The 51,507-nt window shown below is 58.2% G+C and carries 39 protein-coding genes (1 of these 39 cut by a window edge); 12 read left to right on the top strand and 27 right to left on the bottom strand.

What is annotated here, in order from left to right:
* Positions 1 to 256 precede the first annotated feature (256 nt).
* From AD669_RS16570 to AD669_RS16545, 6 genes are read left to right on the top strand one after another with little or no spacing between them, the layout of a single operon-like run.
* Positions 257 to 1,351, top strand: a complete 1,095-nt coding sequence (locus AD669_RS16570; protein ID WP_053121668.1) for an ABC transporter ATP-binding protein — start codon at positions 257 to 259, stop codon at positions 1,349 to 1,351.
* Positions 1,351 to 2,463 carry an ABC transporter ATP-binding protein gene (locus AD669_RS16565; RefSeq protein ID WP_053121666.1) on the top strand — a complete coding sequence of 371 codons (1,113 nt, stop codon included), beginning with the start codon at positions 1,351 to 1,353 and terminating at the stop codon, positions 2,461 to 2,463. The genes AD669_RS16570 and AD669_RS16565 overlap by 1 nt, the downstream gene beginning before the upstream one ends.
* Entirely contained in the window at positions 2,460 to 3,326 is an 867-nt protein-coding gene (locus AD669_RS16560) for a carbohydrate ABC transporter permease (RefSeq protein ID WP_007912484.1), read from the top strand. The genes AD669_RS16565 and AD669_RS16560 overlap by 4 nt, the downstream gene beginning before the upstream one ends.
* A gap of 9 nt (positions 3,327 to 3,335) precedes the next feature.
* Entirely contained in the window at positions 3,336 to 4,136 is an 801-nt protein-coding gene (locus tag AD669_RS16555) for a carbohydrate ABC transporter permease (RefSeq protein ID WP_008083745.1), read from the top strand.
* A 10-nt stretch (positions 4,137 to 4,146) separates the two neighbouring features.
* Positions 4,147 to 4,419: a DUF2160 domain-containing protein gene (locus AD669_RS16550; protein WP_053121664.1), complete on the top strand. Its 273-nt coding sequence runs from the start codon at positions 4,147 to 4,149 to the stop codon at positions 4,417 to 4,419.
* Positions 4,420 to 4,467: 48 nt separating this feature from the next.
* Positions 4,468 to 6,210, top strand: coding sequence for an ABC transporter substrate-binding protein (locus AD669_RS16545; RefSeq protein ID WP_053121662.1), 1,743 nt, complete (start codon positions 4,468 to 4,470; stop codon positions 6,208 to 6,210).
* Positions 6,211 to 6,971: 761 nt separating this feature from the next.
* Here AD669_RS16545 and AD669_RS16540 read toward each other — a convergent pair.
* The 4 genes from AD669_RS16540 to AD669_RS16525 form a co-directional block, all read right to left on the bottom strand.
* A complete protein-coding gene (locus AD669_RS16540) occupies positions 6,972 to 7,349 on the bottom strand; it encodes a type II toxin-antitoxin system VapC family toxin (protein ID WP_053121660.1) in 378 nt (125 codons plus the stop codon).
* Positions 7,346 to 7,684, bottom strand: coding sequence for a type II toxin-antitoxin system Phd/YefM family antitoxin (locus tag AD669_RS16535; protein ID WP_256218869.1), 339 nt, complete (start codon positions 7,682 to 7,684; stop codon positions 7,346 to 7,348). The genes AD669_RS16540 and AD669_RS16535 overlap by 4 nt, the downstream gene beginning before the upstream one ends.
* A 258-nt stretch (positions 7,685 to 7,942) precedes the next feature.
* Entirely contained in the window at positions 7,943 to 9,349 is a 1,407-nt protein-coding gene (locus tag AD669_RS16530; protein WP_053121657.1) for a heavy metal sensor histidine kinase, read from the bottom strand.
* Positions 9,346 to 10,020, bottom strand: coding sequence for a heavy metal response regulator transcription factor (locus AD669_RS16525; RefSeq protein ID WP_053121655.1), 675 nt, complete (start codon positions 10,018 to 10,020; stop codon positions 9,346 to 9,348). Before AD669_RS16525 ends, AD669_RS16530 begins: the two co-directional genes overlap by 4 nt.
* Before the next feature lie 536 nt (positions 10,021 to 10,556).
* Here AD669_RS16525 and AD669_RS16520 point away from each other — a divergent pair.
* From AD669_RS16520 to AD669_RS16495, 6 genes are all read left to right on the top strand, one after another.
* Positions 10,557 to 11,804, top strand: a complete 1,248-nt coding sequence (locus tag AD669_RS16520) for a TolC family protein (RefSeq protein ID WP_053121653.1) — start codon at positions 10,557 to 10,559, stop codon at positions 11,802 to 11,804.
* Between the two features lie 49 nt (positions 11,805 to 11,853).
* Positions 11,854 to 13,041, top strand: a complete 1,188-nt coding sequence (locus AD669_RS16515) for an efflux RND transporter periplasmic adaptor subunit (RefSeq protein WP_053121651.1) — start codon at positions 11,854 to 11,856, stop codon at positions 13,039 to 13,041.
* 14 nt (positions 13,042 to 13,055) lie between these two features.
* The gene (locus AD669_RS16510) at positions 13,056 to 16,205 is read left to right on the top strand and encodes a CusA/CzcA family heavy metal efflux RND transporter (RefSeq protein WP_053121649.1); all 3,150 of its coding nucleotides are present in this window, start codon (positions 13,056 to 13,058) and stop codon (positions 16,203 to 16,205) included.
* 250 nt (positions 16,206 to 16,455) lie between these two features.
* Positions 16,456 to 16,656 carry a co-regulatory protein PtrA N-terminal domain-containing protein gene (locus AD669_RS16505; protein WP_053121647.1) on the top strand — a complete coding sequence of 67 codons (201 nt, stop codon included), beginning with the start codon at positions 16,456 to 16,458 and terminating at the stop codon, positions 16,654 to 16,656.
* A gap of 66 nt (positions 16,657 to 16,722) precedes the next feature.
* A complete protein-coding gene (locus AD669_RS16500; protein WP_053121645.1) occupies positions 16,723 to 17,055 on the top strand; it encodes a DUF2790 domain-containing protein in 333 nt (110 codons plus the stop codon).
* 460 nt (positions 17,056 to 17,515) lie between these two features.
* On the top strand, positions 17,516 to 17,896 hold the full coding sequence (locus AD669_RS16495) for a DUF6124 family protein (RefSeq protein WP_053121643.1): 381 nt from the start codon (positions 17,516 to 17,518) through the stop codon (positions 17,894 to 17,896).
* A gap of 155 nt (positions 17,897 to 18,051) precedes the next feature.
* On the opposite strand, the gene AD669_RS16490 is transcribed toward AD669_RS16495, so the two are convergent.
* From AD669_RS16490 to AD669_RS16380, 23 genes are all read right to left on the bottom strand, one after another.
* A complete protein-coding gene (locus tag AD669_RS16490; protein WP_053121641.1) occupies positions 18,052 to 20,838 on the bottom strand; it encodes an RHS repeat-associated core domain-containing protein in 2,787 nt (928 codons plus the stop codon).
* Positions 20,839 to 20,966: 128 nt separating this feature from the next.
* On the bottom strand, positions 20,967 to 23,837 hold the full coding sequence (locus AD669_RS16485; protein WP_082341457.1) for an RHS repeat-associated core domain-containing protein: 2,871 nt from the start codon (positions 23,835 to 23,837) through the stop codon (positions 20,967 to 20,969).
* A complete protein-coding gene (locus tag AD669_RS16480) occupies positions 23,834 to 28,441 on the bottom strand; it encodes a SpvB/TcaC N-terminal domain-containing protein (RefSeq protein WP_053121640.1) in 4,608 nt (1,535 codons plus the stop codon). The genes AD669_RS16485 and AD669_RS16480 overlap by 4 nt, the downstream gene beginning before the upstream one ends.
* Positions 28,442 to 28,856: 415 nt before the next feature.
* Positions 28,857 to 30,182: an OprD family porin gene (locus AD669_RS16475; RefSeq protein WP_053121639.1), complete on the bottom strand. Its 1,326-nt coding sequence runs from the start codon at positions 30,180 to 30,182 to the stop codon at positions 28,857 to 28,859.
* Between the two features lie 169 nt (positions 30,183 to 30,351).
* Positions 30,352 to 30,666 carry a DNA-binding transcriptional regulator gene (locus AD669_RS16470; protein WP_053121638.1) on the bottom strand — a complete coding sequence of 105 codons (315 nt, stop codon included), beginning with the start codon at positions 30,664 to 30,666 and terminating at the stop codon, positions 30,352 to 30,354.
* Positions 30,656 to 31,006, bottom strand: coding sequence for a toxin (locus tag AD669_RS16465; protein ID WP_053121636.1), 351 nt, complete (start codon positions 31,004 to 31,006; stop codon positions 30,656 to 30,658). Before AD669_RS16465 ends, AD669_RS16470 begins: the two co-directional genes overlap by 11 nt.
* Before the next feature lie 1,110 nt (positions 31,007 to 32,116).
* Positions 32,117 to 33,580 (bottom strand): NADH-quinone oxidoreductase subunit NuoN, encoded by a 1,464-nt coding sequence (gene nuoN / locus AD669_RS16460; protein ID WP_053121633.1) that lies wholly within the window; start codon positions 33,578 to 33,580, stop codon positions 32,117 to 32,119.
* A gap of 7 nt (positions 33,581 to 33,587) precedes the next feature.
* Positions 33,588 to 35,120, bottom strand: coding sequence for an NADH-quinone oxidoreductase subunit M (nuoM, locus tag AD669_RS16455; RefSeq protein ID WP_008082846.1), 1,533 nt, complete (start codon positions 35,118 to 35,120; stop codon positions 33,588 to 33,590).
* A gap of 39 nt (positions 35,121 to 35,159) precedes the next feature.
* Entirely contained in the window at positions 35,160 to 37,013 is a 1,854-nt protein-coding gene (gene nuoL / locus AD669_RS16450; RefSeq protein WP_038362640.1) for an NADH-quinone oxidoreductase subunit L, read from the bottom strand.
* Positions 37,010 to 37,318 carry an NADH-quinone oxidoreductase subunit NuoK gene (gene nuoK / locus AD669_RS16445; protein WP_003223790.1) on the bottom strand — a complete coding sequence of 103 codons (309 nt, stop codon included), beginning with the start codon at positions 37,316 to 37,318 and terminating at the stop codon, positions 37,010 to 37,012. The genes nuoL and nuoK overlap by 4 nt, the downstream gene beginning before the upstream one ends.
* 3 nt (positions 37,319 to 37,321) lie before the next feature.
* Complete coding sequence (nuoJ, locus tag AD669_RS16440) at positions 37,322 to 37,822, bottom strand: NADH-quinone oxidoreductase subunit J (protein ID WP_008082850.1); 501 nt, start codon at positions 37,820 to 37,822, stop codon at positions 37,322 to 37,324.
* A gap of 9 nt (positions 37,823 to 37,831) precedes the next feature.
* The gene (gene nuoI, locus AD669_RS16435; protein WP_007920177.1) at positions 37,832 to 38,380 is read right to left on the bottom strand and encodes an NADH-quinone oxidoreductase subunit NuoI; all 549 of its coding nucleotides are present in this window, start codon (positions 38,378 to 38,380) and stop codon (positions 37,832 to 37,834) included.
* Between the two features lie 11 nt (positions 38,381 to 38,391).
* Positions 38,392 to 39,399, bottom strand: coding sequence for an NADH-quinone oxidoreductase subunit NuoH (gene nuoH, locus AD669_RS16430; RefSeq protein WP_008082852.1), 1,008 nt, complete (start codon positions 39,397 to 39,399; stop codon positions 38,392 to 38,394).
* Positions 39,396 to 42,110, bottom strand: a complete 2,715-nt coding sequence (nuoG, locus tag AD669_RS16425) for an NADH-quinone oxidoreductase subunit NuoG (RefSeq protein ID WP_053121631.1) — start codon at positions 42,108 to 42,110, stop codon at positions 39,396 to 39,398. Before nuoG ends, nuoH begins: the two co-directional genes overlap by 4 nt.
* A 134-nt stretch (positions 42,111 to 42,244) precedes the next feature.
* Positions 42,245 to 43,600: an NADH-quinone oxidoreductase subunit NuoF gene (gene nuoF, locus AD669_RS16420; RefSeq protein ID WP_008082856.1), complete on the bottom strand. Its 1,356-nt coding sequence runs from the start codon at positions 43,598 to 43,600 to the stop codon at positions 42,245 to 42,247.
* Entirely contained in the window at positions 43,597 to 44,094 is a 498-nt protein-coding gene (gene nuoE, locus AD669_RS16415; RefSeq protein WP_007920186.1) for an NADH-quinone oxidoreductase subunit NuoE, read from the bottom strand. Before nuoE ends, nuoF begins: the two co-directional genes overlap by 4 nt.
* 2 nt (positions 44,095 to 44,096) lie before the next feature.
* Positions 44,097 to 45,881 (bottom strand): NADH-quinone oxidoreductase subunit C/D, encoded by a 1,785-nt coding sequence (gene nuoC, locus AD669_RS16410; RefSeq protein WP_053121630.1) that lies wholly within the window; start codon positions 45,879 to 45,881, stop codon positions 44,097 to 44,099.
* 73 nt (positions 45,882 to 45,954) lie between these two features.
* Positions 45,955 to 46,629 carry an NADH-quinone oxidoreductase subunit B family protein gene (locus tag AD669_RS16405; protein WP_053121628.1) on the bottom strand — a complete coding sequence of 225 codons (675 nt, stop codon included), beginning with the start codon at positions 46,627 to 46,629 and terminating at the stop codon, positions 45,955 to 45,957.
* A 10-nt stretch (positions 46,630 to 46,639) separates the two neighbouring features.
* Entirely contained in the window at positions 46,640 to 47,053 is a 414-nt protein-coding gene (locus AD669_RS16400; RefSeq protein WP_003223812.1) for an NADH-quinone oxidoreductase subunit A, read from the bottom strand.
* A gap of 1,324 nt (positions 47,054 to 48,377) precedes the next feature.
* Positions 48,378 to 49,619 (bottom strand): aspartate aminotransferase family protein, encoded by a 1,242-nt coding sequence (locus tag AD669_RS16395; protein WP_053121627.1) that lies wholly within the window; start codon positions 49,617 to 49,619, stop codon positions 48,378 to 48,380.
* Between the two features lie 32 nt (positions 49,620 to 49,651).
* Positions 49,652 to 50,563: a LysR family transcriptional regulator gene (locus tag AD669_RS16390; protein WP_053121626.1), complete on the bottom strand. Its 912-nt coding sequence runs from the start codon at positions 50,561 to 50,563 to the stop codon at positions 49,652 to 49,654.
* 42 nt (positions 50,564 to 50,605) lie between these two features.
* The gene (locus AD669_RS16385; protein WP_053121625.1) at positions 50,606 to 51,142 is read right to left on the bottom strand and encodes a 2,4'-dihydroxyacetophenone dioxygenase family protein; all 537 of its coding nucleotides are present in this window, start codon (positions 51,140 to 51,142) and stop codon (positions 50,606 to 50,608) included.
* Between the two features lie 139 nt (positions 51,143 to 51,281).
* Positions 51,282 to 51,507, bottom strand: the final stretch of a protein-coding gene (locus AD669_RS16380) for an amino acid permease (RefSeq protein ID WP_053121624.1). 1,199 nt of this gene lie beyond the right edge of the window; 226 of the gene's 1,425 nt are visible here — the last part of the coding sequence; its start codon lies beyond the right edge, outside the window; it ends in the stop codon at positions 51,282 to 51,284.

The raw sequence follows: 51,507 nt of genomic DNA, 5'->3' as shown, positions 1-51,507 counted from the left end.
ATGGTAAAAAAACAGGATCAAAAGATCGCAGCCTGCGGCAGCTCCTACAGGGGGATCGGTTCGCAAAAAGCGTTCATAGAGTGTTGTTCACTATTGTTCATTGTCAATCGCCCGACTGTTCAAATGTGTTCAGCAATGAACGCCCGTTCGCCACGCTTTCAACGATTCTCACGCCAAATCAATCACTTGCCATTTCTGGCACGAAACTCGCTCCTGTGCACAGGTCGCTTGACTCCAATAATAAAAAGGCCGAGCCATGTCACTCACCCTGGAGCACGTCAGCCGCACCGTCGAGGGCCAGACCTGGATCGACGATGCCTGCCTGAAATTCGAAGCCGGTTCGTTCAACGTTTTGCTCGGTCGCACCCTGTCCGGCAAAACCAGCCTCATGCGCTTGATGGCTGGTCTGGACAAGCCCGATAGCGGGCGCATTCTGATGAACGGCGTCGACGTCACCCAACGCCCGGTGCGCCTGCGCAACGTGTCGATGGTCTATCAGCAGTTCATCAACTACCCAACCATGACCGTGTTCGAGAACATTGCCTCGCCGCTGCGCCAGGCCGGTGTGTCCAAAGAGATCATCCACAGCAAAGTGCAGGAAACCGCGCGAATGCTGCGCATCGAAAAATTCTTGCAACGCTTTCCGCTGGAACTCTCCGGCGGCCAGCAGCAGCGCACCGCCATGGCCCGCGCACTGGTCAAAGACGCCGAGCTGATTCTGTTCGATGAGCCGCTGGTCAACCTCGATTACAAACTGCGTGAAGAACTGCGTCAGGAAATGCGCGAGCTGTTCAAGGCGCGCCACACCATTGCGATTTACGCCACCACCGAGCCCAACGAAGCGCTGGCCCTCGGCGGCACCACGACCATTCTTCACGAAGGCCGGGTGATTCAGAGCGGCCCGTCCACGTCGGTGTATCACCAGCCACAAACCGTGCTCGCTGCCGAATTGTTCTCCGAGCCACCGATCAACCTGATGCCGGGGCGCATCGCTGGCAACGAAGTCAGCTTCGCCAATTTTGTGCACTTCCCGTTGAACGTCGATTTGCGTCCGGTGGGCGAGGGCGAGTTCCGTTTTGGCGTGCGCCCCAGCCACATCTCGCTGGTGCCGAGCAACGATGACGACCTCGAACTGGCGGTCACCGTCGAGGTCGCCGAGATCAGCGGTTCGGAAACCTTCCTGCACGTGCGCAACGAGCATTTCCTGCTGGTGCTGCACCTGCCCGGCGTTCACGAATATGACGTCGATGCGCCGATCCGCATTTACATCCCCACCCACAAACTGTTCGTTTTCGATGCGCAGGGCCGTCTGGTGCAAGCACCGGGCCGGCGTGTCGCGAGGGTTGCCTGATGGCCGAAATCCGTTTGCAGCACCTCGCCCACAGCTACAGCAAAACCCCGAGCGGCGCCGAGGATTACGCGATCCGCGAGATGGATCACGTCTGGGAGCAGGGCGGCGCTTACGCCTTGCTTGGCCCATCGGGTTGCGGCAAGTCGACCTTGCTCAACATCATTTCCGGCCTGCTCAGCCCCTCGCAGGGCCACGTGTTGTTCGACGGCAAAGCGGTCAACGACCTGACGCCGGAGAAGCGCAACATCGCTCAGGTTTTCCAGTTTCCGGTGGTTTACGACACCATGACCGTGTTCGATAACCTTGCCTTTCCCCTGCGCAATCAAGGCATGGCCGAGGCGAAAGTGCACAGCAAGGTGCAGGAAATTGCCGAAGTGCTCGACCTGCAAAACCTCCTGAGCAAGAAGGCACGCAACCTTACCGCCGACGAAAAACAGAAAGTCTCGATGGGCCGTGGCCTGGTGCGTGACGACGTTTCCGCGATCCTCTTCGACGAGCCGCTGACGGTGATCGACCCGCACCTGAAGTGGAAACTGCGGCGCAAGCTCAAGCAGATCCACGAGCAGTTCAACATCACCATGGTCTACGTCACCCACGATCAACTGGAGGCTTCGACCTTCGCCGACAAGATCGCGGTGATGTACGGCGGCCAAATTGTGCAGTTCGGTACGCCACGGGAATTGTTCGAACGGCCGAGCCACACCTTTGTCGGCTATTTCATCGGCAGCCCGGGAATGAACCTGATCGAAGTGCAGCCGCAACCCGGTGGCGTCGGTTTCGCCTCGACGCACTTGCCGTTGTCCGACGCCATGCAGCGACATATCGAGCACGGCCAGTGGAAAAATCTGAAGGTCGGTATCCGTCCTGAATTCATTCACGTGTGGGACGAACCGTTTGATGACGCGATGCAGGCAAAAGTCGTACACGTCGAAGACCTCGGCACCTACAAGATCATGACCCTCGACCTCGACGGCGCACCGTTGAAAGTGCGTCTGGCCGAGGACAAACCGGTGCCGCAGGGCACCGCGTACATCAGTTTTCCGGCGCAGTGGCTGATGGTTTATGCCGATGAGTTTCTGCTAGAAGCCGACAGCAGCGAGGTGCAGCCATGAACAAGGTGCAGAACAACAAGGCCTGGTGGCTGGTGTTGCCGGTGTTCCTGCTGGTGGCGTTCAGTGCGGTGATCCCGATGATGACCGTGGTCAACTATTCGGTGCAGGACATCTTCGACCAGTCCAGCCGCTACTTCGTCGGCGCTGACTGGTACAAGCAAGTGCTGCTCGATCCGCGTCTGCACGACTCGTTGCTGCGTCAGTTCATCTATTCGGCGTGCGTGTTGTTGATTGAAATTCCGCTGGGCATCGCCGTCGCGCTGACCATGCCGACCAAGGGCCGCTGGTCGTCGGTGGTGCTGATCATTCTGGCGATTCCGTTGCTGATCCCGTGGAACGTGGTCGGCACCATCTGGCAGATTTTCGGCCGCGCCGACATTGGTTTGTTGGGTTCAAGCCTCAACGCGATGGGCATCAGCTACAACTACGCGGCCAACACAATGGACGCCTGGGTGACGGTGCTGGTGATGGATGTCTGGCACTGGACTTCATTGGTAGCGTTGCTGTGCTTCTCCGGATTGCGCGCGATTCCCGACGTGTATTACCAAGCCGCACGCATCGACCGCGCTTCGGCCTGGGCGGTGTTCAGGCACATTCAGTTGCCCAAGTTGAAGAGCGTGCTGCTGATCGCAGTGATGCTGCGTTTCATGGACAGTTTCATGATCTACACCGAGCCGTTCGTGCTCACCGGCGGCGGGCCGGGTAATGCCACGACCTTCTTGAGTCAGACGTTGACCCAAATGGCCGTAGGGCAATTCGACCTCGGTCCGGCAGCGGCGTTTTCGCTGGTGTACTTCCTGATCATCCTGTTGGTGTCCTGGCTGTTCTATACCGCCATGACGCACTCCGACGCCAACCGCTGAGGCCCGGCCATGAGCAAAAGAAAGCTTATTCCGTTGCTGGTGTACATCCTGTTCCTGCTGGTGCCGATCTACTGGCTGCTGAACATGTCCTTCAAGAGCAACACCGAAATCCTCGGCGGCCTGACGCTTTTCCCACAGGACTTTACGCTGGCGAACTACAAGGTGATCTTCACCGATCCGAGTTGGTACAACGGCTATCTCAACTCGCTGTATTACGTGAGCCTGAACACGGTGATTTCGCTGAGCGTGGCGCTGCCGGCGGCCTATGCGTTTTCGCGCTATCGCTTTCTTGGTGACAAGCATCTGTTCTTCTGGCTACTGACCAACCGCATGGCGCCACCGGCGGTGTTTTTGCTGCCGTTCTTCCAGTTGTATTCGTCGATTGGGCTGTTCGACACGCACATCGCTGTGGCCTTGGCGCACTGTCTGTTCAACGTGCCGCTGGCGGTGTGGATTCTCGAAGGTTTCATGTCCGGCGTGCCCAAGGAAATCGACGAAACCGCCTACATCGACGGCTACAGTTTCCCCAAGTTCTTCGTGAAGATTTTCATTCCGCTGATCGGCTCCGGTATCGGCGTCACGGCGTTTTTCTGCTTCATGTTTTCCTGGGTCGAGTTGCTGCTGGCGCGCACGTTGACCTCGGTAAACGCCAAGCCGATAGCGGCGGTGATGACGCGTACGGTTTCAGCATCGGGTATCGATTGGGGCGTGCTGGCGGCGGCGGGGGTGTTGACCATTCTGCCGGGCATGCTGGTGATCTGGTTTGTTCGCAACCACGTGGCCAAGGGCTTTGCCCTCGGTCGGGTCTGAGGAACTGATGATGGAATGGATGAGTTGGACCACACCCACCGCAGCATTTTTCATCGTCATCGGTCTGCTGCTGGTCGGCATGACCACGTGGGAATTGCGTTCGCCGAGCATCTTGCGGCGAGGTTTTCTACCGATTGCCACCACCCGTGGCGATCGTTTGTTTATCGGTCTTCTCGGCAGCGCCTACCTGCATTTGCTGGTGATCGGCGCCACCGACTGGAGCATCTGGGTGGCGTCCGCGTTGTCCCTGGTGTGGCTGTTGGCTGTGATGCGTTGGGGCTAGTCGAGTCAATCGGCAACCGTGCTCCGAAATCCTAAACAGGAGGTCTCTATGTTCGACAAAAACAATAAGCTGCGACATAGCATTTCATTGGCAGCCATGCTGGCACTCAGCGGTTTGAGCGCCGCCGCGTGGGCCGATGCCTACGAAGACGCGGCGAAAAAATGGATCGGCAGTGAATTCAAACCGTCGACCCTGACGGCTGAACAGCAGCTCGAAGAATTGAAGTGGTTCATCAAGGCTGCCGAGCCGTTTCGCGGCATGGAAATCAAGGTCGTTTCCGAGACCCTGACCACCCACGAATACGAGTCGAAAGTTCTCGCCAAGGCTTTCACCGAAATCACCGGGATCAAGCTCACCCACGACCTGCTGCAAGAAGGCGACGTGGTCGAGAAAATGCAGACGGTGATGCAGTCCGACAAGAATATCTATGACGGCTGGGTCAACGACTCGGACCTGATCGGTACGCACTTTCGCTACGGCAAGACCGAATCGATCACTGACCTGATGGCCAACGAAGGCAAGAACTTCACTTCGCCGACCCTCGACATCAAGGACTTCATCGGCATCTCGTTCACCACCGCTCCCGACGGCAAGATCTATCAACTGCCTGACCAGCAATTCGCCAACCTTTACTGGTTCCGCGCTGACTGGTTTGAGCGCGCCGATCTGAAAGCCAAATTCAAGGAAAAGTACGGCTATGAACTGGGCGTGCCGGTGAACTGGTCGGCCTATGAAGACATCGCCAAATTCTTCAGCGAAGACGTCAAGGAAATCGACGGCAAGCGCGTTTACGGGCACATGGATTACGGCAAGAAAGACCCGTCGCTGGGCTGGCGCTTCACCGATGCCTGGTTCTCCATGGCCGGTGGCGGCGACAAAGGTTTGCCCAACGGTTTGCCGGTGGACGAGTGGGGGATTCGCGTCGAGGACTGCCATCCGGTCGGTTCCAGCGTGACCCGTGGCGGCGACACCAACGGCCCGGCGGCGGTGTTCGCCACGCAAAAATATGTCGATTGGCTGAAGGCTTACGCGCCACCGGAAGCGGCGGGCATGACCTTCTCCGAGTCGGGGCCAGTGCCGTCGCAGGGCAATATCGCCCAGCAGATTTTCTGGTACACCGCGTTTACCGCTGATATGACCAAACCGGGTCTGCCGGTGGTCAACGCCGACGGCACGCCGAAGTGGCGGATGGCGCCATCGCCGCGCGGGCCGTATTGGGAGGAGGGCATGAAGCTCGGGTATCAGGACGTGGGTTCGTGGACGTTCATGAAGTCGACGCCTGAGAAGCAGAAACTGGCGGCGTGGTTGTATGCGCAGTTTGTGACGTCGAAAACCGTGTCGCTGAAGAAAACCATTGTCGGGCTGACGCCGATTCGTGAGTCGGACATCAACTCGCAGGCGATGACTGATCTGGCGCCGAAGCTCGGTGGTCTGGTTGAGTTTTATCGCAGCCCGGCGCGGGTGCAGTGGACGCCGACCGGGACTAACGTGCCGGACTATCCGCGTCTGGCGCAGTTGTGGTGGAGTCATATTGCTGAGGCGGCGAGTGGTGAGAAGACGCCGCAGCAGGCGCTGGATGGGTTGGCCAAGGATCAGGATGCGATCATGACGCGTCTGGAGCGTTCGAAGGCGCAGGCGGTGTGTGCGCCGAAGATGAATCCGGAGCGGGATGCGCAATATTGGTTTGATCAGCCGGGGGCGCCGAAGCCTAAGTTGGCGAATGAGAAGCCTAAGGGGGAGACGGTGAGTTATAACGAGCTGCTGAAATCTTGGGCGGATGCGCGGAAGTAAACATTGAAGCTGGAAAACGGCACTGGTAGGTGCCGTTTTTTTTTGGCTGGTGGTGTACATATCCGTTGCTGCGGGGGTGGCTGGTTAGGGTTCCGCCCTTACGGCGGGTCACTTTTGCAGACGCCCAAAAGTAACCAAAACGCTTTGCCCTGACGTCCGGCCCTCGCTAAGGCTCGGGTTCCTTCGCTCCGGGTTCATCCGGGGGCATCGCCTACGGTTTGCTTCGCTGCACCTCCTCTCGATGCTTTCCCCGTATGAACCCCTCCACTCAGCCTCCCGACGGGCTCTAAGATCAAAAGCAGGCGAGCTGACACTCGGCCTAATTGGGTTCAACGCGATTCCATGTAGGAGCTGCCGAAGGCTGCGATCTGTTGATCTTGCTTTTGTAGGAGCAGAGCTTGCTCGCGAAAGCGGCCTCACATTCAACATCGAAATCAACTGACCCACCGCATTCGCGAGCAAGCCCGCTCCCACAGTTTTTTTGCAGTGTTCACAAAATTTAGGTACGCCACAAACCACTGTGGGAGCGGGCTTGCTCGCGAATCCGGTCTACCATCCAACATCAAAATTGACTGACCCACCGCTTTCGCCAGCAGGCTGGCTCCCACATTTTTCTGCGGTGACCACAGACTCCGCGCACGCCGCAGGTCACTGTGGGAGCTTGCCTGCAAGCGAATGCGGTCTGCCATTCAACATCGAAATCAACTGACCCACCGCTATCGCTTGCAGGCCATCTGCCCTGAGGCTTCTGGGGTATCAGGTCAAACCAAAACAGCCAGGTCGGTGTACCGAGCAACCAAAGGATCAGCCGTGAGCAACTTCATCGGTTCGGTCATTGCTGTGGCCACGATAATGCGGTCAAACGGATCCCGGTGATGGTGCTCAAGATCCTTCACGGCGATGGCGTGTTCTGCAGTCACCGGCAGTTCGATGAAGCCGCTATCAAGGCAAGATTGGCGGACTTCTTCCAGATCAACATTCAGCTTGCCGAGCCCGACCTTGATCGCCATTTCCCAAAAGGTGGCGGCGCTGATGTAGACATCGGCAGCGTTCTCAATCAGTTTTCTGGCTTTGCCGGACAGTCTCGCGTCATCACTGAGCGTCCAGAGCAAAATGTGCGTGTCGAGCAGAAGCCTCATGCTTGAGTGCTCTCAAATGCATCAAGCATGTCATCGGGCAATGGTGAGTCGAAATCGTCGGGCAACACCAGTTTGCCTTTCATTGCGCCAATTCGCTGTGCGCTGGGTTTTCCTACGGGAACGAGGCGAGCCATCGCTCGGCCATGCTTGGCAATCGTAATGACTTTGCCAGCAGCGGCATCATCGACGAGTTTGGATAAATTGTTTTTTGCTTCAGCCAGCGGAACGATGATCATCGGCTCACCCCTGTATTCTGGACAAATATAGCCAGAATATTTCAGCACTGCCAATTCATAGACTTCTTCAGCCCATTCGCAAACGATATCCCTGTTCATTTTTTGCCTCTCGTCGATATTCCATCTGCCAAGGCCACCACCATAGAACTACCTACTCAAATCTGGCTGTAGGACAAAACGGAGGTTGCGGCGAGAGCTTTCGGTGTTTGCGTAGGGACGGGAGCAAACCGGTAAAAAGTCGTACGAAAATATCGACCGACACGACCTCCGAAAATCTATGTAGGCGCTGCCGCAGGCTGCGATCTTTTGATCTTGATCTAAAAAACAAGAGCAAAAGATCGCAGCCTGCGGCAGCTCCTACAGGGATGATTCGGTGGTGGGGAAGCCCAGGCGGAACACCGTCATCACCCCCGGCAAGCTCTTAACCTCAGCCACCCCCTGATGCAGGCTCATGATCGAGCGCACGATCGCCAACCCCAACCCGGTGCTGCCCTGCGATCTCGAGCGGCTGCTATCGACTCGGTAGAAGCGGTCAAACAGATACGGTAGATGCTGCGCCTCGATCCCGGCGCCGGGATTGCTCACTAGCAACGACGTCTGCGTCGCACCTTGTTCTATCAACAACGTGACGGTTTTCCCGTTCGGGCAGTGCCGCAAAGCATTCGACAACAAATTCGAAATCGCCCGTTGAATCATCAGCCGATCACCCAGCACCGTCGCGCTCCCGACCACGTTCAAATGAATGCTCTTGTCCTGCGCCGACAGCGAAAACATCTCCGCCACCTTCGTCACTTCAACCTCCAGCGCCACCGATTCAAACGGCGCCAGCGCTGACGGATGACTCACTTGCGCCAGAAACAACATGTCGGAAACAATCCGCGCCACGCGCTCCAGTTCTTCGGTGCACGACACCAGCACATCCTTGTATTCCTCAACGCTGCGTTCGCGTGAGAGCGTCACTTGCGCCTTGCCCATCAGGTTATTGATCGGCGTGCGCAATTCATGCGCCAGGTCGTCGGAGAACTGCGACAATTGCTGCACCCCGGCGTCCAGTCGATGCAGCATGAAGTTGATGCCTTGCGCCAATTCACTGAGCTCCTGCGGCATGTTCACCACCGACAGGCGATGATCGAGATCCTGGGTCGAGACCATCGCCGCGACTTTGCGAAACTCGCGCATCGGCGCCAGTCCGCGCTGCACCGCGCCCCACGCGGTCAGGCCGATGAACACCAGCAACAACGGCAAGGCAATCAGCGTCGAGCGCAAGTAGGCGCTGAGTAACGCCTCGTCGTGGGCGTTATCCACCGACAACAGCACTGGCACGCTGTTGCCGTCCTTGAGGCGAATCAGTTTCGAGGCGGTGAGGAATTTCTTCCCTTCCGCGTCGGTGCTGTCGCTGTAGGTCAACTGATCGGTGGTCGCGCGAACCGCCTTCAATTCAACCCGTGGCTCGGCCAGTCCCGAGCCGGATTTGAGCAGCGGCGAGCGTTGATTGAGGCGGTCGTAAATGGTCAGCGTGAGGTTGTCATGGCCCATCACCTGATCGAGCAAAATATGTGGTTTACCGCTGATTTCATTGGCGTCGACGTACAACGACAGGCTGTGCTCGACCTGTTGTATCTTCTTTTCCAGACTGTCTCTGGAAAGCGCATTCAGCTCATGGGTCAGGGCGAAATAGGCGAGGATCGCCAGAAACACCACCAGCAGCGCGCCGAGAATGCTCACCGTCAAACCGAGGCGCATCGACAGGCTGGCCGGTTTCATTCGCGCGCCTCCAGCACGTAGCCGACACCGCGCAGGGTGTGGATGAGTTTGCTGTCGAACGGGTCGTCGATTTTTGCGCGCAAGCGGCGGATCGACACTTCGACCACATTGGTGTCGCAGTCGAAATTCATGTCCCACACCAATGAGATGATTTGCGTGCGCGTCAGCACTTCGCCGGACTGGCGCATCAGCAGGTGCAGCAGGGCGAATTCCTTGGTGGTCAGGTCGATGCGTTGCTCGCCACGGAATGCGCGATGGCGGCCCGGGTCGAGTTCCAGATCGGCGACTTTCAGCACCTGCGGCAGCGGAATGTTTTCGCTGCGACGCATCAAGGTGCGTACCCGCGCGAGCAGTTCGGGAAATTCGAACGGCTTGACCAGATAGTCGTCGGCGCCCAGATCGAGGCCACGAATCTTGTCGGCCAGACGTCCCCGCGCGGTGAGCATCATCACCCGCGTGGCGTGGGTTTTGCGCAGTTGTTCCAGCACGCCCCAGCCGTCCAGTTCGGGCAGGTTCACATCGAGAATAATCAGGTCATAGGCCTGTTGTTGCGCCAGGTGCAAACCATCGGCGCCGGTGGCGGCGTGATCCACCACATATCCACTTTCGGTCAATCCCTGATGTAAGTATTCGGCAGCTTTAAGCTCGTCCTCGACGACAAGGATTCGCATGATCTTTCACCACTTATATTTAATGGGTATTTAATTACAAAGGGCCCTCACCCTAGCCCTCTCCCGGAGGGAGAGGGGACTGAATGGGGGATATTTCAGAACTACGCCGACGTGAACCAAATTTACTGAATCCATAATCGACTTGATGTAACAGGTCGATAAATAACGCCAGACACTTCGGTCAGCTCCCTCTCCCCCCGGGAGAGGGCTGGGGTGAGGGGAAGTCCGCACAATAAAGGTTGTAGTGGCTACAGGGTCAACGACCAAGCGCTTTAAACCAGGGTTCTGCGACAGTCGGTCGCAGCGGGAACCCCAAAACTTCCATAACTTTGATTCAGGCAAGTGCTGTTCAGCAGATATCTAACCCGCATTTGTTTCTATGTATTACGACAACAGCGTTCGCACTTCGCATCCTAGAACAAAACAACTAGTTCAAACCGTGGATAACGGATTTGTAATGTTCCAGTCACCTTGTCGATAAGTTCAAAACCCTACCGTGGCGGCATCAAAGATTCTTGAATAAAGGAAGTCTGCCATTGCCCGGTTTAATTGAACTGACGGCGCGATCACGCCTGCAAAAAACACTCGGCGGCCTGCTGTTACTGGCCAGTGCCAGCCTGGCGAATGCCTCGACGCTGACGCTGGATCAAGCCCTGCAAAGCGCCTTCGCTGGTAACCCCGATCTGGCCGCCGCGCAGTGGGAAATCGGCATTGCCGAAGGTGATCGTGTGCAGGCTGGTTTGATCCCCAATCCCGAAGTTTCCTGGGAGGCCGAAGACACTCGCCGCGATTCGCGCACCACGACGATCATGTTCAGCCAACCGATTGAACTGGGCGGAAAACGCGGTGCGCGAATCGACGTCGCCGGCCGCGCGCAGGACGCCGCCGGTATCGAGCTGGAGCGCAAGCGCAATGCCTTGCGCGCCGATGTGATTCAAGCGTTCAACAGCGCGCAAACCGCGCAGCAACGCCTGGATCTGTCTCGACAATCGCTGCAGCTCGCCGAGAAGGGTTTGCGCGTGGCTAATGGGCGTATCGAGGCCGGTAAATCGTCGCCCGTTGAAGGCACGCGGGCGCAAGTGCAGCTCTCGGAAGTACGCCTTGAAGTGAGCCGCGCCGAGCGCGATCAGGCCAACGCGTATCAACAATTGGCGCAGGTGATGGGCGTGCCTTTGCCGGCATCGACCAAGGTGCAGGCACCGGCGAAGAGCCTGATGGCTGTTCCACCGCCGACAAGATTACTCGAGCGTCTGAATGAGACCGCTGAACTGCGTCTGGCCAAGTTGCAAATCGATCAGCGCGAAGCCTCGTTGGGATTGGAGAAGTCCCAACGCATCCCCGATCTGACCGTGAGCGTCGGCAGCCAATACAGCGAAACCGAACGCGAACGGGTCAACGTGGTCGGGCTGTCGATGCCGATTCCGTTGTTCAACCGCAATCAAGGCAACGTGCTCGCCGCCGCGCGTCGCACCGATCAGGCACGGGATCTGCGCAACGCCACCGAGCTGCGTTTGCGCACCGAAATCCAGACCAGTCTTGAGCAATGGCAGACCGCCAACGGCGAAGTCACAGCGTTCAACCAGACCATCCTGCCCGCCGCGCAACGTGCGGTCGACAGCGCCACGCGCGGCTTTGAAATGGGCAAGTTCGGCTTCCTCGATGTGCTAGATGCGCAGCGCACCTTGATCGCCGCGCGCAGCCAATACATCCAGGCCGTCAGCGAAGCCACCGACGCCCGCGTACGCATCGAACGGATCTTCGGCGAGCTCGCCGTCAGCCCTTGAATTTCATCTTTTTGAGCACTGCGCGATGGCACGGCGCAGAGGAGTTTCCATGGATAAAAAATTGATTGTGGTCGCTGCGGCGACATTGGCGCTGGGCATTGGTGTGGGCTCGATGTGGTCGGGCACTGCCTCCATCGACGCGCATGCCGATGAAGCGGCGGATCACGCCGATCACGCTGAAGAAGGCGCTGCGGCTGAGCATGGCGAAGAAGGGCACATCGAATTGAGCGCCGAGCAAATCACTGCTGCCGGCATTCAATTGGCTGAAGCGAAACCGCAAAACATCAGCCTCGGCTTGCCGTTCCCCGGTGAAGTGCGCTTCGACGAAGACCGCACCGCTCACGTCGTGCCGCGTGTGCCGGGGGTGGTCGAGGCGGTCTCGGTCAACCTCGGGCAGACGGTGAAGAAGGGCCAGTTGCTGGCGGTGATCGCCAGTCAGCAGATATCCGATCAGCGCAGCGAACAAGCGGCGGCGCAACGGCGTTTGGCATTGGCGCGCACAACCTATGAGCGAGAGAAGAAACTCTGGCAGGACAAGATCTCCGCCGAGCAGGATTTCCTCCAGGCGCGCCAAGCGTTGCAAGAGGCGGAAATCGCCGTAAGCAATGCGCGGCAAAAGATCAGCGTGCTCAGCGGCAGCGTGGTCGCCACCGGCGGCAATCGCTACGAATTGCGTGCGCCGTTTGACGGCGTGGTGGTGGAAAAACACCTGACGCCGGGTGAGGTGGTCGATGAAACCACGGCAGCGTTCACGCTCTCGGATCTGTCGCGGGTGTGGGTGACGTTCGGCGTTTCACCGAAGGATTTGACCAAGGTGCAAGTGGGTAAAGCGGTCACCGTCAGCGCGCCGGAATTGAACGCGGAAGTCGTCGGCAGCGTGGCCTATGTCGGCAGTTTGCTCGGCGAACAAACCCGCACTGCAACCGTGCGCGTGACCCTGGAAAACCCGCAAGGCTCATGGCGCCCCGGCCTGTTCGTCACCGCGCTGGTCGCTACCGAAAGCCGCGAAGTAAAAGTCGCTGTGCCGGAAACCGCGATTCAGACGGTCGAGGACAAACCCACGGTGTTCGTGCGCACCGACGATGGTTTCGAAGCGCGCCCGGTTGAGTTGGGCAGTCGCGCGGCGGGCCAGGTGGAAATCACCCAAGGGCTGGAGCCGGGCGCGCAAGTCGCCAGCGCCGGCAGCTTCGTCCTTAAATCGGAACTGGGCAAAGCCTCAGCCGAGCATAGCCACTGATCCGGAAGACTCCCATGTTCGAACGCCTGATCCAGTTTGCCATCGAGCAGCGCATTATCGTCCTGCTCGCCGTTCTGCTTATGGCCGGCCTCGGCATCGCCAGTTATCAAAAACTGCCGATCGACGCCGTGCCCGACATCACCAACGTCCAGGTGCAAATCAACACCGGCGCCGCCGGGTTCTCGCCGCTGGAAACCGAACAGCGCATCACCTTCCCGATTGAAACCGCAATGGCCGGTTTGCCGGCACTGGAACAGACCCGTTCGCTGTCGCGTTCGGGCCTGTCGCAGGTGACGGTGATCTTCAAGGACGGCACCGACCTGTTCTTCGCCCGTCAGTTGGTCAACGAGCGTTTGCAGATCGCCAAGGAGCAATTGCCCGAAGGCGCGGAAGCGATGATGGGGCCGATTTCCACCGGGCTCGGCGAGATCTTTTTGTGGACTGTGGAAGCCAAGGAGGGCGCGCTCAAGGACGACGGCACAAGCTACACGCCGACCGATTTGCGGGTGATTCAGGACTGGATCATCAAGCCGCAATTGCGCAACGTGCCGGGGGTGGCCGAGATCAACACCATCGGCGGGTTCGCCAAGGAATATCAGATCGCACCGGATCCGAAACGGCTGGCGGCGTACAAGTTGACGCTCACCGATCTGGTCACGGCGCTGGAGCGCAACAACGCCAACGTCGGCGCCGGGTACATCGAGCGCAGTGGCGAGCAATTGCTGATTCGCGCACCGGGGCAAGTGGCGAGCACCGAGGACATCGCCAACATTGTCATGGCCAACGTCGACGGCACGCCGATCCGCGTGAAGAACGTGGCGACGGTAGAAATCGGTCGCGAATTGCGCAGCGGCGCGGCCACGGAAAACGGTCGTGAAGTGGTGCTCGGCACGGTGTTCATGCTGATCGGCGAGAACAGTCGAACGGTTTCGCAAGCGGTGGCCAGCAAGCTTGAACAGATCAATAAATCACTGCCGGAAGGCGTGATCGCCGTGCCGGTTTATGACCGCACGCACCTGGTCGACAAAGCCATCGCCACGGTGAAAAAGAACCTCATCGAAGGCGCGATTCTGGTGATCGCGATTCTGTTTTTGTTCCTCGGTAATATCCGCGCGGCGCTGATTACCGCGATGGTGATTCCGTTGTCGATGCTGTTCACCTTCACCGGGATGTTCAGCAACAAAGTCAGCGCCAACCTGATGAGCCTAGGCGCGCTGGACTTCGGGATTATTGTCGACGGTGCGGTGGTAATCGTTGAAAACACCCTGCGGCGATTGGCCCATGCGCAGCAGCATCATGGGCGTTTATTGACCCGCGCCGAGCGTTTCAAAGAGGTGTTTGCGGCGGCGAAAGAAGCGCGGCGACCGCTGATTTTCGGGCAGTTGATTATCATGGTCGTGTACCTGCCGATTTTCGCGTTGAGCGGCGTCGAAGGGAAAATGTTCCATCCGATGGCGTTCACCGTGGTCATCGCTTTGCTTGGCGCGATGCTGTTGTCGGTGACCTTTGTGCCGGCGGCGATTGCGTTGTTCGTGACCGGCAAAGTCAAGGAAGAAGAGGGTGCGGTGATGCGCGGTGCACGTCGCGTTTATGCGCCGGCGCTGGCCTGGGTGATGAGTCATCGCGCTGTCGCAGTGAGCGCTGCGTTGGCCGTGATCGTGCTCAGCGGCGTGCTCACCAGTCGCATGGGCAGCGAGTTTGTGCCGAGCCTCAGCGAAGGGGATTTTGCTCTGCAAGCGTTGCGCGTGCCGGGCACCAGCCTGACGCAATCGGTGGATATGCAGCAGCGACTGGAGAGGGTGATTCTGGCGAAAGTGCCGGAAGTCGAACGCGTCTTTGCCCGTACCGGTACTGCCGAAATCGCTTCCGATCCGATGCCGCCGAACATCTCCGACAGCTACGTGATGCTCAAGCCGAAAGAGCAGTGGCCGGATCCGCGCAAGTCGCGCGAAACCTTGATGGCCGAGTTGCAAGCCGCTGCGGCGACGCTGCCGGGCAGCAACTATGAGCTTTCGCAACCGATTCAGTTGCGCTTCAACGAACTGATTTCCGGGGTGCGCAGTGACGTCGCAGTGAAGGTGTTTGGCGATGACATGGACGTGCTCAACGCCACGGCGGCGAAGATTGCCGCAGCCATGCAAAAGGTCAACGGCGCCTCTGAAGTCAAGGTTGAACAAACCACTGGCTTGCCGGTGCTGACCATCAATATCGATCGCGACAAGGCGGCGCGTTATGGGCTGAATGTGGGGGATGTGCAGGACACGATTGCCGTTGCGGTGGGCGGGCGGCAGGCGGGGATTTTGTATGAAGGCGATCGTCGTTTCGACATGGTTGTGCGTTTGTCCGATGCCATGCGCAAGGACATCGACGGGCTCTCGGCGCTGCTGATTCCGGTGCCTTCTGTGAATGGCACGGCGAGTCAGATCGGTTTTATCGCCCTCAAGGAAGTCGCCAGCCTCGACCTGGTGCTCGGCCCGAATCAGGTCAGCCGCGAAAACGGTAAACGCCTGGTGATCGTCAGCGCCAACGTGCGTGGGCGTGATATCGGTTCGTTTGTCAGCGAGGCTGGCGCAGTGATTGAGCGTGATGTGCAGGTGCCAGCTGGTTACTGGACGAGTTGGGGCGGCCAATTCGAACAACTGCAATCGGCGGCCAAGCGTTTGCAGATTGTCGTGCCAGTGGCGTTGCTGTTGGTGTTTGGGTTGTTGTTCATGATGTTCAACAACCTGAAGGATGGACTGCTGGTGTTTACCGGGATCCCGTTTGCGCTGACCGGCGGCGTGATGGCGCTGTGGCTGCGGGATATTCCGCTGTCGATTTCGGCGGGGGTGGGGTTTATCGCGTTGTCGGGTGTGGCGGTGTTGAACGGGTTGGTGATGATTGCGTTTATTCGTAATTTGCGCGAGGAGGGGCGTTCGCTTTCCGATGCCATTAACGAAGGCGCACTGACACGCTTGCGGCCAGTGTTGATGACGGCGTTGGTGGCATCGTTGGGGTTCATCCCAATGGCCCTCGCGACTGGCACCGGTGCTGAAGTGCAGCGTCCGCTGGCGACCGTGGTGATCGGCGGGATCCTCTCCTCGACGATCCTCACACTGCTGATCTTGCCGGCCCTCTACCAACTCGCCCATCGCCGGGATGAGGACATAACCCCTATCCCATAAATCAACAAAAACCCCTGTGGTGAGGGGATTTATCCCCGATGGACTGCGCAGCAGGCCCGCTTCTTTTCTGGATCAAGAGAGGGGCCGCTGCGCGCCCCATCGGGGATAAATCCCCTCGCCACAAGGGTTTTTTTCAGCCTGGGGATTTGGCTGTTTCGGCAGATAACGGATCTGTAATTTCCCCGCCACCGTCACGAAAGGTTCACCTTGTTACCTTGATCCCGTCAGCTACTTAAACGAGGAATCAACCATGAAACTTGCCCAACTCAGTGCCTTCGCAGCCGCGCTCGCGGTGTCTTCCCTGGTCATGGCCGAAGGTGGCGGTGATCGCACTTTCGAAAAAATGATGGCCGCCAACGACCGTTCCGTCGAACTGTTCGTCGCCAAGGAACAGGCCCGCGACCCTGTCGTGTTGAACGAGAAAAAAGACGACAAAACCAAAGCGCTGTAAGCGTTCGGAACGTGACCAAGCCTGTCATCGACTGCCGATGCCGGGCTTTTCGATGAGGCAATGGACATGAAGATTTTTAAACGGATAGCGTTCGCTGCAGCGATGGCAGTGTCGGTGAATGCACTGGCCGAGGGCGGCGGTGATCGCACCTTCGAACGCGCGCTCAGCGCCAACACCAAAGCCATGGAACAGTATGCCGCCAGCCAGGGCAAAGCGCCGCCGGTGGTGAAGGATTACGCGTACGGGATGAAGCTCGACGTGGTCAAAGTGGTGAGCGTGGTCAAGCCTGAGGCGGCCTGCGCCGTGGTGCCGACGGCGATGACATACGAAGATTCGAAGGGACAGCTCAACACAATCAAATACAGCGTGGCGGGCGTGTGTCGCAACGGCGGAACCTGAAAAAAACCACAATCCCCTGTAGGAGCTGCCGGAGGCTGCGATCTTTTGATTTTGGTTTTTAAGATCAAAAGATCGCAGCCTTCGGCAGCTCCTACAGTGACTGATTTCACAATCACGGTGCGTATTTCAATTCGTGATGTTTAAAACCTGTTTGGGAAAAGTCGAACCTTCCCACACTGTTTTCAGGTTGTCCGTCGGACGTCGGCCCTCTAGCCTGTGTCGGTCGCTGCCAATTCAGCGATCGGGATTGGAACCCCGGAGAACGTATCAGCGCCATCGCGTCTTTCATGACGTATGCTTGCGCACTTTCATGGTGTGCAGCTTGTTATGGCGGCTGTGCGCGGGAGACTTTCGAGTCTGCCGGGTTTCTCCGTTCCCCGGGTTCCAACCTGCGTACAGCTGCCACCCCTTCGCGTGGAACCGAAAGGGGCAGCTTCAATGTTCCGAAGGAGAAAACATCATGATAAAACCAACACCAAACCCGCCCGAAACCGATCCCGTTCCGGATGCAAACTCAACATCCCCCTACGCCGCCGTCGACACCAAAAAGCTCCACGCCGCCGCCGAACGCGCGCTCGATTTCTACCTCAATCCTGCGGCCCAGATCATGTCCACGCCCTACACGCCAAACGACATGTTCTACGTCAATCCCAAAGCCGACACCGAATCCCTGCTGGCCAACGCCTGCGAATCCCTCGCCTCGGCCACTGTCATGCTCGGCGACTTCGCAGCCTTGCTCGAAGGCACGCATCGCAAGACCCTGCTGGGTATTGCGCAAGTGGTCATGCTTGGTGAATTGGCGGTAAACAGGGCACTGGATAACGTCGACCCCACCGCATAACCCCTGTAGGAGTGAGCCTGCTCGCGATGGCGGTAGGTCAGGCAATGAAGAAGTTGACTTTGCCGACGTTTTCGCGAGCAGGCTCGCTCAGAGGGTCTGATGTGGAAAGGTTTTTGTCATGTAAACCCATGAATCAAGGACAGATCCACAAGTCTTCAGGAGTTAAATCGACGCATAGCCTGCTGACCGTAAATTGGACCGCCCATCTCTTGGAGAACCCTGTTGAAAAATCCGCGTTTCATTCTCGGTGATGGGGTGGGAGACGCTGCCTTTTCGAACGTAAGAGAATAGCGGCCCAAAACAGGTTCATCTGCTAACGCTTCGTGTTTCAGCTGACCATCCGATATTCCAATCTTGGCTTCAACGATGGTAGCCAATTCCAATCCGGGGACTACATCACCTTTATCGTTTTTCAATAGGTAGTTGACGCTGGAAGTTATGGTGGCACTTTTATCGTTGTGGATGTGTATGTTATGCGCCAAATCTTTTCCGCCGGGCGTGTATTTGCTCATGTCCAGATGTTTGAAGACGACCGCGGTTGAGGGGGCCAGGTTTACTTGATGTGCAACTTCAGATATTCGAGCGCGATTGTGAACGTTGGTTTCTATTTTCGCGAATACGTCTAATTTTTCAACAGTTGTTTCCGCCTCTGATAAATCAACGTTCATACCGGCCAATCCCGATTCGCCTTCACCCACCGAAATCGAGTAACGTCCTCTCGTCAGGTCTGCTATGAATCCATGCGAATAACTACCCGTTAAGCTAGGAAAGGATTGAGTCACGTCTGTTGCTGTTTCGTTCGAGTCGGGGTTAGGGTGGAAGTGGTCGGAAGTTTGTGTCCAGTTCACATTGATGATGTGTCTCCCCTCTCGCCGAACGTATGATTCATGGTAGATGACTCCTGCTTGCCGTATTACGTACTGATCGAGTTCGGCTCCCATTCTGCTCGCAATGGGTAGCTCTTCTGCGAGGGAGGCGAAGAGATCTTTGAATGTCACCAAGCCTAATAAATCGATATGAGTTGAGGGGTTGTTTTTCACCATTTGATAGCTATTAAGCCCATCAATTTGCCCTGCAGGATCAGCGGTTAGCCAGCGCTGTAACCAAGGCGCGTAATACCTGAAACCATAATAATAAAGCCCTGTGGCATCTCGCTCTTGCCCCGAATAACGCACGGTTTTGTAACTCGCCTCAACTTCATCGCGCCCGGCAAACCATGCGGTCGTACCGAAAGGGTGATAGCGCTCCTGGCTGATGATGTCGCCTGAGCTGTCCAGTTCGAGCGCGCAGGAACCGAGATGATCATTAAGGCTGTAGCGATATTGATCGTTGGCGATGTCTTTGGGTGGCTCGGACTCCCAATGCAAAACCCGCACGCTGCTTCGTCCGGTCTGCACGATGATCACCTGCAACGCTTCCCCCGTTCCGCTGTGGGTGCGCAGTTCCAGACCTGGCATATAACGAACTTCCGAAATCAGCGTTCGGGCGTTGGTTTGCACATCGCGCACTTTACGAACGCGCATACCGTCGGCGCCGTAAACGTAACGCTCACGGTCATTCGCCACGGGGCTGACTTCGCGCAATTGGTTGCGCAGATCCCAGCGTAGAGATTGCCCCGGTTGCAGGTTGAGCAAATTGCCGCTGCTATCAAAGCTGTTGCGAAAGTCCTCTTCGCTCGGTTCCACGCCATTGATCACCGGCAAACAGCGATTGCTCTGCGCAGCCGCCACCAGTCGATGACCGTGACCTTGCGGCCCGTCATGCGTCAGTTCCAGCAGGTTTCCGCCACGGTCATAGCGGTAGGATTGCGAATAGTTGGCGCACGACGCCGGATCGTCAAACCGCGAAAATGTCGGGCCTTGATTAGTACCGCCAGCCTCCCATCCCGTCGCGTTGATCAGCTGATAGAGGCTGTCGTAAACGTAGCGATTAACCGGCTCAACCCGCTGATTAGCAAAGTAGCGAACGGGCAGGGCGGCGTCTTCGATGCTGAGCACGTTGCCGACTGGGTCGTAGACGTAACGCAAATCTTGCAGAGCGTTGCTGCCACGTTTGGCCTGCAACCGCGAAAGCCGACCGTCGTCAGCGGCGTATTCCAGCGAGGTGATCACGTCGTTGCCGGCGGTTTCCCGCTCAGTCTGACCGTGGGCGTTGTACTGAATGGCGCTGACCAATACCTTCGGCGCGACGTCCTTTGCCAGTTGCAAACGAACCTCGTGCAACAGGCCGTCGACAGCGTGGCTGATCATCTGCCGGTTACCTTTGGCGTCGGTTTGTTCGATGGCCTCGCCCTGCGGGTTAAACCGTGCGCGCGCCTTGAATCCGGCTCCGGGCTCAAGCAACGTGTCTCGCTCGGAAACGGACGCCGGCCAGTCGGGTGATTCCAGCGTCTGCAAAAAATGGCGTGTCTGCTGTAACACCTCACCCGCCAAACCGAACTGTTCGAACAGCTGTGTACCCGCCGCATCATCGTGGCGAATCAGTTGTCCGCACTGGTTACGCGCGGAAAATGCCGGATTGTCGTCGCCATAGGCAAAACGCTCGGTGCACAACAACTCGCCATCAACCCCCTGCTCAAACACCGTCAGCGGTCGAACCTGATCGTCATATTCCGTCCTGCGCTGACGTCCCCGACCATCCCAGCCCGACACAGTCTGATCGGCCCCTCCCAATAAACTGAGTTGCCATCCGGCATCGACGCTGAGACTGCTCAACACTTTCCCGGACAACGAATAGATCGACACAAGATTGGCCGGTGCCGAAGCATCCGCCATCAACCGCGGATCCCGCTGCGCCACCAGACGACCAGCCGCATCATGTTGCTGAGTCGTTACCCGCGCCTCAGGCTCGTTAAGATCCTGACGCCAATACGCAATCTGGCGCACCAGCAAGCCACGACTGTCATTTACTACGACGTTTGGGGTAACTGAATCGATGCTCATCGTTTACCCTTATTGAAGTGCGCCACATCTAAATAATACGAACGTAAAGAACACTCGGAAATCTATCGATCAATGGAGTATTGCTACAGCTTAAAGAGTGGCGCGCATGTTGGGGCTTTACACAATAGCTATTTGTAAAACACCAAGAAGTTAGCCATGCCTCTTTGTAGGTCGCGAGCTGTTTTTACATCGGCCATAAAGCCACGGTCACGATTGATTGCACCTAAAACTGTTGAGGCGCCGCCATCCAAATTTACTGATCTTCCTGGAACAGAATTCAATGAATCCAGTCTATTAGTGACGTGCGCCCATTCAGTTAGGGTGTAGCCTGCAACGTCGTACTCCTTCCCTCCGGGGACTCGCCCGAGGATCAATCGAGTCCTCGGGTTTGTTGAGCCAGTTCCCGCGAAACTGATCGCTGATCTTGAGTTGGGATCGCCCGCGTGACCAAGATTTCCTGGAAGATTGTCGTCGGGATCAAATTTAAATCTTGGTTCTAGAAGTTCGTCGGTTGTGAACAACTGTCTGCCGCTACCCGATAGTTGTGGTGCTGAATGAAACATCGACCCGTCGCTCATGGTAACTGAGGTATATTTGTCCGCATAGGCTCGGGGGATAGGCAATTCCGGCATGTGCCGTCCATCAATAATACTCTTTCCGATGGTGGCATGTTCGGGGGCGGAAGCGCTGACCCTGTTTAACATGTTAAAAAAGGCACCATTTATGAAAGCTATATTTTGAGAATTTCCTGTACCCGTTGCGGCGTGGATATCACTCGGAGTCATGGCCTTCAGGGGAAGTAGCGAATCTTTACCTGCAAGTTTACTTTGATAACTGCTATCTATCGAAAGATAGTCAATTTTACGTAAAGTCAATGCTTGCCTTTCCAAATTTATACCCATAGAAGCCAAAGTCTTCTCGGGCGCAGCAATACTCACGTAGATCATTCCAGGGGCGATCGTTCTTACCCTGACTGGCCACCTGTCAGCAATAGCCTTGTCCCATTTATCGCGGGCCCATACATGACCGTGATCGACGTATTCCGGTTGAAGGCCTTGATGATCTACCATTGCAATAGGATTGTTTCTTACCATTTTGTACATATTTAAATCATCTATGTATCCCGCCGGATCAGGATTAAGCCAGCGCTGCAACCACGGCAGGTAATACCTGAAACCATAATAATAAAGCCCCGTGGCATCTCGCTCTTGCCCCGAATAACGCACGGTTTTGTAACTCGCCTCAACTTCACCGCGCCCGGCAAACCATGCGGTCGTACCGAAAGGGTGATAGCGCTCCTGGCTGATGATGTCGCCTGAGCTGTCCAGTTCGAGCGCGCAGGAACCGAGATGATCATTGAGGTTGTAACGATATTGATCGTTCGAAATGTCTTTGGGTGGCTCGGATTCCCAATGCAAAACCCTCACGCTGCTGCGTCCGGCTTGAACGGTGATCACCTGCAACGCTTCCCCCGTGCCGCTGTGGGTGCGCAGTTCCAGACCTGGCAGATAACGAACTTCCGAAATCAGCGTTCGGGCGTTAGTTTGCACAGAGCGCACTTTACGAACGCGCATACCATCGGCGCCGTAAACGTAACGTTCACGGTCATTCGCCACGGGGCTGACTTCGCGCAATTGGTTACGCAGATCCCAACGCAAAACCTGCCCCGGTTGAAGGTTGAGCAAATTGCCGTTGGCATCGAAGCTTTTGCGAAAGTCCTCTTCGCTCGGTTCCAAACCATTGAGCACCGGCAAACAGCGATTACTCTGCGCAGCCGCCACCAGTCGATGACCGTGACTCTGCGGCCCGTCATGCGTTAGTTCCAGCAAGTTGCCGCCACGGTCATAACGGTAGGTTTGCGAATAGTTGGCGCACGATGCCGGATCGTCAAACCGCGGAAATGTTGGGCCTTGATTAGATCCGCCAGCTTCCCATCCCGTCGCTTTGATCAACTGATAGAGGCTGTCGTAAACGTAGCGATTGATCGGTTCGACTTGCTGATTAGCAAAGTAACGGATGGGCAGGGCAGCGTCTTCGATGCTCAGCACGTTGCCCACCGGATCGTAGGCATAGCGCAAATCTTGTAGAGCTTCGCTGCCGCGTCTGGCCTGCAAATGCGTCAGCCGACCGTCTTGAGCAGCGTATTCCAGCAAGGTGATCACGCCGTTGCCGGCGATTTCCCTTTCAGTCTGACCGTGAGCGTTGTACTGGATGGCGCTGACCAATACCTTCGGCGTGACGTCCTTTGCCAATTGCAGACGAACCTCGCGCAATTGGCCGGCGAGGGTGTGAATGGAAAACTGTCGGTGACCTTTGGCGTCGGTTTGTTCGATGGCCTCGCCCAGCGGGTTAAACCGTGCGCGCCCAGTGAACCCTGCGCCGGGCTCAAGCAACGTGTCACGCTCGGAAACGGGCGCCGGCCAGTCGGGGGATTCCAGCGTCTGCAAAAAATGGCGTGCCTGCTGTAACACTTCACCCGCCAAACCGAACTGCTCGAACAGCTGCGCACCGGCTGCATCATCGTGGCGAATCAGTTTCCCGCACTGGTTACGCGCGGAAAATACCGGATCGTTCCCGCCATAGGCCAAACGTTCGCTACACAAAAACTCACCATCAACCGCCAGCTCAAACACCACGACAGGCCGAACCTGATCGTCATACTCCGTTCTGCGCTGACTCCCTCGACCATCCCGCCCCAATACAGCCTGATCCGCTTCCCCGAACAATCCAACCCGCCACCCGGCATCCACACTCACCGTGCTCAACACCTTCCCGGACAGCGAATAGATCGACACAAGATTCGCCGGCGCCGCAGCATCCGCCATCAACCGCGGATCCCGCTGCGCCACCAATCGCCCGGCGACGTCATGCTGCGCAAGGGTGACCCGCGCTTCAGGCTTGCCGAGATCCTCACGCCAATACGCAATCTGCCGCACCGGCATTCCACGGCTGTCATTCGCCGTCAGCTGCGGGGTCTGCGTATCAAGCCAAATACTCATATGAATGGAAATTTTTTCCGCCGTTGTTCCGGCGGCGGCTCAAACAAATCGTTCTCATCAAACGCCACGTTGCACCAGATCCAGTACCACGTCTCCCGTCGCAACGGTTTCATTTGCGGTGGATTGCCCTGGAGCATTTTTTTCGCCAGCACCGTTTCAGTCGGGCGACCGGCTGCATCGTAAAACTGCTGGTCGTGGAAGGCATGCTCGCGCATCGAGCGATCATTGATGTAGCGCGGCTGATCGGCAAAGTAGGGGCGATAGATCCGCACGGTCTCGCCCTTGTTGTTGTATTCAACCGGCTCGCTGACACGCCAGCGTCGTGGCACCTCGGCTTCTACAGGCTTGCCGTCGGAGTCGAGGATCAATTCACCGTTGTCGCCCACTTGCCACGATTTCCCCGGCTCGACTTCCTGTTTGGTTTGCAACGTTCGACCAAAACCATCCCAGCAGGCGATGCTGACCCGCACTTGCATCTCCGGATCACCGGGGTAGCGGTCAGCCAACATCGCGACGGCATGGATCGGTTCGCGGTGGGCCGCGTCGAGTTGTTCCTTGAGGATTTTCTCGTTTGCGTCTGGGGTTTGCACGGCGGCAAGATGCTGCCGCGCTCTGTCGCAGAAGTGGCCGCCGGGCAGGATGAATCCTTCACGTCTGGCCCATGCCTGCCATTCAGGGGAGGGCGGTGAGGTGCGTGAGACATGGCCCATCCAGCTGAAAGGATCGCTGAAGCTGACACTGGCGAAATTGCCGATGGCTTTTTTCGGGTCGGCAATGGCAATCGCCGGGTGGCGGTCGGGAGGCGGGACGTAGGTTTCCAGTCGATCAAAACCCACCGGCAGGCCTAATTCCGTGCCGTGGAAACTGGTGACCAACACTTGGCCTAATGCGTCGTAACGCGCCTCCTGAATATTGCGGTTGGCGTCTTCGATGGCGGCCGGCAGAAAGCTCCGGTAATCCACATCGAGCGTGCGGGTGGTGCAGCCATCGGGCAGGGTGACGGCATTGGTCAGGCACCAATAGTCGTCGTAAAAGACCTGGGTCTCACCGTGGCTAAGGGTTTCGCGATACTTCTGGATGTTAAAAAAACCATCCAGCGCGTGATAGGTGGGGAAGCCTTTGCGCACCGACCACAGGTAATTTTTTGCATCGTCCGGATCGGTCGGTGGGGTGTTTTTCACTTCAGGCAGGAACAGATCCATGATGTGGTAACCGACTTCCGGTGACTCGAGTTTTTCTTTCAGGTTGAAGGGCATGTTGCCCTCGGCGTCCTTGAGTTTGTCGTAGGCGCTGAGGGCGATGGCATCCAGCTCCGCCGTTTCTATGTGCGCGGGCAAACCTTCGAACGTCGCTTGGCCGGGTGCAAGGGGCTGGTTGTTGGCGGGGTTCATGTAGAGCTGCATCGACAAGCCTGTGAGCACGGATTGTTTCGCCCACGCGCCGTCGTCGGCGATTTGTCGCAGAAAATACTCATGGGTGATGTTGGCGGCGGTGAGCGCCGATTTGTCGAGCACCAGTGCGTTGCCGCGCGCCTGATAGGGCAGGCCAAGGCGCCAGGCTTCTGGATTTGGCAGGTGAAGGTGCAGCGCTTTAGTTTGCGTCAGGTACCACTTTTGCTGGGCATCGTCGTGGGCATCCTTCCACCAGGTTTGGTGATATTCGTCGCTGAACGGCGGTGTATCGCTCAAGGTTTTGCGCCGTGCGTAGTGCACGGTAAAGCCATGAATGACGCTGCCGTACTCATCCCATTCCAGGTTCAGTGTGTGCTGACATAGCGGGTCATCGGCGATGTCTGGCTCGTATTGATAACTGATCGATTCCAGGTCAAGCGGCTGCACCACCGCGTAAGGATTGTGCTCACCTTTGGGCCGCAACACGCGCACGGCGACGCGGCTTTCCTGAACAGCGTAAGGCACGGCAGTGGCGGGATCGTCGTCTGCGGCGTAGACCTCCGAGCGCAGGACTCTGCCGCTCAGGCAGCGGGCAATTTCGCGCTGGAGGTCTTCGTCTGGTGACTCGATGGGTTGCGCCGCGTGATCGTGTAGCAGCGTGGGTTGCAGGGCTACCGCAGACGGGTCGCCCGTGTAATAACCGTCGCGGGAAGGGTCGATATCCTCGCCGGTGTGGAACCAGGTTTTGCTCAGGATCGGTGCGGTGAAACCGGCGGTTGCGCGTTCGGCTTGCGTCGCTTCGGTATCGGTCTGCGTGAGCAGGCGAAAGCCACGGAACTCGCGCTCGAAGCGGTCGTAATAACCGCCGCGATAACTGAAACCCTGCGTCAGCGTGTTGCCGGTGATGTCATCGTGCTGGGTCTGCTGCTTGACCACATGCAACGCCATGGGCAATTGGGAGATCGGGTTTTCGATGCCCGCCGCGTGTTGCTGGTTTTTTTCATCCAGCCATTCCTGCGCCGAACTGCGGTAGGTCACGCCGCTGCTGGAACCCATGTTGTTGCAGGTGCGGTTGACCAGATACGGCTTAGCTTTGACGAAATCGTAGCGCCAGTGTCGAGGGGCCATGTACGGCACCGTCACGATCAGGCTCGAGCAACCCAGCCCTTGCAGGTCGGCGGTGCTGACCTGGGTAAGTCGGTCGTAAAGCACGCCCTGGGGCCACGGCAGGTCGACACTGCTTTGCTCGAATCCGTTACCGGCGTGGTTCATGAACACACGCAGACGCTTGGGTTCCAGGTAGATCAGATCGGCCGCGCCGGAGCCGTCGAGATCGGCCAACAGAACCTGTGCCGCATTGAACTCGCTGTAGGTGAACGGCAGCGCGCACAGCACGAAACCTTTGCCGAAGCGCCCGCGCCCCAGATTCGGCCAGACTTTGACTTCGTTGTGGCGGATGCGCACCAGATGCTGCTGGCCACTGCCGAGCAGGTCGGCGAACGCGACCACTTCGGTTTGCGTATGCAGCAATGACGGCAGCTCATCGTCGTCACCGTCGGGCAATTTATAACGATGAGGCACGTCGACGCCGTCGGCGAACCCGTGCTCGCGGCGATTGGCATACAGACGCACGCTGTTGGTGCCGATCAGTGCGAGGTCGCTGAGGCCGTCGCCGACCAGATCGGTCAGGCGTGACATTGAATGCAGGAATTCGTTGGGGAACGCCTTGAAGGGAACGTAGTTTGACCAGTCGCGATCCGGGCCAAGGGTAAAAAAGCCGTGCATACCGGGCATGGCGATCACCCAGTCGAGCTTGCCGTCGCCCGTCAGGTCGGTCAGCGATTGGTGAATCGCTTTGCTGCTGTCGGCCACCGGAATGTTTTCCAGCCGTTTCCAGTCGCTGTAGCAGACGTCGTCGCCGCCACTGTCGCAGCGCAATGGTTCGCGGTAATACCACGCTTGATCATAACGACACAGCACCCCCGGCAGGCCTTCGCCATACAAGTCGACCAGTTGATAGAACTGGCCGTCATTGAGCCCGGGCATGTCGGGAAACTGTGTCCAGCCCGGATGTTTGGGGTCGAGCTCGCAAGCGTTGTAGCCGAACTCCATGGGCGGGCGACTTTCGACCTGACCGAGTGCGTCATACGCTTGAATGTGCGCGGCAGTCAGATGGTTGTAGCCGAGCGGGTTGGCCCGGTGCTCGAGCAACAGGCGCTGCACCAGCACGGGCGTATCGCCGAGTTCTTTGGGAAAGTGATGAAACATCAGCACTTGCCGGCACAGGCGCTGGGTGCCCAGTTCAAAGCCGTAGCTGTAATTCCAGAAGGGATCGCTGCGTACAGGCCACGGTTGTGTTTCTGCGTAGGCGGGGGCGGTTTCCAGGGTAGTGCTGCGTTCGCCGTAATCGAACAGTAAATGGAAGTGCCATTGCTCGGCTTTCCAGCTGTCGGTGACCCAGGCGTACAGGTGCGGATGGGCCTTGGCGTTGCCGTAATACACGCATTTGAGGTAGCGCTGCGCGCGGTAGTCGCGCAGTTGCGGCGGGGCGGGGGCGTCAGTTTCCGCTTTGTATTGGTAGACGATGTGCTCGCCGCGCGTGTTGAGGCTTTCGTCGATCATCCACGCGCCGACGCGCAATGGATCGGCCGGGTCGGCTCGGCGTGAGTCGGGAGTTTTGCCGTAGATATGCAGGCTGCCATCGGCACCGTGAATCAAAAAGAATCCACTTGCGTCGGTGGCGGTTGACCAGTGCTCGATGAGGCTGAAAGCCCCTTCAACTCTCGGCCAATAGCGCACCACCTTATGCTGTATGCCCAGATCGGTGCCGTTGTAGCGCGTGACGTTTCTGGAGATGACGCTGCCGTCGCCGTCACTGCGCTCGGGCATCCACATATCGCCGCCGGGGCCGGTGACAATATCGTTGCCGGTGTAGGCCGGAACGCCCTTGGTTGTGCGCAAGGTGATGGCGTTGGCCGTCAGATGCCAGCCGATGCCGAACGGGCTGTTGCCGACATCACTGCTGTAACCCAGCCCCAGCGGCGGGGCAAAACCACGGCCGGGGGAAATCGGCAGGGGCAATTCAAGCGATGCCGCGCCGGTGGTGCCGACGCCGCCCCAACCCTTGCCGATGCTTTGAATGGCTCCGCCCATTTTGGGCAGGGAGGGAGTGTTGATCTGCATCGTTGACTGTTGCTGCGGTTGCTCACTCATAGCGAACCGCCGTTGCGTCTGGCCGTGAAACGTATGTAAGCGATGATGGAGGTGGCGACGGCCATATCAGTGAATCTCCCTGCCAGATGGGTGGCATCGATAGGATGCCCGGCGGGTTAACGCTAGCGGTAAAGACTGGCGGTGTAACCTGTCAGACCTGACAGGGTGGTGCAGTTTTCTTAGATCAAATTCGCTCAACAGATAACCGATCTATCGCCAAAACTTGTAGGAGCCGGTGCAGGCTGCGACCTTTTGGTTGTGTCTTTCAAGATCAAAAGATCGCAGCCTGCACCGGCTCCTACAGGTTTTTCGTGTTTCACAGAGTAAAAAAAGGCGCCCCGAAGGACGCCAAAAAATTCACCTCTTTCCAAAGGAGCAAGGAGCTTCTAAAGGTGAATCTGATCGCTCATGAAATTCACAGAATCGCCAGCGGGTATTCGACGATCACCCGCACTTCTTCCAGATCGGACTCGAACGCTGTGGCGCGGGTCGTGGCCTGACGCAAACGCAGTGACAGGTCTTTCATCGAGCCGCTTTGCACCACGTATTTGACTTCAACATCGCGCTCCCAGCGCTTCTGATCGGTAAGCGGATTACCCTCCGCGTCGCGGCGCATGTACACAGCGTTGGCGTTGGAATAGTCAGCATCGGTGCCGCGACCGTAACGGGTCATGAACGACAGACCCGGCACGCCGTACGGGGTCATGTCGAGGTCATAGCGCACCATCCAGGAACGTTCTTTGGGCGAGTTGAAGTCGCTGTACTGGATGGAGTTGTCGAGGAAGATCGAGTCGGACTGGCGCAGGTAATCGAAGTCGTCGTTGCCGTTGTTGCGCTGGTGGGAGAGGGCGACAGAGTGGGCGCCGAGTTTGACGCCGACGCGGCCGCTCCAGATGTTGTTGTCGAATTTGCCGAGGAGTTGTTTACCCTCGTCGACGGCCTTGTAGTAGTTGAGGTCGCCGAACAATGACAGGTCATCTGCCAATGGATACGTCCATGCGGTGCCGGCGTAGTACTGATTCCAGGCGTCCTTGAGGCGGCTGGAATACAGGCTGAACGTGAGGTTTTTGTTCAGCGCGTAATCTCCGCCGCCGTAGGCGATCCACGGCGAATTGACCGGGCCGGCGTAGAAGGTGGCGAAGTTATCGTTGAGGTCGCTGGAGGTCGGTTGGCTCATTGCATGCAGTCGACCGCCCTGTACCGACAGGCCTTCGATACTGGTGTTGATGGCTGTCACGCCTTTGAAACTCTCGGGCAGCAATCGCGAGTCACCAGCGGCGACCACCGGGGTGGCGGGGAACACATCGCCGACCCGCACGATCGTATCGAACGCGCGCACTTTGGCGGCGCCGCCGAATTTGGTGTACTCGTCCTGCGCCTGGCCATCGCTGTTGACCGGCAACACATCGAAGGAGCTACGAGCGCCGTTACGGCCGTCACCGGTGTCGAGTTTCAGGCCGATCATGGCAAACGCATCAACACCGAAGCCGACGGTGCCTTGAGTGAATCCGGATTCGAACTTGCTGATTACTGCGTGCGCCCAGGCTTCGGAATAGCCATTGCCGGTAGGGCTGGACTGGCCGTTGCGGTGATCACGATTGAAGTAGTAGTTGCGGTTGAGGACGGTGAGGCTGCTGCCTTCGATAAAGCCTTCGGCTTTTTCCTCCGCCACTACCATGGATGATCCGGCGCTGATCGCCACCGTTAAAGCGGCCATCGATATTTTTGTAGGGTTAAGCATCAGTCACTCCTGGAGTTCGGCAGAACGGGAACGTGCTTCGGCGTGAGTTTTATTGTTCGACGGGCGAGGGCCCGCCGGCATGGTCGCCGGGTGACATCGTTGCAAGCTGCGGATAACGCCAAGGTGATGAGGGAATTACAATTTCGTCATGTGGACTGGGAGGTTTCGTCTAGCTCAAGGTTGCGAGTTGATCGATGGTTTGCGGAAAGCGCTCAACCAGTCGGATGAGGGTGGTGGCTTGGGCGTTAGGTGTCGCGCGTCCTTGTTCCCAGTTTTCGAGCGTGCGGGTGTTAGTGCGCAGATACATCGCGAATACTGATCGGGAAAGGTTGAGTTGTTGGCGGATGGCGACGACCTCTTCAGCCGTAATCGGTACCAGTTTCGGCAACTGAACTTTGTGGGTATGTAGCGTTATTTTGCCTTGGCGCTCGTCAGCAAGGGCTTCCAGGCCGTTCATCAATTCAGAAAAAATGTCACGTTTCATAGTGGGTTCTCGTGTTGAGTTCTTTATCCAGCGTTTGTCTGAAAAGTTTTTTCTGGGCAGGCGTCAGATTGTCCTGTTCGTTCTTGCTGTAAACGGTGAAAAGCCAAAACTGGTCGTAACCGGACCACCAGTAATAGATCACCCGCAAACCACCACGCTTGCCTTTGTTTCTGCGCTGGTCGGAAAAACGAATTTTGCGCAGCCCTCCGGTTTCTTCTATGAGGTCGCCTGCTTCCGGGTTTTTCAGCAATTCCAACTGGGAGCTGCGAAACAGCTCATCGTCCAGATAATCGTCTCGATGCTTCTGAAACGCAGGTAGTTCGATAAATAGAGCATCCATGTTCTGTACGTTGCCTGCGTATAGTGTTGTCTCGATAATCGAATAGGTCAAGGCCTGCTGGCCTTGCTCTTCGCCCCTTTTTCAACGGTAGACGTCGATCGTAAAATCACCTGTAGGACGAGTAGACGGGAGAGGTAGGATCGTTCGACTGATCTGTGAAGAGGCTTCGCAACTCACGTGTCAGAACAATTCGCAGCAGTGTCCAGCGCCGAATAGCGATAGCGGCGGGGTGTCAGGCTGTGAAGAGGTTGAATGTGCCGATGCCTTCGCGAGCAGGCTCACTCCCACAATGATCCGGGATGGCCACAGAATTTGTGCACCACACATAACCTGTGGGAGCGAGCCTGCTCGCGAAAGCGGTGGTTCAGGCAATGAAGATATTGAATGTGCCGACGCCTTCGCGAGCAGGCTCACTCCCACAATGATCCGGGATGACCACAGAATTTGTGCACCACACATAACCCGTAGGAGCAGAGCTTGCTCGCGAAAGCGGTGGGTCAGGCAATGAAGATATTGAATGTGCCGACGCCTTCGCGAGCAGGCTCACTCCCACAATGATCCGGGATGACCGCAGAATTTGTGCACCACACATAACCTGTAGGAGTGAGCCTGCTCGCGAAAGCGGTGGGTCAAGCAATGAAGATATTGAATGTGCCGACGCCTTCGCGAGCAGGCTCACTCCTACAATGATCCGGGATGGCCACAGAATTTGTGCACGACACATAACCCGTAGGAGCAGAGCTTGCTCGCGAAAGCGGTGGGTCAAGCAATGAAGATATTGAATGTGCCGACGCCTTCGCGGGCCAGCCCGGCTCCCACAATGATCAGGGATGACCACAGAATTGGTGCACGACACATAACCCGTAGGAGCAGAGCTTGCTCGCGAAAGCGGTGTGTCAGGCAATGAAGATGTTGAATGTGCCGACGCCTTCGCGGGCAAGCCCAGCTCCCACAATGATCCGGGATGACCGCAGAATTTGTGCACCACACATAACCCGTGGGAGCGAGCCTGCTCGCGAAAGCAGTGGGTCAGGCAATGAAAATGTTAAATCCCACAAAAACAAAAACGGCACCCGAAGGTGCCGTTTTCATTTCAAGCCAGCCGAGCAATCAGCCCGCCAGACCCGCCTGCTGAACCAGTGTCAGCAATGGCTGCGGGTACACACCCAGGAAGAATGCGACCAGGGCGATGGCCAGCAGCATTACACCGCCTGCCTTTTGTTCCCAGTGCAGTTGGGCGTCGTGGCGACGCAGGTTTGGTTCGATCAGGTACAGGGTGACCATCACGCGCAGGTAGTAGAAGACGCCGATGGCGCTGCCCAGAACCAGCGAACCGACCAGCCACCATTGGTGCGCTTCAACACCGGTGGCGATGATGTAGAACTTGCCGATGAAGCCAGCGGTCAGCGGGATACCGGCCAGCGACAGCATCATCACGGTCAGCACGGCGGTCAGGTACGGACGGCGCCAGAACAGGCCGCGGTATTCGTACAGGGCATCCGCGTCACGGCCGTTGTACGGCGAGGACATCAGGGTGATCACGCCGAAGGCGCCGAGGCTGGTGATCACATAAGTCACCAGGTACACGCCAATGGCTTCCACCGCCAGACCCTTGCTCGCCACCAGTGCGATCAGCAGGTAGCCGAAGTGCGCGATGGACGAGTAACCGAGCAGACGCTTGAGGTTGCTCTGGGTCAGGGCCAGCAGGTTACCGAACAGGATCGAGGCGATGGCGATAACGGTCAGCACGTCGCTCAGTACGCCACTGCTGGCAGCAGGGGAGATCTGGAACAGACGCACCATCACCGCAAACACCGCAACCTTCGACGCAGTCGCAAGGAACGCGGCCACCGGCGCCGGAGCACCTTCGTAGACGTCCGGCGTCCACAGGTGGAACGGTACCAGCGACAGCTTGAACGCCAGACCGATCAGCATCATGCCCAGGCCCAGTTGCGCCAGCGGGCTAGGCAGACCAGTCGCAGCCAGCGCCTGACCGATACCGGTGAAGCTCAGGGAACCGGCGTCAGCGTAGAGCAGGGCCATACCGAACAACAGGAACGCGGAACCGGCCGCCGACAGCACCATGTATTTGATGCCGGCTTCCAGCGAACGCTTGTTGAAGAAGGCGTAAGCCACCAGACCGTAAACCGGTACCGAGAGCAGTTCCAGACCGATGAACAAACCGGCCAGGTGCTGCGCGCTGACCAGAACCAGACCACCGGCGGCGGCCATCAGGATCAGCAAGTACAGCTCTTCACGGTTGCCCGGGTAACCCGTACCGCCATCACCCAAATAGGCGTGGGCGAGAGTCACACAGGCGAGGGTGGCGACCAGGATCAGCGCCATGTACAGGCAGGCAAACGAGTCGATCTGCAGCAATGGGGTCACGGCCAGAGGCGCGACTTTCAGGGCTGGCAGGATCGACAACAGGGCCAGGTTCAGACCGGCGACCGAGATCAGGAAGGTCTGCGAGTGGTTGCGGCGCCAGGCGATTGCCAGCATCACCACGATAATGGTGAGGCTGGTGATCAACAGTGGCGCAAGCGCAATAAAGTGTTGAATCGTGAATTCCATAGCGCTCTTACCGGGCCGAAGCGAGTTGAGTGAAGGCGGTGCCGAGCCACTGCTGAACGCCATGCATCGTGGCGGCAGAAGTGTCGAGGAACGGTTGCGGGTAGACGCCGATGTAGATCAGCAACACCGCAAGGCCTAGCACCATGATCAGTTCGCGAGCGTCCATACCGTGCAGGATCGAATCCGATTTCGCCGGGCCGAAGTAGGCACGGTGGATCATGATCAGCGAGTAGACCGAACCGAACACCAGACCGGAAGTGGCAATCGCAGTGATCCACGGCCAGCTCGCGAAGGAGCCGATCAGGATCAGGAACTCACCGACAAAGTTACCGGTACCCGGCAGACCCAAGGACGCGGCTGCAAAGAACAGGCTGATTGCCGGCAGGTAAGCGATACGCGACCACACACCGCCCATCTCACGCATGTCACGAGTGTGCAGACGCTCGTACAACTGACCGCTGAGGATAAACAGTGCCGCCGCCGACACACCGTGCGCGAGCATCTGGATCACTGCACCTTGCAGGGCCAGTTGGCTGCCGGAGTAAATGCCGATCAACACGAAACCCATGTGGGAAACGGACGAGAAGGCGATCAGACGCTTGATGTCGGTTTGTGCGAACGCGAGGAACGCACCGTAGAAGATCCCGATCAGACCAAGGGTCATGGCGATCGGCGCGAACTCGGCCGAGGCATTCGGGAACAGCGGCAGGGCAAAACGCAGCAGACCGTAAGCAGCGGTTTTCAGCAAGATACCGGCGAGGTCGACGGAACCTGCGGTCGGTGCCTGGGCGTGGGCATCAGGCAACCACGAGTGGAACGGTACGACTGGCAGCTTGACCGCGAAGGCGATGAAGAAGCCGAGCATCAGGATGTACTCGGTGGTCATCGACATCTTGGTTTTCAACAGGTCGGCGTAGTTGAAGGTAATCACGCCAGTGTTGTTGAAGTTGACCAGCACCAGACCGAGGATCGCCACCAGCATGATCAGGCCGGACGCCTGAGTGAAGATGAAGAACTTGGTCGCCGCGTAGATCCGGGTTTTCTTGCCGTCCGAAGAACTGTGACCCCAGAGCGCGATGAGGAAGTACATCGGCACCAGCATCATTTCCCAGAAGAAGAAGAACATGAACAGGTCGAGGGCGAGGAACACGCCGACAACGCCGCCCAGGATCCACATCAGGTTCAGGTGGAAGAAGCCAACGTGACGTTGAATCTCTTTCCACGAGCAGAGTACCGAGAGGATACCCAGCAGACCGGTCAGCAGGATCATCAACAGCGACAGGCCGTCGAGGGCCAGGTGTACGCTGATGCCGAAACGCGCGATCCAGATGTGCTTGAACTCAAGCGCCCAGGTCGGATCGGCGCCAGGCGCCGGGGCAAATGAATAGTCACCGTGGGCCCACAGCCAGAGGCCGAGGGCGAGTTCCAGGGTCATGGTCAACAGCGCAATCCAGCGCGGGAGGGTAGCGCCGAAGCGCTCACCCATCCAGCACAGCAGGCCGCCGATGAAGGGGATCAGGATTAGCCAAGGCAGAATCATGACGGGCTCGTTTCCTTTCGCAAATTCGCAAGGTTCATATCAGACCGCTACCAGCACGATGGCGCCGATAACCAGCACGGCACCAGCAGCCATCGAAGCAGCGTACCAACGCAGTTGACCGGTCTCGGTGCGGCTCAGGGCGGTGTGACCACCCTTGGCCATACGCGGGATCAGACCGATGGTCTGGTCGAGCGGGTCTTTACGCAGTACGTGGCTGATCGCCAGGTAAGGCTTGACGAACAGTTTGTCGTAGATCCAGTCGAAGCCCCAGGCAGCGAACCACCAGGCCGAAAGGAAACGGCCGATGCCGCTGTTGGCGATCGCCGTGACGAAGCGACGCTTGCCGAGGAACAGCAGCGCTGCCAGCAGGATACCGGCCAGGGCGATGGCGCCCGACGCGATTTCCAGACTGTGCTTGGCTTCGCCACCGGCATGGCCAACGCTTTCTGGCAGTACGCCGTGCAGTGGCGGAACGATCATCGCGCCAATGGCGGTGGACAATACGATCAGCACCGACAATGGCAGCCAGTGAGCAATGCCGTGACCGGCGTGGGCTTCAGTCTTGGCTTCACCGTGGAACGTGATGAAGATCAGGCGGAAGGTGTACAGCGACGTCATGAACGCGCCGACCAGACCTGCGTAGAGCAGACCGTGGTTGCCGCTGGCGAACGCTTCCCAAAGGATTTCGTCCTTGGAGTAGAAGCCTGCGGTGACCAGTGGCAGGGCAGCCAGTGCCGCGCCGCCGACGATGAAGCTGGCGTAGGCCAGTGGCAGTTTTTTCCACAGACCGCCCATCTTGAAGATGTTCTGCTCGTGGTGGCAGGCAACGATCACCGCACCGGAAGCAAGGAACAGCAGGGCCTTGAAGAAGGCGTGGGTCATCAGGTGGAAAATCGCGCCATCCCATGCGCCAACGCCCAGCGCCAGGAACATGTAGCCGATCTGGCTCATGGTCGAGTAGGCGAGGATACGTTTGATGTCGGTTTGTACCAGCGCGGCGAAACCGGCCAGTACCAGGGTCACACCACCAACGATGCCCACCAGGTGGAGGATTTCCGGCGCCAGGGTGAACAGGCCGTGGGTACGGGCGATCAGGTAAACACCGGCAGTCACCATCGTTGCGGCGTGGATCAATGCCGAAACCGGGGTCGGGCCGGCCATCGCGTCCGCGAGCCAGGTTTGCAGCGGCAGTTGCGCCGATTTACCGACCGCGCCCCCCAGCAGCATCAGCGTTGCCAGGGTGATCCAGAAGTCGCCGACCTGGAATTTCTGCGGTGCCAGCACCAGCAGTTCCTGGATGTTCAGCGTGCCCACTTGCTGGAACAGGATGAACAGGCCGATGGCCATGAACACGTCGCCGATCCGGGTCACGATGAAGGCCTTGAGCGCGGCGTTACCGTTGTTGCGGTTGCTGTAATAGAAACCGATCAACAGGTACGAGCACAGGCCCACGCCTTCCCAGCCGAAGTACAGGAACAACAGGTTATCGCCGAGTACCAGGAACAGCATGCTGGCGATAAACAGGTTGGTGTACGAGAAGAAGCGCGAGTAACCCGCTTCGCCGCGCATGTACCAGGACGCGAACAGGTGGATCAGGAAACCGACGCCAACCACCACGCCGAGCATGGTGATCGACAGGCCGTCGACGTAGAGGGCGAAGTCAGGCTTGAAGCCTTCGACCGCCATCCACTTCCACAGCACCAAGGTGTAGTGACCGCCTTCGGGTGGTGCGACGTTGAATTGCCAGATGACGTACGCGGCGACAATCGCCGACAAGCCAATGGAACCCACGCCGATCAGCGCCGAGAGGTTTTCCGACCAGCGTCCACGGGAGAACGACAGCAGCAGGAAACCGATCAGAGGGAATACGAAAGTCAGAAAGATCAGGTTCATCCGCGCATCTCACTGGCAGCGTCGATATCGAGCGTATGGAAGCGGCGATACAGTTGCAGCAGGATCGCCAGACCAATACTGGCCTCGGCAGCTGCAAGGCTGATCACCAGGATGAACATGATCTGTCCATCCGGCTGGCCCCAACGGGCGCCCGCAACAATGAACGCCAGTGCAGAGGCGTTCATCATCACTTCCAGACTCATCAACACGAACAAAATGTTGCGGCGGACCATCAGGCCGACCAGACCAAGGCAGAACAGGATGCCGGCGACGGCCAATCCATGCTCGAGAGGGATAGCAGGCATGACTTACTCCTTCGCCTCGTTACGGCCCAAATGGAACGCCGTGACGGCTGCAGCGAGCAGCAGCATCGAGGCGAGTTCGACCACCAGCAGGTACGGGCCGAACAGGCTGATGCCCACGGCTTTCGCGTCTACGGTGGTGTGGCCGATGGCCTGACCGCTCTGGTGAGCGAACAGCACATACAGCAGTTCGGCCAGCAGCAGCCCGGCGAGAATCACCGGCCCTGCCCAGATACCGGGCTTGAGCCAGGCGCGTTCTTGCTGAACCGCGGCGGGGCCGAGGTTGAGCATCATCACCACGAACACGAACAGCACCATGATGGCGCCGGCGTAGGCGATCACTTCCAGCACGCCGGCGAACGGTGCGCCGAGTGCGAAGAAGGTCATGGCCACAGCGATCAACGAGATGATCAGGTAGAGCAGGGCGTGCACAGGGTTGGTGTTGGTGACCACACGTAGCGTGGCCACAACAGCGATACCCGATGCGAAATAGAAAGCGAATTCCATCGTTCTTCCTTAAGGCAGCAAGCTCTTCACGTTGATCGGTTCGGCTTCGTTCTGTGCGGAGCCTTTCGGCTTGCCAGCGATTGCCATACCTGCAACACGATAGAAGTTGTAATCAGGGTTTTTGCCGGGGCCGGAGATCAGAAGATCTTCTTTCTCGTACACCAGATCCTGACGTTTGAACTCGGCCATCTCGAAATCCGGTGTCAGCTGGATTGCGGTGGTCGGACAGGCTTCCTCGCAGAGACCGCAGAAAATGCAGCGCGAGAAGTTGATACGGAAGAAGTCCGGGTACCAGCGACCGTCTTCGGTTTCAGCTTTCTGCAGCGAGATGCAACCCACCGGGCAAGCCACGGCGCACAGGTTGCAGGCAACGCAACGCTCTTCGCCATCGGGGTCACGGGTCAGGACGATACGACCACGGTAGCGTGGTGGCAGGTAGACCGCTTCTTCCGGGTATTGCAGGGTGTCGCGCTTGCGAAAGCCATGGCCGAAGACCATGACCAGGCTGCGCAACTGGGTACCAGTACCCTTAACGATGTCGCCAATATATTTGAACATGGGTCAAATCCTCACTGAACCGCGACTGCAGGCGTGTTCCACAACACGACCGCAGCGGTCACCAGCAAATTGATCAGGGTCAGTGGCAAGCAGAATTTCCAGCTGAAATCCATCACCTGGTCATAACGCGGACGCGGGATAGACGCGCGCAGCAGGATGAACAGCATGATGAAGAACGCGGTCTTCAGTGCGAACCAGAGGAAGGACAGTTGCGGCAAGATGCCGAACGGACCGTGCCAGCCACCGAAGAACAGGGTGACCAGCAGCGCCGAGATCAAGATGATGCCGATGTACTCACCGACGAAGAACATGCCCCATTTCATACCGGCGTATTCAATGTGGTAACCGTCGGCCAGTTCCTGTTCCGCTTCCGGTTGGTCGAACGGGTGACGGTGAGTCACGGCGACGCCAGCGATGAAGAAGGTACAGAAGCCGAAGAACTGCGGAATGATGAACCACAGGTTCTGCGCCTGGTATTCGACGATGTCGCGCATGTTGAACGAGCCGACCTGCACCACGATGCCCATCAGGGCCAGGCCCATGAACACTTCGTAGGACACGGTCTGCGCCGAAGCACGCAACGCGCCGAGCAGGGCGAACTTGTTGTTACTCGACCAGCCGGCGAACAACACCGCGTAGACCGACAGACCGGCCATGGCGAAGAAGAACAGCAAGCCGATGTTCAGATCCGCGACGCCCCAGGTCGGGGTGATCGGGATGATCGCAAACGCGATCAGCAAGGCGGACATGGCCACCACCGGCGCCAAAGTGAAGATCACTTTGTCGGCAAACGGCGGCGTCCAGTCTTCCTTGAAGAACATCTTCAGCATGTCGGCGGCGATCTGGAACATACCAAACGGGCCAACGCGGTTCGGACCGTAACGATCCTGCCACCAGCCCAGCAGGCGACGTTCGACAAAGCTGAGCAACGCACCCGCGACCACCACGGCCAACAGAATGACGATGGCTTTGATGACCGTCAGGATCACATCGATCACTTCAGGGGTGAACCAGGTCATTGCGCTGCCTCCTGCAGACCGTCGACGGATACGCCGGCGAATGCCGGTGGAATGCCGGCGATGCCCGCAGGCAATGCCACCAGACCGGCGCCCAGTTCTTCATTGATGCGCAGCGGCAGACGCAGGGTCTGACCGGCCACGTTCAGGCTCAGCAATGCACCTTCGTTGACGCCCAGACGATCCGCTTCGGATTTCGCCAGTGCCACGTAAGGAGCCGGAATACGCTCTTGAACCGGCGCGGCTTTCGAAGAGTTCTCTTCGCTGCCGAACAGGTGGAAGAACGGCACGGCTTGCCAGGTGCCCGCTGCCGGGTTGAATGCACGCGGTGCTGCAGCGAACCAGTTCAGCGAATCGCCAGTGCTTTCGATCAGGCGGGTGCCCGGGTCGCCAGCGCGGATATGACCACCGACTTCGTCCTGGAACTTGTTCCACGCTTGTGGCGAGTTCCAGCCCGGAGACCAGGCGAAAGGAACCTGCTGACGCGGCTCAACCGAACCCGAGTAACCTTCCATGGAGAAGGCGAACGCGGTGTCTTTGTCTTGCGGGGTGCGTGGTTCGTGAACGCTGATGTCGGCGCGCATTGCGGTGCGACCGGAGTAACGCAGCGGCTCACGCGCCAGTTTCAGACCCTTGATACGGAACGCCGCCGACGGTGCTGCGTCGACGATACGCGCCAGTTGCGCGGTGCTCGAAGCAACGGCAGCGGTGACGTGGTCGAGTTGCGTCCAGTCGATCGGCTGGTTCAGCAGGGTCGCGCGCAGGGCGTGCAGCCAGCGCCAGCCTTCGTGAACCAGAATGCTCGCATCCAGATATTGCGGATCGAAAACCTGGAAGAAGCGCTGAGCACGACCTTCCTGGCTGACCAGCGTACCGTCGCCTTCAGCGAAGCTTGCGGCTGGCAGAACCAGGTGCGCGCGGTTGGTGGTCGCGGTCTTCTGATGATCAGCAACGATCACTACTTTCGCAGCGTTCAGTGCGGCATCGACCTTGTCATTGGCGGTGCGGGTGAACAGATCGTTTTCCAGCACAACGATCGCGTCAGCCTTGCCGTCGATGACGGCTTGCAGCGCCGCGTCGACCGATTCGCCACCGAGCATGGCCAGACCGAGGCTGTTGGCTTCCGGCACGATCAGGCTGATCGAACCGTTCTTCTCGCGCAGTTTCAGTGCTTTGGCGATGTTCGCGGCGGCTTCGATCAGGGCTTTGGAGCCCAGCGAAGTACCGGCGATGATCAGCGGACGTTTGGCCGCGAGCAGGGCGTCGGCGATGCGCTGAGCCAGTTCCAGTGCTTCGGCGTCCAGACCTTCAACGGCCGGGGCGCTGGCGTCCAGTGCGTGAGCAACGGCGAAACCGATGCGCGCCAGATCGTCCGGAGCAGCGTGTACGCATTCTTCAGCGATGTCGTCGAGTTTGGTTTCCGCCAGGCTGGCGATGAACAGCGGGTTCAGCGCGTGCTGACCAATGTTCTTCACCGCAGCGTCGAGCCAAGGCTGAACGCGCATGGCTTCGGCCATGTCTTCAGCTTTGCCCTTGACCGATTGACGCAGCGACAGCGCCATACGAGCGGCGGTCTGGGTCAGGTCTTCGCCGAGGACGAAGATCGCATCGTGGTCTTCGATGTCGCGCATGTTCGGCACAGGCAGCGGGCTGTCGTTCAGCACCTGCAAGACCAGACGAATACGTTCCAGTTCGGACGCTTCGATGCCCGAGTAGAAGTGCACGGCGCCGACCAGTTCGCGCAACGCGTAGTTGCTTTCGAGGCTGGCGCGTGGCGAACCGATACCGACGATATTGCGACCGCGCAGCAGGTCAGCGGCTTTATCCAGTGCGGCGTCCAGGCTGAGCTTGGTGCCGTCGGCCAGCAGCGGCTGACGTGGACGGTCGGTGCGGTTGACGTAGCCATAACCGAAACGGCCACGGTCGCACAGGAAGTACTGGTTCACCGAACCGTTGAAACGGTTTTCGATGCGACGCAGTTCACCGTAACGCTCGCCCGGGGAGATGTTGCAACCGCTCGAGCAGCCATGGCAGATGCTCGGCGAGAACTGCATGTCCCACTTACGGTTGTAGCGCTCGGAGTGAGTTTTGTCGGTGAACACACCGGTCGGGCAGACCTCGGTGAGGTTGCCGGAGAACTCGCTTTCGAGGGTGCCGTCTTCAACGCGACCGAAGTACACGTTGTCGTGGGCGCCGAACACACCGAGGTCGGTGCCGCCAGCGTAATCCTTATAGAAACGCACACAGCGGTAGCAAGCGATGCAGCGGTTCATTTCGTGGGAAATGAACGGGCCCAGTTGCTGGTTCTGGTGGGTGCGTTTGGTGAAGCGATAACGGCGCTCGTTGTGGCCGGTCATCACTGTCATGTCTTGCAGGTGGCAATGACCGCCTTCTTCGCACACAGGGCAGTCGTGCGGGTGGTTGGTCATCAGCCATTCAACAACACTGGCGCGGAATGCCTTGGATTCTTCATCTTCGATGGAGATCCAGGTGTTGTCGGTGGCCGGGGTCATGCAGGACATGACGATGCGACCACGGGTGTCGTTCTCGTCGGTGTACTGCTTGACCGCGCACTGGCGGCAAGCCCCGACGCTACCAAGCGCGGGGTGCCAGCAGAAATATGGAATGTCGAGGCCCAGCGACAGACATGCCTGTAACAGGTTGTCTGCCCCGTCGACTTCGAGCGCTTTGCCGTCTACGTGGATAGTGGCCATGGTTCAAAGGTCTTCGTTGGCCCGGTGTCAGCGGGCGTGGCTAATGGAATCTTGTTATCCGTGCGAATCAAACCAGCCTCGAAAGGCGTCATCGCAGGAGGCGAAGGGCTCAGGCCCTTCACCTTATTAAGCGTTTACGCGCCGATTACGATCGGCCTTGCCAGAGGCGGGACGGCGGCGCTGACTGGCGCGATACCGGCTTCGAACTCTGGACGGAAGTATTTGATGGCACTGCCCAACGGTTCCACGGCACCCGGTGCGTGAGCACAGAAGGTCTTGCCTGGGCCGAGGAAGTTGACCAGACCCAGCAGGGTCTCGATGTCGCCTGGCTGACCGCGGCCTTCTTCGATGGCCATCAAGAGCTTGACGCTCCATGGCAAACCATCACGGCACGGGGTGCAGAAACCGCACGACTCGCGAGCGAAGAACTGCTCCATGTTGCGCAGCAAGGAGACCATGTTGACGCTGTCATCCACCGCCATGGCCAGGCCGGTACCCATACGGGTACCCACTTTGGCGATGCCGCCGGCGTACATTTGTGCGTCGAGGTGCTCAGGCAGAAGGAAACCGGTACCGGCGCCGCCTGGTTGCCAGGCCTTGAGCTTGAAGCCGTCGCGCATGCCGCCGGCGTAGTCTTCGAACAACTCGCGACCGGTGACGCCGAATGGCAATTCCCACAGGCCCGGGTTTTTGACTTTGCCGGAGAAGCCCATGAGCTTGGTGCCCATGTCTTCGCTGCCTTCGCGGGCCAACGATTTGTACCAGTCAACGCCGTCGGCAATGATCGCCGGCACGTTGCACAGGGTTTCGACGTTGTTCACGCAAGTCGGCTTGCCCCACACGCCGACGGCGGCAGGGAAGGGCGGCTTGGAGCGCGGGTTGGCGCGACGGCCTTCGAGGGAGTTGATCAGTGCGGTTTCTTCACCGCAGATGTAACGCCCGGCGCCGGTGTGGACGAACAGCTCGAAATCGAAGCCGCTGCCCAAGATGTTCTTACCGAGCAGGCCCGCAGCCTTGGCTTCTTCCACAGCACGATTCAGGTGCTTGGCGGCGGTGGTGTACTCGCCACGCAGGAAGATGTAGCCACGGTAGGTTTTCAGCGCGCGAGCACTGATCAGCATGCCTTCGATCAGCAGATGGGGCAGTTGCTCCATCAGCATGCGGTCTTTCCAGGTGTTCGGCTCCATTTCATCCGCGTTGCACAGCAGGTAACGGATGTTGATGGATTCGTCTTTAGGCATCAGGCCCCACTTCACGCCTGTGGGGAAGCCTGCACCGCCGCGACCTTTCAAGCCTGCGTCTTTCACGGTCTGGACGATGGCGTCCTGATCCATGTCGGCGAAGGCTTTGCGCGCAGCGGCGTAACCGTTCTTGGCCTGGTACTCGTCGAGCCACACGGCTTCGCCGTCGTCACGCAGACGCCAGGTCAGCGGGTGAGTCTCGGCCGAACGCTGAATGCGGTTGGCAGGACCGAAAGATGTCAGGGTCATACGTAGCCCTCGAGCAGTTTGGCGACGCCAGCAGGCTGCACATCACCAAAGGTGTCGTCGTCGATCATCAGCGCCGGTGCCTTGTCGCAGTTGCCGAGGCAGCAGACCGGCAGCAGGGTGAAACGACCGTCGGTGGTGGTCTGACCCAGGCCGATGCCCAGATTGTTCTGGATTTCGCTGACCACCGACTCGTGGCCACCGATGTAGCAGACCATGCTGTCGCAGACGCGAATGATGTGACGGCCAACCGGCTGACGGAAAATCTGGCTATAGAAAGTAGCCACACCTTCAACGTCGCTGGCCGGGATGCCGAGGATCTCGCCGATTGCGTACAGGGCGCCATCCGGCACCCAGCCGCGTTCTTTCTGAACGATCTTCAGGGCTTCGATCGACGCCGCGCGCGGGTCTTCGTAGTGATGCAGCTCGTGCTCAATGGCCGAGCGCTCGGTTTCACTGAGGGTGAAACGGTCTGTCTGGATAAGCGTGCTGTTCATGCTTAGCGGTCCACGTCGGCCATAACGAAGTCGATACTACCCAGGTACGCAATCAAGTCCGCGACCATGCTGCCTTTGATCACCGAAGGGATCTGTTGCAGATGCGGGAAGCTCGGAGTGCGGATCCGGGTACGGTAGCTCATGGTGCCGCCGTCGCTCGTCAGGTAATAACTGTTGATGCCCTTGGTCGCTTCGATCATCTGGAAGGATTCGTTGGCCGGCATCACCGGGCCCCACGAAACTTGCAGGAAGTGCGTGATCAAGGTTTCGATGTGCTGCAGCGTGCGCTCTTTCGGCGGCGGCGTGGTCAGCGGGTGATCCGCCTTGTACGGGCCTTCCGGCATGTTGCGCATGCACTGGTCGATGATCTTGATGCTCTGGCGCATCTCTTCAACGCGAACCATGCAGCGGTCGTAGGCATCGCCATTGGCAGCCAGCGGCACTTCGAACTCGAAGTTCTCGTAGCCGGAGTATGGACGCGCTTTACGCAGGTCGAAGTCGCAACCGGTCGATCGCAGGCCTGCACCGGTGACGCCCCATTCCAGGGCTTCTTTGGTGTTGTAGGCAGCGACGCCGATGGTACGGCCCTTGAGGATGCTGTTTTGCAGGGCAGCCTTGGTGTATTCGTCGAGGCGTTTTGGCAGCCATTCAACGAAGTCTTTCACCAGTTTTTCCCAGCCGCGCGGCAGGTCGTGAGCAACACCACCGATGCGGTACCAGGCCGGGTGCAGACGGAAACCGGTAATGGCTTCAATCACCGTGTACGCCTTCTGGCGGTCGGTGAAGGTGAAGAACACCGGAGTCATGGCGCCGACGTCCTGGATGTAAGTCCCGAGGAACAGCAGGTGGCTGGTGATCCGGAAGAACTCGGCCATCATGATGCGGATGACATCGACCTTCTCAGGCACTTTGATGCCGGCCAGCTTCTCGACCGAGAGCACGTACGGCAGGTTGTTCATCACGCCGCCGAGGTAATCGATACGGTCGGTGTACGGAATGAAACTGTGCCACGACTGACGCTCGGCCATCTTCTCGGCACCACGGTGGTGGTAACCGACATCCGGCACACAGTCGACGATTTCTTCACCGTCCAGTTGCAGAATGATGCGGAACGCACCGTGCGCCGAAGGGTGGTTCGGGCCGAGGTTGAGGAACATGTAGTCCTCGTTCGTCCCGGAACGCTTCATGCCCCAGTCTTCAGGACGGAAACGCGCGGCTTCTTCCTCAAGCTGTTGCTTGGCGAGGTTGAGGCTGAACGGATCGAATTCGGTAGCGCGCGCCGGGAAGTCCTTGCGCAGCGGGTGACCTTCCCAGGTCGGCGGCATCATGATGCGCGACAGGTGCGGGTGACCTTTGAAATCGATGCCGAACATGTCCCAGACTTCACGCTCGTACCAGTTGGCGTTCGGCCAGATACCGGTAACGGTCGGCAAGCTGAGGTCGCTCTCGGACAAGGCGACCTTGATCATCACGTCACTGTTACGCTCCAGCGACATGAGGTGATAGAACACGGTGAACTCAGCGTCGCTCGGCAGCCCTTGACGCTTGGTGCGCAGACGCTCGTCCACGCCGTGCAGGTCATAGAGCATGACGTACGGCTTGGGCAGGTTACGCAGGAAGGTCAGGACTTCGACGAGTTTGGCGCGCGCCACCCACAGCACCGGCATGCCGGTGCGGGTCGACTGAGCGGTGAACGCTTCGGCGCCAAAACGGTTGTTCAATTCAACGACCACATCCTGGTCGTCTGCCTTATAAGGCGGGATGTACAGAGCGCTGCCTGTAGTCATGGTTATTTTTTCGCTTTCGGTCAACGTAAAGAATGAAGCCAGCTTCTCGTTTCTTTGTCAGAACAGATCTGGATCAGACTTCGTCAGGGCTGCGCAGGTTGGTGACTGCGATTCGCTGTTCGCGGCGCTGTTCCTTCTGCGAAGGCATGTCGGCGCGATAAACGCCTTGATCGCCAACGACCCAGGAAAGCGGACGACGCTCCTTGCCGATCGATTCCTGCAACAGCATCAAGCCTTGCAGAAATGCTTCCGGACGAGGAGGGCAGCCAGGTACGTAGACGTCCACGGGCAGGAACTTGTCCACCCCTTGAACCACAGAGTAGATGTCGTACATGCCACCGGAGTTAGCGCACGAACCCATGGAGATCACCCATTTCGGCTCAAGCATCTGCTCGTAGAGACGCTGGATGATCGGCGCCATCTTGATGAAGCAGGTACCGGCGATAACCATGAAGTCGGCCTGACGCGGCGATGCCCGGATAACCTCGGCGCCAAAGCGCGCGATGTCGTGGGGCGCCGTGAAGGCGGTGGTCATTTCCACGTAGCAGCACGACAAGCCGAAGTTGTACGGCCACAGGGAGTTCTTACGTCCCCAGTTGACCGCGCCACTCAGCACGTCTTCCAGCTTGCCCATGAAAATGTTTTTGTGGACTTGATCTTCTAACGGATCGGAAACGGTTTCCCGTTCGCCAATCGGATATTGCTCGTTAGGAGCATCGGGGTCGATCCTGGTGAGATTGTATTGCATTGCCAAAGCCTCATTGTTTCAGCTTCGCCTGCCGCTTGCGACGAGCTTCCGGAGCCCAGTCAAGGGCGCCCACTCGGAACAGGTAGACAAGACCTGCCAACAGAATTGCTATGAAAACGAGAGCTTCGACGAATCCGGTCCAGCCGCTTTCGCGGACGGACACAGACCATGCAAAGAGAAAGAGGGCTTCGATATCGAAGATCACGAAAAGCATCGCGACCAGATAGAATTTGGCTGAGAGCCGCAAGCGGGCGCCACCGGTAGGTAGCATGCCCGACTCGAACGGTTCGTTTTTGCTGCGGCCCCAGGCTTTTGACCCAAGGAGGCTGGAGACACCGAGCATGAAGGCACACAGGCCGACGACACCCAGAAGGAAAATGGCAAAGCCCCAGTTGTGGGCCATGAGTCCTGTCGCTTCGGGCATGCTGGTAATCCTTAACAGAGAGCAAAGGTCTCTGAGCTTGATAAAGAAATAAGGCAGTGACGATATGTCGCAGCAATCAATCGCGCTGATTTTATGGCTAAACACCCGGCAAGTAAAATTCCTATAGCGAAATTATTTATTGGAATAAGGACATAGCGCACCTCCAAGCCCCGCCAGCCCATGCGTTGCGGGCATTAGCCGGTTTTGCGGGAAATATGTTTTGTTTGAAATGTAACGAACATAGTTGCTGCTAAATGATAATCAATATTGTTTGGCGCGGTTTTGTAACTGTTTAACGGGTGAGGTATTGGGAAGTTGTCTTACTTGCACGTTACTGCAAGTAGCGACGGCGCCCGTTTTACACGATTTTTCCTACGCCGCTACCGCTCTGGATCAATGTTTTGTCCGAGCACCGCAGATCCCTGTGGAAGCGAGCCTGCTCGCGAAAGCGCCAGATCAGCCAACCCATTTATCGCCTGACACGCCGCCTTCGCGAGCAAGCTCAGCTCCTACGATGATTTGTGGTGAGTCCGGGGTTTTGTGTACAAAAGAGAACCCCGTAGGAGCAAAGCTTGCTCGCGAAAGCGCCAGATCAGCCAACACATCTATTGCCTGACACACCGCCTTCGCGAGCAAGCTCAGCTCCTACAATGATTTGTGGTGTGCCTGGGGTTTTGTGTACTACCGAGAACCCGTAGGAGCAAAGCTTGCTCGCGAAAGCGCCAGATCAGCCAACACATCTATTGCCTGACACACCGCCTTCGCGAGCAAGCTCAGCTCCTACAATGATTTGTGGTGTGTCCGAGGTTTTGTGTACTACCGAGAACCCGTAGGAGCAAAGCTTGCTCGCGAAAGCGCCAGATCAGCCAACCCATTTATCGCCTGACACCCCGCTTTCGCGAGCAAGCTCAGCTCCTACAATGATTCGTGGTGTGCCCGAGGTTTTGTGTACGACAGAGAACCCCGTAGGAGCAAAGCTTGCTCGCGAAAGCGCCAGATCAGCCAACCCATTTATTGCCTGACACACCGCCTTCGCGAGCAAGCTCAGCTCCTACAATGATTTGTGGTGCGCCCGAGGTTTTGTGTACTACCGAGAACCCGTAGGAGCAAAGCTTGCTCGCGAAAGCGCCAGATCAGCCAACCCATTTATCGCCTGACACACCGCCTTCGCGAGCAAGCTCAGCTCCTACAATGATTTGTGGTGTGCCTGGGGTTTTGTGTACTACCGAGAACCCCTGTGGGAGCGAGCTTGCTCGCGAAAGCGGTAAATCAACCACCACCAGCCCCGACGCCTTGCACGCCAGGCCTGTCCCCTCCAATCCTCTCAGCCAAACCGCCCAGCCAGCTTCGAAGCCGCGACCTCAAAAGCAGCCTTCATTTCCTCAACCACCTCATCATCATGCGCAAACGACAAATAAACCCGCCCATAAGGCGAAGGCATCACCAACACCCCAGCCTCGCGCAACGCCAAATGCAGCGCCTTACTAAACTCCGTATCGCCACATTCCAGCGCCTCGGCATAATTCGTTGGCGCCTGCGCCGAAGGCCAGATCCCGAACACATTGCCGTAACCGCTGGTGCTCACCGTCATCCCATGCGCCTTGAACGAGGCCTCCACCGAAACGCGCAGCGCCTCACCCCGCGCAATCAAACGCTGATAATCCGCATCATCCAGTTGCGCCAAGGTGCTGATCACCGCCGCACAGGCCATCGGGTTGCCGCTGAACGTACCGCCACGTAACACCCGACCTTCCTCAAACCCCGCCAAAATATGCGGCTTGCCAACAATCGCCGACACTGGCACACCATTGCCAATCGCCTTGCCGACACTGGCGATGTCCGGTTCCAGCCCCGCCTGCAAACCCGCGAGCCCGGCGAACAAACGAAACCCCATCAACACTTCATCACAAATCACCAGCGCCCCATGCCGATGCGCGACTTCCTGCACATGCAGCAAATACCCCGGCGCCGGCATGATGCATCCCGCATTAGCGAGCATCGGCTCAAGAATCACCGCCGCAATGTCCGAGTCCTCAGCAAACAACCGCTCAACATCAGCAAAGTCATTGAAGCGCAGCAACGTAGTGCGCGGCGTAGAAGGTCGCTGACCGTCAGCGAAATTCGCCTCATTGGACGACACATTGCCAAAGCTGACGTCATCAAACCAACCGTCGAAACCCGCGGCCATTTTCGCGATACGCCCGCGCCCGGTATAAGCGCGAGCCGCGCGGCAGGCGAGGTGCACCGCTTCACTGCCGGAGTTGGTGAAAATCACTTTGCTCAGCGCGCCGGTGTGCGCCGCCAGTGCCGAGGCCGCCGCGTGTTCACGAACATGCGCCCACGATGGCGCGGCAGAATCGGCCAACGCCGCCGCCACCTGTTCGTTGACGCGATTATTGGCGTGCCCCAACAGCACCGCGCCAAAGCCAAGCGCGGTGTCGATGTAGCGACGACCTTGATCGTCATACACATAGGCATCCTTGCCGTTGCGGATAAACAGGGTTTCGCCATTGAGTTCCGGAAGGATGCGCGCGGCGCTGGAAACATCGCCAATCAGGTTACGCATAGAAGCCTCTGTGCTTATTAATAGGTGAGCGTTCAGCCGCGCTCGGTGTTCCACGGACTCTGCGCGAGTTTCTGTTCAAGAAAGTCGCGGAACACGCGGATCCTGGGGCTGAGGTGCTTGCGATTGGTGTAGATCATGTAAATCGGTTCGAAGCTGTCCGGGCTGTAGCTCTGTAGCAGCGGGATCAAGCGACCCTCGCGGATGTCGTGGCCGATATGAAACTCGGCCAAGCGCACAATGCCCGCGCCGCTGAGGGCCAGATCGCGCAGCAGATCACCCTGAGCGAAAGTCGCTTTGGGAATCACCGGGATGCTGGTCGGGTGGCCATCGATGAGGAAATCCCAGTCGTTCCACACGCTGTTGAAGCCGAAGCTGAAACAGGTGTGATCGAGCAATTGCTGCGGGTGCTCGGGCGTTCCGTGGCGGGCGAGGTAGTCCGGGGAGGCGCAGATAATCCAGCGACTCTGGCCAATCTTGCGGGCGATGCGCGTGGAGTCCGGCAGCACGCCGCTGTGAATCGCCAGATCCAGCCCTTGATCGAACTGATCGGAAAATTGCGCGCCGATCTGGATATCAATCGTCAACCCGGGGTAGGCCGCCAAAAACTCCGGCAGCCACGGAATGATCTGGTGTTTGGCAAACGTCGACATCGTGTGAATCCGCAGCATGCCGCTGACCCGCGTCGGAAACGCTTCGGCCAGTGAGTCGGCTTCGGCCATCGCGTTGATCACCGCGCGGGCGCTGACCAGATAGGCGGCGCCTTCTTCGGTCAGCGACAAACTGCGCGTGCCGCGTTGAAACAGGCGCACCTGCAAGCGATCTTCCAGACGCGAGATCAGCTTGCTGATGGCCGACGGCGTCAGACCGTGGGCGCGAGAGGCCGCTGAAAAGTTACCGTGCTCCGTGGCCCAAAGAAACGCCAGCAGCTGCGAGTAGTTATCCAAGACTTGCCTCCCGTGTCGATCCGACGCCTGCCACGGCGTCGATCAGCGAATGAACTGTTCGATGTAATCGTCTGGCAGCCCGAGCTTTTTGTAATGCGCGCGAGCGGTTTCCAGTTTGGTGAAAACGTCTTCGTAGCCGACCGCTACACCCTGCGGGTCAACGTAGGTGTAGCCGCCTTGCACGTGGAACCAGGTGATCATCTCTTCGACATCTTCCGGCACGAACAGGGTGTGCGTCTCGCCCGGTGGCTCGAACGCGAACGAACCTTCCTCGGCGACCCAGTCATGCTCCAGATAGTACCAGCGACCTTTAAGCACCATCGCGTGCACGCCGCCGGTATGACGATGACGCGAGAGCACGCCGCTTTTGCGCACGCGCAGCAGGTTGATGTAATAGCCACCGGACACGCTGAGCAACACCGGTTTGAACGACACCGAATCGGTCACTGGCACCCACAGTTGATCGTCTTCCAGCCATTGGCCGAGTACGCCGGGGTGCACCATGTCGGGCGCCATGTACGGCACTTGCGGCAGTTGATACGGGATGGCCAGTTCATCAGGTTTAGGCGCAATACTCATGAGGCTTTCCTTGTAAGTTTTGATAACCCCCGGCCGGTTGATGGCCGGGGTTTCAAGCAGAGTAGGGTGGCGATCAGCCGTGAAAAAGTAGGTCGCCGGCACACTCGCTGTGACGCTCAGTCACAGCGGCGGCCGGTTTTCAGGCCAATACTTGCGGGGTGGCGGTTTCAACTGGCGCCATGGCGCTGCGTCGTGCCGACAGCTCGGGCTGCGACTTCTGCAAATACGCGCCGATGATCACCAGCACCGCAGTCAGGCCGAGGGTCGAGAGCAATTCCGCACGCTGACCGGGGAAGGCTGCCATGATCGCGAACACGCCAAGGATGAACACGATCGTGAGGATCGTCAGATACGGAAACATCCAC

The organism is Pseudomonas sp. P1.31 (genome assembly GCF_001269815.1).
Classification (GTDB): Bacteria; Pseudomonadota; Gammaproteobacteria; order Pseudomonadales; family Pseudomonadaceae; genus Aquipseudomonas; species Aquipseudomonas rustica.
This window is presented reverse-complemented; position numbering and strand designations above follow the sequence as displayed.

Coding starts and splice junctions, on each gene's coding strand:
- nuoI (WP_007920177.1), bottom strand. CDS start 38,380: ATGTTCAAATATATTGGCGACATCGTTAAGGGTACTGGTACCCAGTTG.
- AD669_RS16570 (WP_053121668.1), top strand. CDS start 257: ATGTCACTCACCCTGGAGCACGTCAGCCGCACCGTCGAGGGCCAGACC.
- AD669_RS16490 (WP_053121641.1), bottom strand. CDS start 20,838: ATGAGCATCGATTCAGTTACCCCAAACGTCGTAGTAAATGACAGTCGT.
- AD669_RS16405 (WP_053121628.1), bottom strand. CDS start 46,629: ATGCAATACAATCTCACCAGGATCGACCCCGATGCTCCTAACGAGCAA.
- AD669_RS16480 (WP_053121640.1), bottom strand. CDS start 28,441: ATGAGTGAGCAACCGCAGCAACAGTCAACGATGCAGATCAACACTCCC.
- AD669_RS16530 (WP_053121657.1), bottom strand. CDS start 9,349: ATGAAACCGGCCAGCCTGTCGATGCGCCTCGGTTTGACGGTGAGCATT.
- AD669_RS16535 (WP_256218869.1), bottom strand. CDS start 7,684: ATGAACAGGGATATCGTTTGCGAATGGGCTGAAGAAGTCTATGAATTG.
- AD669_RS16505 (WP_053121647.1), top strand. CDS start 16,456: ATGAAACTTGCCCAACTCAGTGCCTTCGCAGCCGCGCTCGCGGTGTCT.
- AD669_RS16400 (WP_003223812.1), bottom strand. CDS start 47,053: ATGCCCGAAGCGACAGGACTCATGGCCCACAACTGGGGCTTTGCCATT.
- AD669_RS16525 (WP_053121655.1), bottom strand. CDS start 10,020: ATGCGAATCCTTGTCGTCGAGGACGAGCTTAAAGCTGCCGAATACTTA.
- AD669_RS16485 (WP_082341457.1), bottom strand. CDS start 23,837: ATGAGTATTTGGCTTGATACGCAGACCCCGCAGCTGACGGCGAATGAC.
- nuoF (WP_008082856.1), bottom strand. CDS start 43,600: ATGACCCTGACATCTTTCGGTCCTGCCAACCGCATTCAGCGTTCGGCC.
- AD669_RS16565 (WP_053121666.1), top strand. CDS start 1,351: ATGGCCGAAATCCGTTTGCAGCACCTCGCCCACAGCTACAGCAAAACC.
- nuoM (WP_008082846.1), bottom strand. CDS start 35,120: ATGATTCTGCCTTGGCTAATCCTGATCCCCTTCATCGGCGGCCTGCTG.
- nuoL (WP_038362640.1), bottom strand. CDS start 37,013: ATGAACCTGATCTTTCTGACTTTCGTATTCCCTCTGATCGGTTTCCTG.
- nuoE (WP_007920186.1), bottom strand. CDS start 44,094: ATGAACAGCACGCTTATCCAGACAGACCGTTTCACCCTCAGTGAAACC.
- AD669_RS16475 (WP_053121639.1), bottom strand. CDS start 30,182: ATGCTTAACCCTACAAAAATATCGATGGCCGCTTTAACGGTGGCGATC.
- nuoJ (WP_008082850.1), bottom strand. CDS start 37,822: ATGGAATTCGCTTTCTATTTCGCATCGGGTATCGCTGTTGTGGCCACG.
- AD669_RS16465 (WP_053121636.1), bottom strand. CDS start 31,006: ATGGATGCTCTATTTATCGAACTACCTGCGTTTCAGAAGCATCGAGAC.
- AD669_RS16560 (WP_007912484.1), top strand. CDS start 2,460: ATGAACAAGGTGCAGAACAACAAGGCCTGGTGGCTGGTGTTGCCGGTG.
- AD669_RS16495 (WP_053121643.1), top strand. CDS start 17,516: ATGATAAAACCAACACCAAACCCGCCCGAAACCGATCCCGTTCCGGAT.
- AD669_RS16500 (WP_053121645.1), top strand. CDS start 16,723: ATGAAGATTTTTAAACGGATAGCGTTCGCTGCAGCGATGGCAGTGTCG.
- AD669_RS16550 (WP_053121664.1), top strand. CDS start 4,147: ATGGAATGGATGAGTTGGACCACACCCACCGCAGCATTTTTCATCGTC.
- nuoK (WP_003223790.1), bottom strand. CDS start 37,318: ATGCCTGCTATCCCTCTCGAGCATGGATTGGCCGTCGCCGGCATCCTG.
- AD669_RS16510 (WP_053121649.1), top strand. CDS start 13,056: ATGTTCGAACGCCTGATCCAGTTTGCCATCGAGCAGCGCATTATCGTC.
- AD669_RS16540 (WP_053121660.1), bottom strand. CDS start 7,349: ATGAGGCTTCTGCTCGACACGCACATTTTGCTCTGGACGCTCAGTGAT.
- AD669_RS16385 (WP_053121625.1), bottom strand. CDS start 51,142: ATGAGTATTGCGCCTAAACCTGATGAACTGGCCATCCCGTATCAACTG.
- AD669_RS16470 (WP_053121638.1), bottom strand. CDS start 30,666: ATGAAACGTGACATTTTTTCTGAATTGATGAACGGCCTGGAAGCCCTT.
- nuoH (WP_008082852.1), bottom strand. CDS start 39,399: ATGACCTGGTTCACCCCTGAAGTGATCGATGTGATCCTGACGGTCATC.
- AD669_RS16395 (WP_053121627.1), bottom strand. CDS start 49,619: ATGCGTAACCTGATTGGCGATGTTTCCAGCGCCGCGCGCATCCTTCCG.
- nuoG (WP_053121631.1), bottom strand. CDS start 42,110: ATGGCCACTATCCACGTAGACGGCAAAGCGCTCGAAGTCGACGGGGCA.
- AD669_RS16555 (WP_008083745.1), top strand. CDS start 3,336: ATGAGCAAAAGAAAGCTTATTCCGTTGCTGGTGTACATCCTGTTCCTG.
- nuoN (WP_053121633.1), bottom strand. CDS start 33,580: ATGGAATTCACGATTCAACACTTTATTGCGCTTGCGCCACTGTTGATC.
- AD669_RS16515 (WP_053121651.1), top strand. CDS start 11,854: ATGGATAAAAAATTGATTGTGGTCGCTGCGGCGACATTGGCGCTGGGC.
- nuoC (WP_053121630.1), bottom strand. CDS start 45,881: ATGACTACAGGCAGCGCTCTGTACATCCCGCCTTATAAGGCAGACGAC.
- AD669_RS16545 (WP_053121662.1), top strand. CDS start 4,468: ATGTTCGACAAAAACAATAAGCTGCGACATAGCATTTCATTGGCAGCC.